Genomic DNA, 57671 nt, shown 5'->3' with positions numbered 1-57671 from the left:
TCAGTACTTGATATTATCGAAAGCTTTGTACTGGAAACGGTTGAAACCGAAAAAGAGTGGGATGATAAACAAGGTCGGGTTGTAGAAAGGAGTAAACCTCTTTTGATTTTTCCACGGTATCATCAACTCGATGTCCTCCGGAAACTTAGCAGACAAATTAGATATGAGGGTACTGGTCACAACTACCTCATACAACACACAACCGGGTCGGGTAAGAGTTACAGTATCGGATGGTTAGCACACACACTTTCGTCCTTGTATCAAAACCCAAACGACACCACCCGTTTGTTCGATACCATAGTGGTTGTTACTGATCGTAAGGTACTCGACAAACAACTACAAAAAACACTTACAGACCTTGAACAAACTTCTGGTGTAGTTCAAAAAATTGATCAGAATTCAGAACAACTCAAAACCGCACTTGCAACCGGTAAGGATATTATAGTTACTACCATACAGAAATTTGGGGTCATTGCAGATACCATGTCCAAACTGAAAGGTAGAACCTTCGCAGTCGTGATTGATGAGGTACATTCATCCCAAAGTGGTGAATCATCCAAAAAGTTAAAGAAATCACTATCTGTTAATGAGTTTGATGATGAAGAACCCGAAGATTACCAGGATCTACTCGAACGTGAAATAAGTACCAGAGGTAAGCAGAAACACATCTCCTTCTTTGGGTTTACAGGTACTCCAAAAAATAAAACGCTTGAAATATTTGGTCGAAAAAATTCCGCAGGTGAATTCGTACCCTTTCATGCGTACACCATGAAACAGTCTATTGCGGAAGGATATACTCTCGACACACTGGAACACTATACCACGTATAAAAGGTGGTTTAAACTACGTAAGGACGATGATGGTGAGGATCTGGAACTACCCGAAGGTAAGGTAAAGAAAGCACTCGTCACTTACGTTGATTCGCACGAAGAAACCATTCGTCAGAAGGTATCTATTATACTGAATCAGTTTGTAAACCACACTTCTAAAAAGATCAATGGTCGCGCTCGTGCGATGGTAGTAGTTCGTTCACGTAAACACTGTGTACTGTTTCATCTCGAAATGGTACGTCAGATGAAAGAACTAAAACTACCGTATTCCTGTCTGGTCGCATTCAGTGGTATTATCAATCATAATGGTAAAGATTTCACGGAAAACTCTCTGAATACTGAGAATGGACTACAACCAATGGTGAGTATACCCGATGGTTTGAAAGATCCTCGGTACCGTATTCTGATCGTATCTAACAAGTTTCAGACTGGGTTTGACGAACCTCTGATACACTCTATGTTCGTGGATAAGAAGTTAGGTGGTGTTCAGTGTGTCCAAACCCTGTCACGACTTAACCGTACTGCAAAGGGTAAAACTGATACCTTCGTACTGGATTTCATCAATGAACCCGAAGAAATCATCAGTGCGTTTCAACCTTTTTACCTTTCTACTGTACTTACAGGAGAAACAGACTCGTATAAACTGTATGAACTTGACACAAGTATCAGAGGTTTTCACCTGTTCACGAAGTATGAGGTCGAGGGGTTCTGTAAATTATTCTATTCAGAACGTGAAACCGATGCGAAACTACAACCTTACCTCAACGCAGCAGTAGAAAGGTGGGAACGTATAGAATCAACTGAACAAAAGGAAGAGTTTCGAACACTGATTAACTCCTTCTGTCGGTTATATAGCTACATCACTCAGATAATCGACTTCCAGGATATTGAACTGGAAAAATTGTTCATATACCTCAAATACCTCAAAAAGAAACTACCTAAACGAGAGTCCGATAAGGTTGATCTATCAGATTCCATTGATCTTGATTCACTACGAATTCAAAAGATCGGTGAGATGAAACTTGCACTTGAAGATATCAAAGGAGAACTAGATCCTATGTCAGAAAGTGGTAGTAAATCTATTGTAGTGGAAGAACCGCTGGAACTCCTTTCTAATATCATTAACAAACTAAATAATACTTTTGGAAGTGAGTTGACTGACGAGCATCGACTCCACCTCAACAATGTGTACAAGAGGTTAACTACCGATCCTACTGTATTGAAAGTAATGGAAGGTGATAATTCTGAGTCAAATAAGAAACAGTACTGGGACGAGATGCTAAGTAAGTTGTTCCTGGACTACGTCAACGATCACTTCGAATTCTACCGTACTGTTGAGTCACCAGAGAAGAAACCACTCATTGCTGATATTATGTACCAGCACTTTAAAAAGTTAATGCAAAACGTAAGATAAGCTTTAATTATGGGCTTTTAATACTAATGATTGTTTTGTTTTCTAAAAGTGTTGATTCTGATCATATTACTTTTAGGACTTGAAAATGAACTTGAAATATATTTTAATCTCTCTAAATTGTCAACTAATTCGATGTTGTAGTCAGTCTTTGGAACCTTTGGAACGGGACCATAACCAACTTTTACGATATCAGAATAAGGTTTACCTAAAGTATGCAAAAACTTTGTAATATCGTTTTTAGCTAACATGTCACATTTAGAGTTAAATATTTTAATCCTATCTACTAATGAAAATTGGTTATTCAATAACAATCTATTAATCAAAGGGGGACTTAAGGAAACTTTGTTGTCTGGAACGATTAAATGGTAAATAAGGTTCAAGCTCTCTGTTTTAGAAAAAATGATATTTTCGTCAACTTGCAATAAAATAGTATTCTTTTCTTGAACTGTCAATACATTCGATTTTAATATAGCCCAAAGGTCGTCACTATCTAAATCTAAGATAGTTGTATTATCAATAAGCTTAGATTTGTTTATTTCCAAATATCTTATATGAAGGTCATTGAATTTATCTTTTAATATATTAAATACTACATTATTGATTTCTATTATGCTCTCATTAATTAAAAGGCTAACTTTTTCGTAAGATAAAGAATCTATGTCTACACCTGTAATTTGTGACTTATACGATTTTAGTATCAACGCATATGAATCTAAATTAATTTCGTCAGTTTCAATAACCTTCTTGTAAAATCTTACTAAGTTAGAATTTGACTCATAAGTGCTAGAAATATCTACCGTTGAAAGAGTTTTAGCATTATCGACTATATTGATGTATTCAATCATATGTAAGGGAATAAACTCTTCATTCATTAAGTAGAGTATAAACAGGTTATTCCATGTAGCAGTCACTTTTTTCAATGAAAATACATAATCAATAAGTTCTTTGTTGGCTATATCATTAATATTTAAAATAAAAGTAGATGAGTTTTCAATTATAAGTTTTTTATTAATGTCGCTGATATTATTTGAATTAATTAATTTAATCAAGTAAACATAGTCTTCATTGATATTTGACTTAATCTTCATATATATATTTTCTATATATGTATTTAAGTTATCATTAAGGTATATAAGAACATCTGAGAAGTTTGCATCATTTATAAATTTATAATTAGATTTATCAAATTCTGCTAGATTAAAGTCATCTCCTAGTAAATATCTATAAATATCTTTTATATTTTGGAGGTTGATTTCATATGATTTGCTAGCAATGATAAAATCAAATAAATCTGTAGAATATTCATTGAAGTTTATTGTCGTAAATTTAATATCTAAGTGTTTAATAACACTTTTAATCCTTTCTTTGTCTAAAGTTATATCCAGAAAGTCAGGTCTACTTAATAAATAATTCAAGAAGTCAGGAGAAGCATTTTTAATCACCTGTAAGTCATTTAGGTCAGAAAATTCAATAATATACTTAAAATACTGAAATTTCTTCTGATCTGTAATAGTTAGCCTACTACTAACGTAATTCCATACGTTGTGCCATTTATTGAAGAGCAATTTGAAAAATTTATGCGTTTCAATCAATGTGCTTTCTTGAGAATCAATAAACTCGAGTGATATTTCAGATTCATTCTTTAAAGTATCAAAAATTAGATCTAATTCCCTTGTATAACCTTCACTATTCATGAGGTAGTTTATCAAATCATAATTAAGGATATAGATAGTACCAAAATCTAACGGATTAATTTTGGGGATTAACTTGTCGATTTTATTTAGTTTAAAAGAGAAATCTAGCCTTTTTTGACTTCTAAGGTATAGTAAGAATTGATTGTCCTTGCTGGATATACTACCTTCATAGAAAATGGAAATATAATCTAAATAATCTTCACCGATGTATCCATTTCTCAACAAAAGGTTTATTAATTCATTTGTGTCTGACCCAAGTATAATTATACCCTCACTCTCACAGAGACGTATTATTTCAGTATACTTCAGGTTTCTAATGTCTTTAAGCTTCTGTTCAATCAAGCTAATTTCAATCTTCAGTGCATTAGATAAGTTAATATTGATACTATCTATTTCTTTTTTTCTTGTTTTGTAACTTTTGTCACTTACTAGTGCTTCAATATCTTTAAACTTAATTCCATTCTTACCTGATTCTTTTTTAAAGTAGCCATTGTTGTAATAAACTAACTGTTGATATTCAATCTGATCATTTAATAAATAACTAAATTTGTCTTCTTCTAGCAACTCTTTATTCCCAATTACTTCGCCATTTAATATAAATGAAGTAAAGTTATTTACATAATTTAACGTATTTAAAATATATAATGACCTTAGTTCTTTTACGTCTTTAATCCTAACCTCTTCCAGATCTTTAATCTGTGACTTTAAAGATGACGTTTTTTCTTCTAATTCTATTCTTATCGTTTTTATATAGTTAGCTTTTGAATTTAGTACATCATATAGTTCACCACGATTATTACTTAGATCGACAAAGTCTTTAGGGTATAAATTTTTATATACAAGTATCGATAATAGTTTATTAGAGTTTAGATTAGGGTCAAGATTTTGTCTATATAAATAAAATTCATTCATGATATTATATAGCAACCTCATATCGTCTATATAAAGAGAGATGTTTTCAATAATATCATCTGATAAATCATATTTGAGACTTTCTCTTATACTTAGAAGTATTTGACTTGAGTTAGATGAGTTTATGGTTGGGATGACTGGAATTATGAAGTCAAAGAATTTCGTTCGATCTTTATCTTGAAACATTTCGTCACGTACTGCGTAAATAAAGACTATATGTTTATGCTTTGTTTTTTCAGAACCATTCAATAAGAAATTAATTTCTCTTAGTTTTGTAAATATCTCAGTTTGCTTAAATCTGTCTAGATCTTCTATTATTACTACATTGTATGGTCTTATACTAAAGAAGTATAGAATTTCATCTATATGATGGTTTAGTATTGATTTGTTTAAATTATCTCCGAATCCAATTTCAGTGTCATGTATTTTTAATTTATTTATATTCATTGAACTTATAGTTCTTATTGACTTATAAATAAAAAGAGTAGCAACAAAAATAACAATGGTGCGTGTAATAAGATCTATGAGTGGTATCCAAAATCCATTAAAAGGTAGTCTATTTAAGAAGTTTAATAGAATACTCGGATTTGAAAGGTATAGGAGAGATATCAAAAAAAGTACTACCAGTGAGGAGATGAGATATAACTTACTCTTTCCGTAGCTTTTTATTTTCTTAAATCTTGAATCAGGGATTTTATCATCTTCTTCATGATAAAAAATTTGTTGGAGTATACTTATTTCTAATAATCTAAGATCGTCTAATTGTTTATCCTTCCTTTTGCTAGAACTAAAATTGTCTAGGTTATTTTCTGTGTCAACCCTTCGACTACTAATGTTATCTTCAAGTGATTCTTCCTTGAACGTTGCTAGGGAAATGTGTAAGAAATGTAAATCATCTCCCTTATAATTCTTTTCAAACGTTTTCAAAATACTACTTTTGCCAGATCCATATGGTCCTGTCAGTGCAATATTTTTTATATCTTCCTTTCTTCTATTCCTTAGTGCCCAATTGAGTGCGTTTGTATAAGTTTTATTTGGATCTGCGTTATCTACTGGTGATAACGACTTATATGGTAGATGATGTTCAGTATCCTTCGTAAGTTTTGTAGCGACAATCTGTAACTTTAAAATTAACTTAGTAAGGATAGATGCTACTTTACTTTTCATTGATGTATGGAGGGTTATACTTGGTTGAGGTAACTAGTATTATACATCTTTATAAGATTTATCATTAAGTGAAAAGTAGTTAGAGTAATCTTTTTACCCTATTTTAGAAGAAAGGAGTAATCTTGAACGATGCATTACTCTTTCTAACTCTTATAGTCGAAAAATGCACTTAGTTTTGATATGAGGAGTGGTGTAGCTAATTTATACACTTAAAACCTTATACACCTCAAACCTATGGTAGATCTATCAGAGTGAATAGGTATGTATCAAAAAATGTATCAAACAAAAAAGCACTCACATCTAAAATGATGCAAGTGCTTGATTTTCAAGAGCCCCCAGTCGGGATCGAACCAACGACCTACTGATTACAAGTCAGTTGCTCTACCAGCTGAGCTATGGAGGCTTTTAAATCTTCGAAGAGTCGTTTCCGTGTCCCTTTGTCTGATTTGGTGATGCAAAAATAGTGGGCTGGAATGTACTACGCAAGCGTTTTCGCACTATTTTTTTCAACTTTTTTTCAGGTTTTAGATAGCTTCCTGAATTATAGTGAGTTGGTGTTTCAGATCCTGCAGCTGCTCTTCGGCGGTTTTGATTCTACGCTCAAAATCGGCCTTCAGTTTGTCAGATGCCTTCGACTTTGCGAAGAACTCAATATTATTTTGCCAGAGTGCAATGTCGTTTTCCAATTGGGAGATCTTGCGACGGATGTCGCTCTCCTTGCGGAACAGCCCACGGCTCGACTCTCCTTCGCGTACCATTTCAACTTCGCTTTCCAGGACTACCTGCTCCCGCTCCTTGGATGAAAGTTTGCCAATGGCACTTACGTATGAGTTGATAGCATTGATATAGCGCTTCTGGATGGTCTGCATGTCCTTCTTCGGTACGAAGCCAATAGCAGCCCACTCTTCCTTGAATGCATTCAACTGATCCAGGGTAGAATCACCTTCGGTGCTGGAGGCTTTCTCAATCCGCTCGCAGAGCTCTTTCTTCTTAGCCAGGTTATCTTCAAACTCCTTCTCTACTTCCTGGTTCTTGTTACGCTTCTTATTGAAGTAGGCATCACAGGCTTCCTTGAAGCGTACGTAAATCGAGTCCTTGTACTTTTCGGAAACCTGACCGATGGTTTTCCATTTTTTCTGAAGCTCGATTACGCGCTGGGTATTCTGAGGGGTATCTTCACCCGTAGCCAGGATCTGCTCTACCTCTTCGCACAGCTCGGTCTTGGCCTTCAGGTTTTGCTCCCGCTTAGACTCAAGTTGCTTAAAGAACTCTCCTTTATTATGGAAGAAGGTCTTGAGCGCTCCCCAGAACTTCTTGCTCAACTCCTTACCCTCTTCTCGCGGCATGGGGCCTTTGGTGGCTACCCACTGGTCCTGATACGCCAGAATCTCCTTGGTCTTGGCGTTCCAGTCGTTGATACTACCCGACGAGAACGACGTGAAGGGAACAATGGCTTCGTAGATCTTTGATTTCTCCTCGTAGGTAGCGGCCATGTTTTTCTTCTGGTCGCTGTACTGAGACCTGCGGGCATCGTACAGGGCATCTAGCGATTTCTTAAAACGCTGCCATAGTTCCTCCTGCTCTTCGCGGGGGGCCGGACCTACGTGCTTGTATTCTTCAAAAAGCTGGTTGGCTTCATCGAGTATCTCGCGCGTCATCGGACGATTTTCGAGCGAGGCTACCAGGGCTTCCACTTTATCGCATAGCTCGCCTTTGAGGTCGGCGTTGCGCTTTCGGTCCAGCTCTTTAAGCTCAAAGTAGATGTTACGGATGCTAAAGTAGCGGTCTACCAGGGCGTTGTAAGTAGCCCAAAGGGTACCATTATGTGGAGAGGCAATATTACCGGCCGCTTTCCACTCTTCCTGTATTTTCTTGAACTCCTCCCAGCTAGCCTTCATGTCCGCCGCGTCGGTCTCTTTGGACTCCTCGGCTTCTACCAGCTCGCGCAGCCGTTGTAGCAGGGCTGTTTTGGAGGCGAAGTTCTTTTCTTTACTCTTCTCTATATTCTGATAGTATGCGTTGCGCTGACTACGGATCTGACGGCTCAACTCTTCGATACGCAGGGTATCTTCGTCGTGCCGGTACTCAAATCCTTCTTCATTGCCATTATCGGCTATATATTTTCCACGGGCTTCTTCCAGTTCGGTACGCTTTATCTGGTCAACAACAGGACGGATTTCGCGCACTACTTCATCGGCCTTTTTAAGCTGAGCCGAGGTAGCCCCTTCAGCCTTAATAGTGGCCAATTCTTTTTCAAGGACCTCTCCCAGTTCTTTCTTGCTCAGTTGGCTGTAATCTACAGCTTCACCGGCTTCTCCCTCTTCCAGATCCTCGTGCAGTTCCATATCAAGCTCGTCCCCTGACTTGTTGGTCAGCTGGTCGTCCTGCTCCGTGTTTCCGATTGCGTCGCGTTCTTCTTGTGCCATCGTGCTAAGTGTTTCGTAAGTGCCTATATCCGCAAAAATAACAATCTTTACTGTGAAATGACTAATTTTGTTGAAGTATCATTGTACCCCAACGCCTCAAATGACTCAAAACATTGCTGATTTACGGAAAGAGTATACCCTTAACGGTTTATCGGAGACTGATGTTTCCGAAAATCCTTTCCTTCAGTTCAAACAGTGGTTTGACGAAGCCCTGACCGCCGAAGTACCCGAAACCAATGCTATGCACCTAAGTACCATAGGACCGGACAACCGCCCTAATGGACGTATAGTATTGCTGAAAGGGTTAGATGACACGGGCTTTGTGTTCTATACCAACTACCAGAGCCAGAAGGGTCAGGACCTGCTGGTAAATCCATACGCCTCAATTACCTTTTTCTGGAAAGAACTGGAAAGGCAGGTGCGGGTGGAAGGCCAGGTAGAGAAGGTCAGTGACCAGGAGTCGGATGAGTACTTTGCCATCCGTCCTCGGGGTAGTCAGCTTGGCGCGTGGGTATCTAACCAAAGCGTGGTGATCCAAGACCGGCAGGAACTGGCCGACAAGCAGGCTTTTTATGAAAAGCAGTTTGAAGGCCAACAGGTACCGCGTCCGCCCCACTGGGGAGGCTACCGCCTGATCCCCCGGCAGATTGAGTTCTGGCAGGGACGCCCCAGCCGCCTGCACGACCGGATTAGGTACCGGGCTACTGAAAGCGGCTCCTGGGTTATAGAGAGGCTATCTCCCTAAGGAGTTTGGAAAAGCTACTAAAGGAATATGGATATATCCTCCACGCCCAGCATGCGTCGGGTAGTAAAACCTTCGCCGTACTGCACCCCGATGGAGTGACCAAACTCCTGCGCACGGGCTTTGATGAAATCAAAGAATTCGGGGGTTGAGATATAGCTCTGCGGCTCGTCCACTTTCTCCTTATACTCCGGTACATGGAACTGGCTCTTGAACGCCAACATGGCTTTCAGCTTAACGTCCATGTACGGAGTGATATCAATGACAAAGTCAGGCTTGATGAAGCGATCCTGAATCACATGGAATACCTGCCGGGGACGCCAGGCCGCCTGTAGGTTGCCCTGCTCGTCGATGGTTTCGATCATGCGAAGGCCGGAGTAGAAACAGCTATCCGCTACCAACTGGGCGGCCCGCCCATGATCCGGGTGGCGGTCTTCGATGGCATTGGTAATCACGATATCCGGCTGGTACTTGCGAATGTACGGGATAATAGCGCGCTGGTGCTTTTCGTCGTTATTGAAAAACCCATCGGCTATCCCTACATTATCCCTTACGGTCACTCCCATAATTTCAGCCGCATCTAGTGCTTCCTGAGTACGTCCCTCGGGGGTACCCCGGGTACCCAGCTCGCCCCGGGTCAGATCCAGAATTCCTACTTTTTTACCCCGCTGTATCTGTGAAAGCAAGGTACCGGCGCAGCTGAGTTCAACATCGTCGGGATGGGCCGTAATGGCCAGGACATCTAATTTCATTAGTACTGATGAGTGTGAACAACTATTTAACGCGTAGTTTCTGACCTACCCGCAATGTAGAGCGTACTGATATGTGATTTTTCTGGGCCAGCGCTCTTACCGACAAACCATAACGGCTGGCGATAGAGGTCAGGGTTTCGCCGGAACGTACCTTGTGTAGCAGAGTCCGGCTGAAAGCAGGTTTATCTCCGCTCTCATACTCGCTCTTGCCCTGGCGACCTGCCCGCAGGTGATCCCATACGCTGCTGGTCAGGATGAAGTGGTCTGCCTTGATCTGCTGATTGTCCCAGTCAAAGATATTACGAGGATCGAAGGGGTTACCTTCGTAGCGGTTTTCGTAGTGCAGGTGAGGGCCCGAGCTGCGTCCGGTGCTACCCCCTAATCCGATCAGGTCACCGGCTTTTACCATCTGGCCTGACTCTACCAAGGGCTTAGAAAGGTGACCGTACAAGGTCTCGAGTCCGTTGTAGTGACGGATGAGTACAAAGCGGCCGTAGCCGCTACCATCTACCGCCACAATCCGTACCATCCCATCGTAGGTAGCATAAACCGGATCGCCGGTATCCAGGTCCAGGTCAGTACCGTTGTGCCACCGTCCCCAGCGAAAGCCGAAGTTAGAGGTCACGCGGGTCTTATCCAGGGGAATATTCCAGAAGCGGTTCTCGGCGGGATCATATAGTTTGAGATCAATGGTCTCGTCAAACTCTACCGGATTTACGTTATAGGGATCAATGGTGCGAGCATCCCAGATCACGTAGTAGTCGGCGATCTTGACCCACTCATCCCCGATCATCATGGAGTCAACAACTTCCAGTACGTTGGTTTCGCCTTCGTCGATACTGCTGGTATCTTCGCTTACCACCGGATTGAGTGGCTTGGCCGGCTCAAACTGACTCTGGAAGTTGATGTTAGAGGTTTCAATCTTAAAGTCGGCCTCCGGCTCACGCTGGGGCTCTACTACCGGAAAGTTGGGATTGGTGGTATTGGGATTAGTGGTTGTCCCGCTCTGTTTGATTTTAGGATTCTTTTTGAATTTGCCACGCTCCTGAGCTTCTGCATTCAAACCCACTAAACACATCATCATCAGCAGGCAACCAATGAGTTTTCCTTTCATGTTATTGTCACTAATCAGTAGAAGAGTTCTCTAAATACGAAATAGAGGTGCACTAATTATACCAGAAAATGTGCATTGCTGCACATTTTCTTTACTAGCTCCCGGATCACACAATCCGCTCTATTTTTAAAATTCCTGTTCTTCTTCGTAAACAGCTTTCTCAGCCAGGAAACGCTCTGCATCCAACGCTGCCATACAACCTGTACCGGCGGCAGTTATAGCCTGACGGTATACGTTATCCTGCGCATCACCACACGCGAATACGCCTTCGATGTTGGTACGGGTGCTTCCTTTGATGGTATTGATATAACCAGCCTCGTCCAAATCCAGGTAGTCCTTGAATATTTCGGTGTTAGGCTTATGGCCAATCGCTACGAAAAATCCGGTAACATTTAATACGGTTTCCTGTCCCGTTTTATTGTTGATTACCCTGACACCTTCCAGCTCATTTTCACCGATCAGATCTACCGTTTCGGTATTCCACAGTACTTCAATATTATGTGAAGTTAATACCCGCTTCTGCATGATCTTGGAAGCACGCATTTCGTCACGACGTACCAACAGGTATACCTTACGGCACAGCTTTGACAGGTAGCTGGCTTCTTCGGCGGCGGTATCACCAGCCCCCACTACGACTACATCCTGTCCACGGAAGAAGAAACCGTCACAGACAGCACAGGCTGATACCCCTTTGCCATTGAGGCGCTGCTCAGCCTTAAGACCCAGCCACTTGGCCGAAGCTCCGGTAGAGATAATGACCGCACCGGCTTCAATGCCTTTCTGCTCATCAATGATTACTTTGTGGGGATACGAAGAGAAGTCAACGGCAGTAGCCAAACCATACCGGATATCCGCTCCGAAACGACGAGCCTGCTTTTCGAAGTCCATCATCATTTCAGGACCACCCACTCCTTCGGGATAGCCGGGGTAGTTTTCTACATCTGTAGTAATGGTCAGCTGACCACCAGGCTGGGGTCCCTGGTACAAGACTGGCTTTAAACCAGCACGGGAAGCATATATAGCGGCGGTATATCCGGCGGGACCTGATCCGATGATCAGGCAATCAACTTTTTCGAATAACATGGTAGAAAACTATAAATATTCTTTGCAATAAATGTTTCTGATAGAGGAACACGAAGTCATTTACAAAAGTGCAACATTTCGCCTAAAAACGCAAAGAGATCACAGTACGCGCCATTCGATACGCCGGTTCTGCTGGCGGTTTTCCTCACTTATATTAGGTACTTTGGGGCGGGTTTCACCGTAGCCGATAGCAGTAAGACGATCGGCCTTGATGCCGGCTCCGGTCAGATAGCTTACTACCGACTGCGCACGCTGGCGTGAAAGATCGAGGTTATCCTTATCGGAACCCACGTCGTCGGTATGGCCGGCTATTTCAATGCGGAGTTTGTGATTCCTGGACAGAAACTCGGCCAGCTTGTCGAGCTCTACCTTCGACTTATCATCCAGGGTATGCGCCCCGGTGGCGAAGAAGATATTGCTGAGTACCTCTACCCTATCCTTTAATATAGGCTCGAGGGGGATGTCGAGTTGTAGGGCCGTAAGCGAATCTGTCAGTGTAAAGGAGAGGCTTTTAAACAGGTACCCATCCTTCTCTACGTAAAAGGAATAGTCGCTGTCCTGGTTCAGTACAGCCAGGTACTCGCCCGTTGCCGCCTGGGACGAAAACTCTGAGATCTGCCGCTGGGTACGGAGGTCGTAGAGACGGATGGTAGCCGCCAGGGGCTTTTGGGTCTGCTTATCGAATACTTTACCCTTGGCGTAGCGGGTAGGCTTGAACTTTGTAAGTAGGGTATCCGGCACCCGGAAAGTATACAGGTGCGAACGGCGGCGGCCGTTTTCAGTACGGTCGTCGGTATAGAAGGCCTCTTTGCCGTCAGAAGTGATATATAATCCTACCTGATCGGCAACAGTATTAATGGGGTAGCCGATATTGACCGGCTCGGACCAGAGTGTATCGGTACGCTGCGACAGGTATATATCCAGCCCTCCCATCCCTATCAATCCACTGGAAGCATAGAATAGGGTGCGGCCATTGGCATGAATAAAAGGAGCGTTATCATCTTCGGGGGTATTGATAGATGGTCCCAGGTTCTGAGGCTTTGACCATTCCCCATCAGCGGTCCGGTCGGTCTTCCAAATATCCGACTTCCCTACTCCATCCGGCCGATCCGTAGCGAAGTAGAGCGTACGGCCATCGGCCGAGAGCGAGGGTTGTGACTCCCAGTGGCGGCTATTTACGGTCGCGCCCAGATTTTTGGGCGAACGCCACTCATCACCCTCCTTTACAGCTATGTACAGATCACATCCTCCGTAGCCATCTGTCCGGTTACAGGCGGTAAAGACGAGGGTACGGCCGTCGGCCGATATGGAGCAGGTACCTTCGTTGTTGCGGGAGTTGATATTTTTGGACAGCTCCTGTGGCTCCGTCCATCCGGTACCCTGGCGCTTGCTGATGTACATGTTCTCATCGCGCTCGGGCGTAAGTCCGGTGAAGATTAGAGTTTCTTTGTCAGCCGTCAATACCGGAAAAAACTGCAGCCCCAGGAAATTGACTGTATCTCCCAGCGAGCGCTTGCGAATAGGTAGTGGGTTTTTAATGGCTTCCTGCGCAAACCGGGCCGAAGCGATCATTCGCCGGGTTATCTGGGCCGGATTGGATCGCTCCGGGTAGAGCGGTAGAAGCTTTTCGTAATACAATAGCGATGAGTCGTAGCTGGCGCGCTGGAAGGCATCTCTACCCAGCCACTGGTAGGCCGGTACCGATTCGGTGGAACCCGGCAACAGTGTTACTACCCGCTGATAGTGGTAACGTGTCTGGCTGGCATTGCGCTGCCAATCGTAAAGCTGTCCCAGTCGGATATGCGCCTCCGGGATGGAAGGCTCCAGCTCGACGAGTTTTTGGTAAAAGACAAGTGCCTGATCCAGTTTACGTTCCTGCCATGCCTTTTTGGCATTTTCATAGACATCACGGGCGCGCCTGGATAGCACGATGTCCTGTGCCTGCAGGGGTACGGCCCCTAACAAACACAACAGAAAGGCAAATCGTATAAGGTATCGCATCAGGGAATATTCATGTACTTGTGGGTCTGTAACGACATTTGCCACCTCGGATTGCATTTGATGTACTCAATTATATGCGGAAGTACCCGCTCCGTACGGCTCCACTCGGGCTGTAACAGCAGTACGCAATCCTCCGATACCCGGGAGGCGTGCTCTTCGGCAAATGCAAAATCACTGGTGTTATAGATGATTACTTTGAGCTCGTTGGCCGCCGCATAAATACTCTCGTGGGGAGCTTTGAACTTCTTGGGCGAAAAACACACCCAGTCCCAACTCCCGCTTACAGGGTGGGCTCCAGAAGTCTCGATATTGGTCTTGAAACCTGCCTTCTGTAGTTGTCCGGTAAGTTCGTCGAGGTTGTACATCAGGGGCTCGCCACCGGTTATGACTGCCAGTCGGCCGGGGTAACGTAGCGCCCCTTCGACTATACTTTCTACTGAATATTTTGGATGAACGTCCGCATCCCACGATTCTTTCACATCGCACCAGTGACAGCCTACATCACACCCGCCCAAACGGATAAAGTAGGCAGCCTTACCACTGTGGGAGCCTTCGCCCTGTAAGGTATAAAAAGCCTCCATGACCGGGAGCTGAGTGGTTTGGATTTCGATGATCAACGGTTCAAAGTTCTCTGCGGTATTCATGCGAAAATGGCTCACTGAGGAGTGATATGTTCTATGGTTACTATCGGTATAAAACTAAATTTTTCAACGGCTGGTTTCATAGGTATATAACCTTGCCTTAAGAATGCCCAAAGTTATCAAAACCAGCCGATCTTTCCCGGACCTTTTCCTCGATCCGCTCCGCCAGATGGGTGATCCTGCTGCGGATAGAGCTATTCAGCAGATAGCCGAACAGGGAGGGCACCAAGCCGTAGGGAGCCTCATGAAGTACCTGACCAACTACGAACTACTGGGTCTTGAGGAGCAATCTGTCGCCGTTAAGGAATTTATCAGCCAGCAAATGGCCCTACCTAATGCTACTGACTTACAAAAGTTTAACAAAGGTATCGCTTTTTTCTGGCAACATTACCGCCTGATCTCCCTCCTGCTGGGTACCTACTCGCTGCCCTACTGTTACGCCGGGGCCAACGGAGCCCAGGTACTCTGGATATCGGAACGGATCAAGTCCATGACATACCAGCGTCTGGAAGAGACGGGAGCTTTTGTGTTTGGCGTTATGCAAGAAAAGGACTGGACCTACGGCCGTAACTTCATCCGCATCGCCAAGATCAGATTGTTACATGCGGCTGTAAGGTGGTATACCCTGCAGAGTGGGCGCTGGAATGAAGACTGGGGATACCCTATATGTCAGGAGGACATGGTAGGCACCAATCTATCTTTCTCCTACATCATAATCCGGGGGCTGCGCAAGCTCAACCTATCTATCTCGGAAGCCGATGAGGAAGCGTACCTGTACTTCTGGAATACAGTAGGACAAATGCTGGGAGTCCAAAAAGAAGCCTTACCCGATAATCTGCTGGAAGCCTACCATCTGGACCGGGCTATCGCTCGCAGGCAGTTCCGCCCCTCCGAAGCGGGAACAGGACTGACCCGGGCCCTGCTGCAAACCATGGAACAACAGACTCCCCAGCCTTCACTGAGTAATCTACCGGCGGCTCAGATGCGATTCTTCCTGGGAGATGAAATCGCCGACCTGCTGGAAGTACCCAAGGTGGAGTGGGAAGACCGTTTTCTCAAGATGGTATTCCAGATCCCCATCTTCCCGCAGCTCCTCACCCTGCAACGACCCAATTCAGCCGTTATGGAGAAGTACTGGCGCTAAGCTGTTAATTAGTAGCCCCTACCCTGGTTTTTGTTAGAGTAATGCTGTTGGGTAGCAGGAAACGTCGCTTTACATTTACTATATACAGATTTCCATAGGCACTTTCTGGGATTTCTTTCTCGGTGTGCATAACCGGAAACTGATCCAGCAGGGGCAGTATCGTGTTGCTATGCCCGATTACAAGCGCGTTACCGTCCTTGATCTTCATTAGGTGTCGGGCTGTTTCCCAGAGTGTATCAGGGCTGTAGGGGCGAATCGGAATATCCAACTTCTTAGCCAGGGGCTCAGCCGTAGAGCGGGTACGCAGGGTATTGGTGGAATAAATAGCAACAATATCTTTGTTACTGAGCGAATCGGCCAGCGCCTGGGCCCGCTGTTGTCCCTGAGCAGAGAGTGGAGGATCGTTGGGAGGTGTCTGTCCTTTTTCGGCATGTCTGATCAGGTAGATCCGGGTGGTCGAACAACCAGCCAGTAGTAGCAGTACCGTGACAAATAAGGTGAAGCGAAGGGGAATGAATTTCATATAAACTAGCTTTGTATGGTAGATAACTACAATAGTACTAACAAAAACCTAGCAGAGTAGCATCTTTGCACCATGAATCAGCCAACCGTATTTCAACAGGAAGCCATCTGCGCCCTGGCCACCCCCTCCGGTGTGGGAGCCATTGCTGTCATCCGGGTATCCGGGCAGGGAGCGATTGATATAGTTAATACTATTTTTAAAGGGAAAGACCTCACTCAGGCCGAAAGCCACACGGTACACTTTGGTACAATCCGCGATGGAAGTACACTAGTCGATGATGTACTGGTCACGGTATTCCGGACGCCCCGCTCCTTTACCCGCGAAGATGCCATCGAGATCTCCTGCCACGGCTCTGACTATATCATCCGGCAGATCATTAAGCTCCTCGTCAAGCAGGGCGCCCGCGTAGCTCGTCCGGGTGAGTTTACCCAACGGGCTTTCCTAAATGGTCAGTTTGACCTGGTACAGGCTGAAGCTGTGGCCGATCTTATAGCCGCCGACTCTGAGGCCAGCCACCGTACCGCTCTGAATCAACTACGTGGTGGCTTCTCGAAAAAGCTGGCGTCACTACGCGAAGAACTCATTCACTTTGCTTCGCTAGTCGAGCTGGAACTGGATTTTGGCGAAGAGGACGTAGAGTTTGCCCAGCGCGATGACCTTCGCAACCTGATCCAATCCCTACAAAAGACTATAGCTCCGCTCATTGAATCTTTTGACTACGGTAACGCTATCAAAGACGGAGTACCGGTAGCCATTATTGGTTCGCCCAATGTGGGGAAATCCACCCTGCTCAACGCCCTGCTCAACGAAGAGAAGGCCATAGTGACCAGCATAGCCGGAACTACCCGTGACGTCATAGAAGATACCATGGTACTTAATGGTCTTAAATTCCGCTTTATTGACACCGCTGGTATCCGCGAAACGCAGGACCTGGTAGAGTCAATGGGTATTGAGCGTTCACGTAAGGCTATGGAGAAGGCAGACATCGTACTACTACTATTCGATAGTCCCGAGACCTTTGCCGATATACAAGTACTGGCCGAGAGCCTGCCCGTAGATAAAAGGGTACTATGGGTGCAGAATAAGGTAGATGTGTCAGAGCTCCGACTCATGGATGATGCTCTCCCTATCTCTGCCCAATCCCACCTAGGACTCGAAGAACTAAAAGATACCCTCGTTGCTCAGGTACAAAAGCAGGCGGCATCTGATACCGTCGTCACGAACCTGCGACACTACGAGCACCTGGTCAAAACCCAGAACGCCCTAGAGGATGTACTAAATGGATTGGATATGGGCATCACCGGTGACTTCCTGGCTCAGGACATCCGCCTGGCCCTCCACCACCTCGGCGAAATCACCGGAACGATCGTTAATGACGACCTGCTGGCGAATATCTTTTCGAAGTTTTGTATTGGTAAGTAAAACTTCTATACAATCAGATAATAAAAAAGCCTCCAAGGAGGCTTTTTTATTATCTATACGATGAATTGTAGCCTTCGATCCATAGAAGTAAAGTAAACCTTCATCATCAGAAATGTAGATTTCATCCACTCTTTTAACCAATTGAGCAAGTCTTATATTTCATGAGGATGATAACGGCTATACCTTTGAATCATCAAACAAGCCGAAAGGCACCAAACAAACACTTAGCCACTCTTACAACTTAATAGCCATGAAAAAGATGATGACTTCTGTATTCGCTCTGCTTACCCTGACCGCTACTATCGCTAATGCCACCACAGTAGGTCCGGAAAAGAGCCCAATCTTTGACTCATCAGTGTATACTTCTACCATGACCAAGCAACTACACGTAGCCGTAGAGAAGCAGGAAGGCAGCAAGGTGCAGATCAAATTGGTAAACGAAAAGGGAGATATCCTGGCCGAAGAGATTGTAGGCAAAAAGAAGATCAACTACCGCGCACGCTTTGAATTAAATCAGTTGCAGGATGGTACTTATAAACTGCTGATCACTGACGGAACCACTACACAGAGCCGTACGCTCAGCCTGTCAACCTCCACTCCCGTGGTAGCGCCGACTCGGGTTGTAACAGTTCAGTAATCATATCAATACAAACAGGAAGGCCCTACCAACGCATACTTGGCGGGGCCTTCCTGTCTGTATACTACCTTAATTAATAGGTACTATACATTTCACATTAAGAGGAGGTATTTATATCTATAATGACTTTACAATTTGATTCGATCGTCTAATTAGAAAACTTTTGCCAAAGGCTACACCATCAAGAGTACCTAAGCAATCAGCCCCAACAAAAAGGCACCTACCTTAGAATTATTCTGATGCTCCACCCTTTTCTGCTCTAAACCTGTACCCTGCTGAGAAGATTTATTAAATCCGCCTTCCTTATCAAATTGCAAGGCCAGTTCACTTAGGGTAAAAGCGATGGGAGAAGTTCTTGCTCCAAGTCCAAGGATCTGGATTCTTTCAGCTATGAGTCCTAAGGCTCTGAATTCATTCAAGGCTTTGAACAGGTAGTGCTCATCTACCGGTACTATATCCTGCAGATCATCAAGGTACAGTTCCACCTGGCGATTTTCATCCGCTATGTCTATACAATAGCTAAGGACCTGGTCTTTCTGATCAGCAGTAAGGTTATCAGTCATGGTAGCATAGGAAGGTTGACTATTCATTGGACAAACCCGCTCATGTTTACAGATTATCAAAAGGACAACTACCAGAGTATTAGCAAACTTTCACCATTCTTTCAGCCCGCGCTAGTACTATACTGCAAACCTAACACGAATCGTGCCAAAAATTTTAAAACAGGGATTGCAAGAGAAGTTTTTTTATTAACTTTTAACATTAGATAGTTAACTTCACAAAGTAAGAGATTAAGTTCAGGCGATTGTCTTAGATTTTTACCACTACCTTACCTACGGTTTTCCCCTGTTGGAACAGGTGGATTGCTTCGTACATCTGGTTAAAACTAAAGACATGCCCTACGTACTGTGGACGTAGTTGCAGAGCCTGCAGACCATTCAGCAACTCGTGCATCAGATCTGTTTGTTCGTAGAGGTAGATGAGGTTGAACCCCATGAGAGATTTGTTTTGGGTGGGCAGGCGCAGGGGATCAATCTGGGGACGCCGTAGGAACCGCCAGTAGAGCCTGGGGTAATTTGGCCTGGAGCCATGCGTGGTAAAGCTGGCATTACCATAGACGACCATTCGCCCCATGGGAGCCATGGCTTTCCAGCCCTGCATTAGTACTTTTCCACCGATGCATTCCATGATCAGGTTCAGAGGGCGGTCGTTCAGAGCACTCACCAGCTTTTCATAAAAATCATCATCTCTAAGAATGACATCATCGTAGGCTTCTTCCTGACGCAGAAAATCTACTTTCCCCGCCTGACCTACGGTACCTATGGTATAGGCATCGTACTTTTTGCAGATCCGATTAGCCAGTATACCTACTCCACCGGCCGCGCTATGGATCAGCACGGTCATGCCTTTCTTAAGATTACCAAGTTCGGTAAGGGCATAGTAGGCAGTAAGCCCCTGAACCAGAAACCCGGCCCCTTCTTCGAAGCTCCACCCTTCCGGCAGGCCTATGACGTAGCGATGGTGACTATTGATGTGCGAAACGTAGCCGCCGAACTTTGTAGCTCCCATGACTCTGTCACCTACCTTCCACTCCTGTACATGGGCCCCAACGGCAGTGATCACTCCGGCAAACTCCAAACCCGGGATGAAAGAGCCTTGGGGAGTAGCACTATAGAGCCCTTGCATGGCAAAGATGTCGGCGAAGTTAAGGCCGATGGCCTCCACCTGCACACACACTTCATCGACAGCGGGCGGCCCAAGCTCTTCCCGGACCAGCTTCAAGTTCTGGATCGATCCGGCTTTGGGCATTCGGTAAACCTGTCGTTCTAACATAGTTTATTTAGTTACCTGTCAATATACCATCACATGATAAAGTACATCGAACCAGCTAACTACTCCAGCCGGTGAACGGATCAGAGTGGCTTTCCTTAAAGTACAATACCGTCTGGGGCCTTTCTTTTTATTGGAAAGTTTGCCTCTCCCCATTGCTCTTTCAGGTTAGTCTCTATGGTCAGGCTTAGGGCAGTTAATGGCACATCTTCAATTCGGTTTTCGAAAGGATCTTCAGAGCGCTCTCCGATAAGGTCCAGGCACAGAAAGACGAATGAGATAATAACCGACAGGGGTATACTGGCCCAGCGAAGCTCCTCTACAAATACAAAAGGTAAAAGTGAGGCATGTATAAATACAAAAACCCGGGAGAAAAAGCTATACTGCCGAAGAAACGGAGTGTTCTTGATCCGCTCGCAGCGCCCCTGTATGTTGTTAAACTCTATGAGCGTCTGCTCCAGCCTGACAAACCGAAAGTCTGACAACCAGCCCTGCTCATACGCCATTCTCATGTCTTTGCCTTGTTGTTCGAGCAGGTAGTTAGGGGGATTATTCTTATGCGAGAATATCTCATATTCCTCCGGTGTAAGAAAAGCTATGGTATCTGAGTATTCATTAGGCTCTTCGTAAATCTCCTCCTGCCACTGCTTATTATAAGTATGTTTCTTACGGAGGAATACCCGCAAAGCGTGTACAAAGGCTATATGACGTTTGACCATGCGGTACTGTAGCTCTCTGGCTTCGTGAGCCTGCTGAAGATTCTCGGGAATGATCATAATGATCACTTCACGTGCCCAGGCCCGGCTGTAGTTGACCAGAAGCCCCCATATTTGTCGCGCTTCCCACCACCTGTCGTAGGCATTGCTGGTTTTGAATCCAAGGAAGATAGCCAGTGCTGTACTTAGTGCCGTGATGGCTGTAAATGAAAGATGTAATCGCCATACTTCGAAATAATCGTGGAGTAAATAAACCAGTACAGCAAGGATTATATAATAGGTCAGGCTTTTCCAGGTATAATGGAGTATCACGCTCCATTTCAGATTTCTACTTACAATCATACTCAATTAGTGAACAATACTGCTTCTAAACCAGCTCTTCCAGGTATTGTTCAAGTCAGCTTCCACACAAGTTACATGTTCCTGATTTTATCTAGTCTTTTCATCCGTCTATACCACGAATGAATCCTTTTGCCACTATTACCTGGCACATGTAAAAGGCCCTAAATAGCTTTGGAGCTATTATTGCAGTATCAGATTCAAAATAGTGTTATCCTCTTAGAAGCAAAATGACCCGTCGTAGTTTACTGTTGCCCTCTATTCTGTTGTCACTCGTTTTATGCTTTTCGTCCTGTACCTGTGAAGATGTGTACCTGGGGGAAATCAAACTCAATAGTCAGCTTGATGCCTTTGTACCTGCTACCAGCGGTGAGAATACCTGGGTGCAGTGGAAAGGGAAAGTAGGGAGTATGGGCTACACCGTCAATCAGGATACTTATTTGGAAACAGTACCCATAGGCGGAACTGGCAAGATCAAACTACACGGAAAAGGAGCTGTCAGTTCTTGTGTGGAGTACTACCGGGCCGAAAACCGGATGATAGGTGCTTATTCGGGCGCTAGTGCGCTGCCATTTACAATCAGTATCCTTCAGACGAAGAATTACAACCCGGAACGGTACCTGAAAGATTATAAAAATGGAGACCTGGATGATGTAGTCCACTACACCATCGCCTACATCACGGAGTTTCCAAAAACGATAACGCGGGGCATGCTGCATTACGACGCTTACAAAGCCCAACGTACCTTTGCTTTTTCTTTGCATCCGGAGCGCCTTATCAACAAGCCACAGGATGTAAAGCAGGAAGTAGTACGGAACGTCACGCTGAATGGCAAGGTCCACGATACCTTATACCATGTATACCTCACTTCTGAAAAATTTCTTTCAGAGGAAGAGCAGGAGCTTAATGCACAACACCCTATCAGCTACATCAAAGGTATCTACCTCAAAGAAGGAGTAGGACTAGTGCAGGCATACACTCAGAATGGGGAAAAGATTGATTTCAGCCCCATATAAGTAAGTATATAATAGTTCCCAAGCCATACATCGCCAGGCTCATATAAAATGGTCACTAAGGATCAGGCATGTGCCGTAAGGTGGCCATGCAAAAGATCAGAACCAGCTATAAAGATCAATTAATTTTTAGCGTAAGTAGCATGCATCTCCGAGAGGAGTTTTTGGCGTCCGTTATCCTGCATCCCGCCAAACATGCGTAGGATCTGCAATCCCAGAAAAACAACCAAAGCTAATAAGAAGCACTGAAGCATTGGAAGACGTCTTCCATTTGTAAACATCTTGTAGAAAATAGTCATAGTAAGGGAGGGTTATTTTTATGTAAGTATATGAAAGACAGTCAATACTTGCAATACCTCCTCTTATGTTTCCTATTAAATTTCTATTTACTAATTTCCGCAAAATCCTTTATAAAATTGTTCTTTAGAAAGGTGCACATTAACCCCTTTATCTCTATGCTTTAGGGGCAGAATAGAGTTAACCACTGATTGTCTGACCAATAGAAGTTGTAACTGATTTGCTCCTCCTATCTTGTGCAGGCATCGGAACAAATCGGCTATATGAATATTTTAAGTTAAAGTTTGTTAATTCAAGGTTAACAAATTATGAATTTTATCAACTAAGTCATACCCGCTACTGAACCAATTATTGGCTCTTTTTTACTACCCGTTGGGTCAGAACAACCTCCCTCCTGTTGCTTTTGGCCCCTATATACTTAGAAAATGCAGCGGATAAATGCCTATAAACTACTGACCCAACAACTCCTCGTATGGTTGTAATAGCTACAAAATTTTATTTAGTCATCCCATCCTCTAAGTACCATTCCAATTCACATCCCCTAAAAATTTTTCCCTCTACCCCTCCGAAGGTTCAACTAGTTGAATTATGCAATATTTAATCAGCATCACATAACGCAATAAAATCGTTATAAAGATACTTATATTTAAGTAATAGCATATACTTCTCTACTTGTTCTAACTACTTACTTCATCAACTTCAACATGGCTTCTGCATAGCGACGACCTAACTCTCGGGCCGATGGCGAATCAAAATGGGTATCGTCGCCCTTATGTGTCAGTCCGGCGGAGCTAATACTGGCGGTGTTACTTACCTTCTGTGGTAGTGCTTCCAGGGCCTGATTGACAACGGCCGCGGAGGGTGATTTCTGTACAAAAAAATCGGCCAGTGTACCTACTACTACCGGTACATTGGGGGCATTAAGCTCCTGCCGAAGTCGCTTGATCAGATCAACCAGCTTGGCCGCGTAGGCTTCGGCTTTTTCGGGACTACTGTCTGCCTCTCCCTGGTGCCAGATGATGCCTTTCAGGCGTCCGTTTTTCAGAGCAGCCTTTGCCCGGACCAGAACTTCATCGTAGGGGTACGAACTGGTCTGATCGTGAAAGCCTCCTTTTACCCAAGCATCAATGGATGATCCACCCACCGCACAAGGTATCAGCCCAATGTTACGGTTGGGATAGGCTTCGGCTATCCTCTTCCCAAAAGCAAAGCCCGGCCCCACTCCCACTACATTAGGCTTATCAAAGTGCATCGGTTCGGTAGCCGGTACCCATTCTTCCTTTTTGTTCAGCATCCACACGCGGGCATGCGGCGTCCGGTCCTCCGTTTCTACGGCTCCCCTACCCGCCATATTGGACTGCCCGACCAGGAGGTACAGGTCCAGGTTACGGGGCTTTTGGGCCAGCGCCACTCCTCCTACATATTGACTTATCAAAACACAACTAATCAGTAACTGCAGGTACTTTCTCATGGGTATTATGGATGATTTAGATTCGACAAATTATGATCACTACACCTATAAAGGCAGCTGCCGCCCAAAACTATGGGTATTAGGTCACTACTACTAGTAGCAGAATTCTTTTTTACATTTGCGCTTTACTATTCTAGTAGTGAAATTGACTCTATCGTAAGATGAATAAAGAAATACGTACGGTTGTAGTTGCCTCCCAAAATCCGGTAAAGGTGGATGCGGCACTGTCAGGTTTCCAGAGAATGTTTCCGGATGTAGAGTTGGAGGCAGTACCTGTATCGGTTCCCTCCGGTGTAGCTGATCAGCCTATGAGTGACGAAGAAACTTTACTAGGAGCTCAAAATCGGGTACTGAATGCTTATCAAGCCTACCCTGACGCCGACTACTGGATTGGTATTGAGGGAGGCGTAGAAACCAGGGGTGACGAACTGGCAGCTTTTGCCTGGATCGTAGTACGCTCACAGACAATGGTCGGTAAAGCCCGATCCGGTCTATTTTTTCTGCCTCCGGCCGTGGCGGCTCTGGTGAAGCAGGGCGTTGAACTGGGCGAAGCCGATGACCAAGTATTTGGGCATACCAACTCCAAGCATAAAGGAGGAGCCATTGGTCTGCTGACGGATAATGTGGTAGACCGCAAGCAGCTTTATGAGCAGGCTGTGCTGCTATCACTGGTTTCATTTAAGAACCAGGAGCTCTACTCCGTAGCACAGGTACACTAGTCTAGCCTCCATTTATCAGATCTAGATCACCTTAAGCACGCAGGGCGCCTGTACATAGGCGCCCTGCGTCAATATATGGTATTGTCTATTACCAGATACGGATACGATCTTCCGGCTTGATATATAGTTTATCTCCAGGCTTTACATCAAAGGCCTTGTACCAAGCATCCATATTCACAGGAGCACCGATGGTACGGTACTCACCAGGTGAGTGAGGATCGGTGATGATGAGCTGAGCCGCAGTTTCAGGGCGGATATTCATACGCCATACCTGTGCCCAGGCCAGGAAGAAACGCTGGTCAGGCGTAAAGCCATCGATTAGTTCGTTGGACTGTCCCTGCTTAGTCATCTTGAAGGCTTCGTAGGCAGCGTTCAGACCACCCAGGTCACCGATGTTTTCACCGAGTGTCAGTTTACCATTTACATGAATAGTATCCAGTACGGTATAGGCATCAAACTGCCTGGCCAGTGAGTTGGCTCTTTCTTTGAAGCGGGTCAAGTCCTCAGGAGTCCACCAGTTGCGGAGGGTACCATCCTTGTCGTACTGACTACCTGAGTCGTCAAATCCGTGTGATATCTCGTGACCGATCACCGCTCCGATACCACCGTAGTTTACAGCGTCGTCGGCGTTAGGGTCAAAGAAAGGGAACTGCAGGATACCGGCGGGGAACACGATCTCGTTCATTACCGGGCTGTAGTAAGCATTCACGGTTGGAGGTGTCATGCCCCACTTCGTACGATCCACAGGCTTGCCTAGCTGGCTTACCATATCGTCGTACGACCACTTGCCCGAGTTACGTACATTCTCAAAAAAGGTGTTACGGTTAATGGCCAAACCTTTGTAGTCTTTCCACTTATCAGGATAACCCACCTTAGGCTTGAAGGCATGTAGTTTAGCCAGTGCTTTTTCCTTGGTCTCGTCGCTCATCCATTCCAGGCCCTTAATACGTATCTCGTACGCCTTTACCAGGTTGCTGATCATCTCGTTCATACGAGCCTTGGCCTCAGGCTTGAAGTACTTCTTCACGTACAGTTGTCCCAATAGCTCACCGATAGCGTTGTCAGTGAGTGAGGACATGCGCTGCCAGCGGGGAGTCTGTACCTTCTGTCCGGATAGGGTTTGCGTAAAGGCAAAGTTAGCATCCACAAAAGCAGAGCTCAGGTAAGGAGCGGCTGATTTGAGGACGTTCCACTGCAGGTAGGTCTGCCAGTCAGCAATAGGGGTGCTGGTAAGCAGGCTGTTGAGTTCGGTGAAGAACTTAGGGTTACTGACCAGGATAGTATCCTGACCTGTCACCTTCATCTTAGCCATCAACGGCTTCCAGTCGATGTTTGGAGTCGTCTTGCTAAGTTCGGCAACGGCAAATTTGTTGTACGTCTTATAAGGATCACGCATCTCTACCCGGCTCATCTGAGCTTCAGCCAGTTTTTTCTCCAGGCTGAAGATCGTCTCGGCATTCTTCTCAGCGGTAGCTTGAGGTACCCCTGTCAGAGTAAAGAGCTTTGTAATGTACGTTTTATATGCTTCCTGGATCTTTTTGCTGCGCGCGTCGTCTTTCAGGTAGTAATCGCGGTCGGGAAGCGTGGTTCCGCCCTGACTTAGCTGGGGGATCATGTTCTCGACATTCTTACGATCCTGTCCCACATAAAAACCGAACATAGGAGAGGCAGTACCCGATGTCTTAAGTAAGGCTACTTCGTTGAGTACCGCTTTCAGATCTTTGACAGAACCTGCTCTTTTCAGATCTGCTTTAATTGGTGTATAACCCAGCTTCTCGATGGTAGCACTGTCCATACCCGAAGCATAAAAATCACCTACGCGCTTTTCTAAAGAACCAGGTGCCGCGTTCTTGTTTTCGGCTGATTCATTCAGGATCGTTTTAACGGCGTTGATGTTAAAGTCGCGCAGTACGTTAAAGCTTCCCCAGCGGGTCTCCTTAGCAGGAATAGGATTGTTTTTGAGCCAGACGCCATTGGCGTACTGGTAGAAGTCATCACCCGGCTTAACGGTAAGGTCCATATTGGCTTTGTCGATGAAGGGGGTCTTGGGATTAGCTTCCTGCTGGGCTGCCGCCTCAAGGGAGACTACAGTAGCCGCACCCAATAGCATAAGTCGGAACGGAGAATTCCACTCAGACCTGCTCTTTGTTTGATTTTGTGTAGGCATAAATCGTTAACTAAATGTTTTGATTCAGTAGAAATAACCCGAATTAAATTATTTCAAGTTCCGAAGTTAAGAAGATTTAGTCAAATTGTTGTTTCACTTATTATTAGACCAGGAACTACCTGGTACAGGAGCATCTGATAGCAATAGGCATGGATGATAAGAAAGCGCAATTCCAGTTTTTTGGTAGCCTGAATGACTTCCTCAGTGCGTCAAAGAAAAACGGCTGGATAGCCTATACCTACCACGAAAAGCCCGCGATAAAAGATGCCATAGAAGCCATCGGGGTACCTCATCCAGAGGTGGATGTTATACTGGTCAATGGTACTCCCGCACAACTACTCGATCCTTTACAGCCGGATGCCGAAATAGAGGTGTATCCATTACACCACACCACTACCTGGCCATCAGGGTACTCACTACGTACGGCCATCCCTACTCCGCCTGCTTTCGTACTGGATGTACACCTGGGTCGACTGGTCAAGCTACTACGGATGCTCGGGCTTGATACCCTCTACGAGAATGACTACACCGACGCCGCTATTGCCCAGATCGCTCAGGAGCAGGAGCGCATCATACTGACCCGTGATATAGGGCTGCTCAAGCACCGGTCGGTCAGGTGGGGGTACTGGTTACGATCACAACAGGCAGATGAACAACTCCTGGAAGTGATCCGGTACTTTGACCTAAAACCCTACTTTAAGCCCTTCTGCCGGTGCCTGGCTTGTAATGGATTACTTCGGGAAGTACCCAAAGAAACAGTGTTAAAAAAGCTACCACCTAAAACAAGGCTCCATTTTGAGGAATTCTTTCAGTGCCAGACCTGCCAGAGGGTCTACTGGAAGGGCTCTCATTATGAACGGATGGTGGCATTTGTAAACAAAATAGAGGAGTGAGAACAGCAAGTCCAGACTATTGAAATTTATATATAACATACTAGCTATCAATTATTTACCCGTAACAAAACAAAGAACTATACACTCTCAGGAGGTGTTAATAGTATATGCACACCTTCAATCCATCGACCATCTTATACACCCCTGACGCCCTTAACGAGCGCGGCAATGATATACTCCTCAACCATGAGGATGTTATACAGCAGGAGATCAAACAGCACAACCGCCTACCTCAGCTAGAGGGGAATCATTATCAGATCAAATCCAATGTACTGGTACTGGGTCGACTGAAAACGATGACCATCCGCGAGAGCGGACGCAGCTCTGACTTCATCGCGCCCAGCCTCGCCAACGGCTGCCTGGGTGCCTGTGCCTACTGCTACGTAGACCGTAACAAAAACGTCAACCCAATTACGCTATTTACTAATACCGAGGAGATCCTGGCGGCGGTGGATCGTCACGTACAGCAACAGCCCTGGTCTAAGGTACCTACTCAAACGCACAACCAGTACTACACCTACGACATTGGCTGTAACTCGGATATATCGGTAGACGCTACGCTGGGTGACTCGGTCGAGACGGCCATACGCTTTTACCGGCAGCACCCAAAGGCGTTCGCCACCTTCGCCACAAAGTTTGTGAATCCGGAGCTACTTACTTACGATCCGCAGCGTAAGACCCGCATCCGGTTTAGCCTGCTCCCGCATAAGGTGAGCAAACTAGTAGACGTACGGACCGATAGCATGGAGAAACGGCTGGCGGCGATCAATGACTTTTACGAGGCGGGGTACGAGGTACACGTCAACTTCTCTCCCGTTATCGTGTATCAGGGCTGGCTACAGGATTACCGTGAGCTGTTTGAGCAGTTGAACGAGACGGTACACCCGAAGGTCAAGGAGCAGATGAGTTGCGAAGTGATATTTGTGACACATAACCAGGCCCAGCACGAGACGAATCTTTCTATAAACCCCAAGGCTGAGCAACTGATCTGGGCGCCGCAGGTACAGGAGACGAAGGTAAGTCAGTTTGGTGGAGTCAATGTCCGGTACAAACATCAGTTGAAGGCTCTGTGGATAGAAGAATTTCGGGCACTCCAGCAGGAAGTAATCCCCTGGTGCGAGATCAGGTATATATTTTAGTATCAAAGGAGGAAAGCAGGAAAGGTTAGAAAGGAGAAAAGTAGTTAGATATTAAACAAAACTTTCCATTGCGTATCAACCGCCCTTCCTGCTACTCTACCTTTCATCCGCAACATTCAGTCATAGAAGAAAGTGAGAAAATAAATAAAAGGCTATCGCGCAGAAAGGGTTCTGCGCGATAGCCTACAAATCGACATTCTGCATTCGACAATCGAAAGTACTTTCCTTCGCGCGGCGGCCGCCCTTCCTCCTCTAATCCTCTCCTTCTTACACCCCCTACTTTACCTTATTGAAGTACCGCTGCATGAATACCAGCTGGTAGATGACGGCATTGTTCCAGTAGGCCCAGTTGTGTGCACCGGGGCGGGTGAAGTAGTCATGGGGCAGGTTACGTTCGAGCATTTTCTGGTGCAGGTTTTCATTTACCCTATAAAAGAAGTCCTCGGTACCGCAATCGATGATCAACGCCAGCGAATTAGCGGTTATCAGGTGCAGCATGTTAATGACCGTGTTCTGCTCCCAACGCTCAGGTTGCTCCGCGTATGTACCTAGTTTGGAGGCCATATCCCAGTTCTTGGGGAAGGGTCTGATGTCCACTCCTCCGCTCATACTACCGGCCGCCCCGAATACATCCTGGTGGCGCATGGCCAGGTACAAGGCTCCATGTCCGCCCATACTGAGTCCGGTAATACCCCGACCCGATCGGTCTTTAACGGTTTTGTACTTGCTGTCCACCCACTTTACCAACTCATTGGCTACATAAGTTTCATATTTAGACTTAGAGTCAGCGGGACTATCCCAGTACCAGCTATTGTAGTTGCCATCCGGACAAACGATGATCATCTGGTACTGATCGGCGGCTTCCAGAATGGACGGAGCCTTCTTGACCCAGTCGGCGTAGTTGCCGCTGTAGCCATGCAGCAGGTACAAGACCGGAAACTCCTTGCCCGACGAAGCGTAGTTGGAGGGAGTCATTACCACCGCTTTGATGGTCTTGTTCATGGAGGAGCTGTACGTCTCGACGGTATCAATCTTTGCCGCCTGTACAGAATTGATTAGTATTAAAAGAAAAAGGGAAGTAACAAAGGTTTGTAAACGGGACATTGTCATTGAGTTAATAGGTAGTAGTAGTTAGGTGTTAGTTTGAGTACAGAATAACTGATATTTTATATTATATATTCTTTATTCTTTCACTGGTACAAGCAGTTCAAAACCGACGGTTACCGCAGGACCATTTCTATCAATTCCAGCTCCTCCGGTTCAAAATGGAGGTTTTCCAAACACTGTAAAGAGTCTTGCAGCTGTTCGGTACGGCTTGCTCCTATCAATACGGAGGTAATACGAGGGTCTTTGAGTACCCACGACAGGGCCATCTGTGCCAGCGTTTGTCCACGCTCCTGCGCCAGGCTATTAAGCTGCTTTACTTTCCGGACTTTCTCCTCCGTTACCTGATCCCTGCGCAGGTAGCCGGTCTCTTTGGCCGCCCGAGAGTCAGCCGGGATACCTTCCAGGTACTTGCTGGTCAGCATGCCCTGAGCCAGCGGTGAAAATGGGATACAGCCTACGCCCTCTTTTTCCAGTAGGTCCAGCAGTCCGTCTTCCACCCACCGCTCAAACAGGGAGTACCTGGGCTGGTGAATTAGGCAGGGCGTCCCGAGCTCTTTAAGGATCGAGACGGCCTTAGCGGCTTCCAAAGGTTTGTAGTTGGAGATCCCCACGTAGAGGGCTTTTCCCTGACGCACGATCAGGTCCAGCGCCGCCATGGTTTCTTCCAGTGGTGTATCAGCATCAGGACGGTGGTGGTAGAAGATATCCACGTACTCCAGCCCCATTCGCTTCAGGCTCTGGTCCAGGCTAGACATCAGGTACTTCTTGGAGCCCCAGTCTCCGTAAGGCCCCGGCCACATGTGGTAGCCGGCTTTGGTGGAGATAATGAGCTCGTGACGATAGGGTGCAAAATCTTTCTTTAACAGGTGCCCGAAGTTTTCCTCGGCCGAGCCCGGAGGTGGTCCATAATTATTGGCCAGGTCGAAGTGGGTAATACCCCGGTCAAACGCCAGTCGCAGGATAGCCCGGTAGTTCTCAAATTGATCCACCCCGCCGAAGTTATGCCACAGCCCCAGCGACACGGCCGGTAGTTTGAGACCGCTTCTGCCACAGCGACGGTACTCCATCTGTTGATACCGTTCGGGATCAGGCTGATAAGTCATAGATCAGAAGACGCAGTTGGATGCAAAGAGAGTTTTGACGTGTTTTCCTCCTGTACAAAGTAAGGTATAGCCTTCCATTACTCAGGTAGAAAAATTAAAAATTTGGCCCAGGTACTTCCCACAAAAACCACAGGTATTCTTACGTACTTGAGGAGCTTTTTCCTCTGCCAACTTAGTATAGTCATAGTTTGTAACCGCTCATTAAAGTCAAACCACAACTATATGTTCCACTGATTATCAACCCATTATATACCTATCATTATACTAACTCCCTATCAGGCACTATTTTTTATATACAAAACATCATAACCAACTATTTTAGTTAAACCATGAAAAATAAGTTTATGAAGTGGGCTGGAGTGGCTCTGGTAGGGCTGTTCCTCTCGATCGGAAATGCTAACGCACAGTTAGCAGTAGGTGTTCAGGGTGGTGTATTCAAATCAACCGCTGATAATGCGAAAAGCTATCCAGGCGGTGGTATTAACTTTAAGTACTTCGTGAATGACAATGTGGCCCTTGGTGTTGCGGGGCGTATTTATTCCGAAAGACTTAACTATGACTTCTCAGGTGGGCCCACCAGGTTTGTCAACAACATCACTCCGGTAACACTTACTGCCGACTTCCTGCTGACCGATGGGTTTGTAAGACCTTATCTGGGAGCCGACGCGGGTGTATACTTCCAGAACTTCCGGGTCAATCAAAACGAGAATCAGCTGATCAAAACGAGTGCTTCTAACTTTGGATTAGCTCCTCGTGGCGGTATACTGTTTGACTTTGGACGGGTAGGTCTGAATGCGGAGTTTGCCTACCATGCCATTTTTGGCAACCAGAACAACAGCCTGCGTGTATCGGATGCCGGAGTTAACATTGACCATGTCAACAATTTCTGGGGTGCCAATGTCGGACTTGTTTTTGAACTGGGCCGTTAATAGACTTATTTGATGAGCAATAGCTGATATTGCTACAAACCATATAATAAAATTGAACTTTGGGAAGAAGTTCAGTCTCTAAATTCCCCGACTTTGTGAAGAGTCGGGGAATTTTTTTCTCTAGGTCCTAATCCCCATGTTACTGATTCTCATCCAAGTAACTCATTCTACCACTTCAATAGCCTAAAGGTAAGTTCTTAAGAATCAACTTTATGTACTATTACGTTAAATCACGTTTATTAAAGTGCTTTAACACAGCACTTTAACTGGCACCATCTTTTTGCTTTTATGTGTGTATTACCCAACCCATAAATAATTATTTAGTATGAAAAAAAACATGAAGCGCTGGGCCGGAGCCGCCCTAACGTGCCTGCTCTTATCAGCAGGAAGCGCCTCAGCTCAGTTCTCATTGGGTCTGCAGGGCGGAATTGCCAAATCTAATCTTGAGGATGCTAACAACATCTACGGAGGGGGGATCAACCTACGGGTTTTTCCATCGGAACAGTTTGCAATCGGACTTGCCGCTAAAACATTCACGGATGGCAAGGACTATAATGTAGGCGGTCAAACTCTGAGTCACACCGGTACCCTTATTCCCGTAACGGCCACACTTGATCTATTTCTTTACGATGGTGTAATCCGCCCTTACCTTGGAGGCGACGCCGGGATGTATTTTAGTAAGTACGATACCCGCTTCAACGGAAACCGTATTGCCGAAACCACCCGTCGGAGTCACTTGGGAGCGGCTCCACGTGCCGGGATTATTTTCTCGACCGGCAATGTGGGCATTCAGCTTGAAGGGATTTACCACATTGTTTTCGGAAACAAGAACAACAGTGCGCAGGTCGGCACAGCTGACAACGTAGATTTTGAATCTACCTCTAAGTTTTATGGTGTGAATCTTGGCCTGGTATTTGGACTGGGCAAGAAGAAATAAACATTGAACGGTGCGCTATTTTATAGCAGGTATTCCGGTATAAAGCACAGCCCCTCGCTGTGCTTTATCTTTTGGTACTATCTTTACCCCGGCTTGGCCCATAGCAAAGCCTTAACAAAGTACCTCACTAGTCTATCGCTTGAAGCAAGCCGCACTTTTTCCTGAACAGATCCTCCAGTGGCTGAGGTCATGGCCCGTCACGGTGGAAGGGTTCACCCACCCGCAGAGCCCCTTCCAGTTCATCAGGATAAAGAAGGAAGGCAGAGTGGAAGTGGTACTTCATCTGGTGGATTTGTTAACCTGGCAACGAGTTTCTTCTGATTTTCCGCCCACACAGTTAACTACTATAAGTCAGGAATTTCGCAATCAGGGTTTAGTCTTTATTCACCTGTGGGAAGATGTGTGGCTTACAAGGCGACCGGTGGTAGAATCACGAATACTGGCACTACTAGGTTTATCAGAACGAATCTCCGCCCGGCTAACCCAGGTACGGCGGATAGATCGGCCTATTACCGAAGCTTTTCTGTCAGAAAATCACACGCAGTCATTCACGATCTCGAAGTACAAGTACGGCTTGTTCCTGCCCCGGCGCTACTACCGGGTCCTGTCCCCCCAGTACCTGGAACAGATGGAATACCAACCCGATGAGCTACTGGTCGCGGTGGCAACGTTCAGCCATCCCCGTACCATCATAAGGGCGGGACAATCGTATCGTTCAGTTGAATTAATACGTTTTGCCAATCTGCTTAATACTACCGTAGTAGGTGGATTAGATAAACTAATAAAGGCCTTCATCAGGGAGCACCAGCCCGACGATATCATGACCTACGCCGATCTGGACTGGTCGGAAGGAGGCAGCTACCAACGACTGGGCTTTGAAGCAGCCGGTGATATCCCTCCCCTGGAGTTCTGGCTGGATACACAATCCATGATTCGTCATTATCCCCATAGGCTCCCTGAAAGCACTCAATCCGGCACAGACGCTGACAAGGGCTATGTGAAAGTATACAACTCGGGCAGTCGTAAGTACATAAAGCTGGTGCGTGAATAGTCCACTACCACATTTTCCATATCTTGCAGCCCTAATCATTTTTCTGCTCTATTGCTACCTTTCATCGTCATACTTGGCCCTACGGCTTCCGGCAAAACGCATCTGGCGGTACAGGTGGCCCAGCGATTGGGGGGTGAAATAATCAGTGCCGACTCGCGGCAGGTATACCGGGGGATGGACATTGGTACGGGCAAGGATTTGGCCGAATACACAACTTCACAGGGTACAGTACCTTACCACCTGATCGATATCGTAGAAGCGGGTGAGAAGTACAATGTACACCGGTTTCAGGAAGATTTTGGGAAGATGCTCAATGAGATTCAACAACGTGGAAATCCAGTCATTGTCTGCGGAGGTACCGGTCTGTACCTCGACGCTATCCTGCGCGGTCACCAGTACACGAGTATACCCATTGATGAGCAGCTTCGCTTGGAGTTAAATGAGCTTACGGACGAAGAACTCAGCGAGCGCTTTCAAAGTACCTCCTCTTCCTACTCCGCCCTGGCCGATACCTCTACCCGTAAGCGCCTCATCCGGGCTATCGAGATAAGTACCTACCTCCGGGTCTATCCGGAACATACGCCTCCTGCCGCATCTGCACAGGTCGAGTACCTGGCTTTTGGACTTAATCCGCCCGTAGATGTACGCCGGGATCGAATCAGTATACGGCTGCGGCATCGCTTGGAGCAGGGGCTGATCGAAGAGGTAGAAGGCCTGTTGCAGCAGGGACTAATAGCGGAGCAACTTATCTACTACGGCCTGGAGTACAAGTACCTGACCGAGTATCTAACAGGTCAGCTTCCCTACGAGCACATGGTACAGCGCCTGGAGACGGAAATTCATCGATTTGCCAAACGTCAGATGACTTTTTTCCGGAAAATGGAGCGCGATGGTATTCCAATCCATTGGCTTCCCTGGGAGGCTGATACCTCCGTACAGGTAGAAGAAATAGTATTCCGATGGCAGGAAGTGCGGAGCCGCTAACCCCAGTATTAATGAAAAAGGTTGACAGCTACCTGTACCCTTACTTATTTTAGCGTATCACTTTATGAACAGAACTAAATTGTACCTGGCTTGAAAAAAAACCTGACTTCTACCCTGCTGCTGCTGATACTGAGTGTTACTGACGCCTATATGCTGGCGCATCCTAACCTTATCGGCCGCCTGGGAATCCTATTTTATAAGCATGATTATCTGAAAACCTTCCCCCGGGCGCTGGCTACTGTGGGTCTGGTGGTGGGTATTTCGCTCTTGATTTGTGAAGTAGTCCGTATCAAAACTGCCCCCCGCCTGGCGGCCTGGTGGTACCTGATGCTGATGGTCCTCGGCATGGCCCTGTTTGCCCATGTGTACGTGACCTTCTCATCATTCTCCTACAGCCTCACCGGCAAGTCATTTATCTACGGAGCCCACCTGCTCCCGATTATTCTGATCGGCCTGTTCACCAAGTACTTTATTACGGCTCTGTTCGAGGCCCGCAAAAATCCGGGTGTATGAAGCGCCTGCTCTTTACGCTATGGCTGGGGGTATATACCATTGCCAGTGCCTCTGCCCAAAGCAGCTATCTGCTACGCCCCGACCGGGTATTCGACGGTGAAGCTACCCATGAGGGATGGGTCGTATGGGTAAAAGGTGAACGTATTGCAGCGGCCGGTTTGCCCGGATCACTACCCGCCGAAGCCCGGCAGGCGCAGGTGATTGACCTAAAAGGTATGACGCTCCTGCCGGGGCTGATCGAAGGGCACTCCCACCTGCTGCTGCACCCCTACAACGAAACCTCCTGGGAGGATCAGGTACTGCGTGAATCCAGAGCCTATAGGGTAGCCCGGGCCTCCAAACACGCCGAATTAACGCTGTTAAATGGATTTACAACCGTAAGAGACCTCGGTACTGAAGGCGCTGACTATGACGACGTAGGGCTTAAACGCGCTATTGATGAAGGAGTTATACCCGGCCCCCGCATGCTGGTCGCTACCCGCGCTCTGATTGCGACAGGTAGCTACGCCCCCAAGGGATTTAGTCCGGATATGGCGGTACCACAGGGAGCCGAAGAGGCCGATGGGCACGATAATCTGATCAAGGCCGTACGTACCCAGGTCGGGAAGGGAGCTGACATCATCAAGGTCTATGCCGACTACCGCTGGGGCCTCAAGGGGGAAGCCCGCCCTACCTTTACCGAGGAGGAGCTCCGCCTGATCGTGGAAGTAGCCAAGAGCAGCGGCCGACCAGTAGTAGCCCACGCCTCTACTGTCGAAGGTATGCGCAGAGCCATCACGGCCGGCGTCGAAACCATCGAACACGGTGATGCCGGTACACCTGAGATTTGGCGGTTGATGAAGGAACGTGACGTAGCCTTCTGCCCGACCCTTGCCGCCGGTGAAGCCATCAGCCAGTACCGGGGCTGGAAGAAGGGCATAGACCCCGAACCGGAGCGCGTCCGGCAGAAGAAGACTACCTTCCGTCAGGCCCTGGAAGCCGGAGTGACTATATGCTTTGGGGGTGATGTAGGTGTGTACGCCCACGGTGACAATGCCCGCGAACTGGAACTCATGGTCGAATATGGCATGACACCTGTTGCGGCTCTGAAGTCAGGGACATCAGTCAATGCCAGCGTCTTTCATCTGGATGAACTGGGGCGGGTAGCGCTGGGGATGCTGGCGGATCTGGTGGCCGTATCCGGTGATCCTACGCAGTCTATTAAGGCCATTCGTAACGTCAGGTTAGTAATGAAAGGAGGCTACCTGTACAAAACTCCCTGATACTAAACTTATTTCCTTTAACTAGCGAATAGGTACTAATAAAGTACAAAAATCATAGAAAGTACAAATATTTTTTCGAATATTGCACAGCAGACCAAACGTGCCCGGTAGTAGGTTATGATTATGAATAGTGGTCTGCGCGGAATAACTCCCTTTGTTATTTCAGCACTATTTCATCTTGGATATATACATTTTCTTCAACATAACCCTAAAAATACAGTTACACTTTAATCCTAATATCCTCATTAACTATATGTCACAGATAGCCGAAGTAACGATTGACGGTCAGAATTACCAATTTCCGGTCATCGAAGGCAGCGAGAGCGAAAAAGCCATAGATATAGCCAAGCTGCGCGATCAAACCGGTTATATAACTATTGATAGTGGTTTTAAAAATACCGGTGCCACCAAAAGCGCCATTACTTTCCTGGATGGAGAAGAAGGTATCCTTCGCTACCGCGGGTACTCCATCGAAGAACTGGCCGAAAAAGCATCATTTCTGGAAGTAGCTTACCTGCTGATCTACGGCGAGCTGCCTACTCAGGAAGAATACCAGAAATTTGAACATGAAGTACGTACGCATACGCTCGTTAACGAAGATATGCGTAAGATCTTCGAAGGGTTCCCGGTCAATGCGCACCCTATGGGCGTACTGTCGTCGCTGGTAAGTGCCATGAGCGCCTTCTACCCCGATACCTATGATTCAACCGCAGAAGATGTTACTGACCTGCACATCATCCGCCTGCTGGCCAAGCTGCCTACCATAGCTACCTGGTCGTACAAAAAATCACAGGGCCACCCTGTCAACTACCCCAACAACAACCTCGACTACTGCTCTAACTTCCTGTCGATGATGTTTGCGCTGCCCGTAGAAAGCTACGAGGTAGATCCGGTAGTTTCGGCGGCTCTGAACAAGCTCCTGATCCTGCACGCTGACCACGAGCAGAACTGCTCTACCTCAACGGTACGTCTGGTAGGATCATCGCAGGCAAATATCTATTCGTCTATTTCGGCGGGTATCAGCGCCCTATGGGGACCTCTGCACGGTGGTGCCAACCAGGAAGTAATTGAGATGCTGGAAGCCATCCGGGCTGACGGTGGCGATACTCAGAAGTACATTAACATGGCAAAGGACAAGTCCAGCGGTTTCCGTCTGTTTGGATTTGGTCACCGTGTGTACAAGAACTTTGATCCCCGTGCCCGCATCATCAAAAAGGCGGCCAACGAGGTACTGACCAAGCTAGGTGTCAATGACCCTGTCCTTGATATTGCCAGACAACTGGAAGCCGCTGCCCTGGAGGACGACTACTTCGTTAGCCGTAAGCTGTACCCCAACGTAGACTTCTACTCAGGTATCATCTACCGCGCACTGGGTATTCCTACCAATATGTTCACGGTGATGTTTGCTATCGGCCGTCTGCCGGGCTGGATCGCTCAGTGGAAAGAAATGCGTACCAACAAGGAGCCTATCGGTCGTCCCCGTCAGGTGTACGTAGGACCTACTCAACGCGAATTCGTAGCAATCGAGAACAGATAACAACTGTACTACTCTAACATAAAGAAGCCCTGCCTCCAATATGGAGGCAGGGCTTCTGCTTTCAGGTACTTAACTTTTAATTATTCGATAATTCAAGCGTGGCGTTATTGACCATATTGAGGTTGCCTTCATTATGTCGAAGGGCTTTAACCTTAACCAGAGAACCATCTATTACTACACTATGTGTAGGATTAATGGTTACGGTATCAGCCAGCTGAGGGATACATCCACACGACCATGTAGTAGGGGTATTCCAACTTCCAGAGGTAATGCTTAGAATATCAAGTGGTGCCCGAACTGGTGTAATATTCGTACTTTCTGATACTGGTGTAGCTCCATTCATCAAAAAAACTTTATTAACAAGAGCGGATTGATTTTTTAGACTTATATCGTCTATATACCAGCCTTCATACCCGTAAAATTCATCCTCTGCAAAAACAAAACGGAGGCGAATTGTTTTATTTCTGAATTTAGACAAGTTAACAAGGGTGTTAGTAAAAGCAGAATAAGTACCTGAAAACGCTTTTCTGCTACCAAGTAAGGGATTATAGTTACTAATATTCGAGTTATACCCATTTTGAATAAAATAAGGTCCTAAATCCTCCCAGGTCTCTCCATTATCAGCTGAAACTTCAACTACTCCACCGTCATACCCACCTTCTATATTAAGTAGGTGCCAGAAAGAAAGCTCTGTATAGCTACCATCTCCCAATGTTAATGCAGGCGATGTAAGCGATGTAGTATTATTGTCGGCTCCTATATTAGGTATAAACCAGCTACCAGGAGTACTTCTTACCTGAACGTCAGAAACACTCCAGACACTACTCCCATAAAGGGTTTGGCTAGTCCAGGGTTCCAGTGTAGAAGCATCCAAATCAACAAGGGTCGTTGAACCAACAGAATTTTCATTTTTTACTTTTAAGACGAAAGTGGCACTCTCACCTGGGTTCAGACTGACGGTACCAAATGATATCGAATGGCTAATTGGATTATAGGTACCACCACTAACATGTTTCCCACCCACCGGTAGACTATCAAAGACTGAATAGTTTGAAATTGGGTTACAACCACAGCTAACTTCAATGGTATATGTTATTTCACCTCCTTCGACAACCGTATCCTTATCAGCCACTTTAGTTATTTTTGCATCAGGAGTATCAAAAGAAGCAGTCTGATCTGTGTAATCATCAGAACTACCCTGGTCAGCATTGATGCCTAAGCCTCTACGGGCAAAAGCCCGCCAGATAGCACAACTATATTTTCCTCCATATAGCAGAGTGTCAGCCTGAAGTATTGCATTTCGACCATCAACAAATCCAGGCATACAGGGTTGCAGCTTAAGCCCCTCGGTCACCAGTTTCATGGCTATTACATTACCCCCCGTTGCGGTGGCATCAGTGATGCTGGGACTAATAGTACCAGTCTGATTAATAATCTCCCAGGTCATATCCCATACCATAGTGGCCCAAATTGAACCTATGAAGTGGGCACTTCCCTCATAGGCCGAAGCTACGCTGGCATAGGTAAAGGGGTTTATACTCATATCTGTAGAGTAAGGATAGTCACGAATGCCATTACCTGTAGTTGGTTCTCCCAATGCATAGGTCCCAATGGGCCGGGATTTAGTACCGTCCGTTACCAGAGTATTGTTCCAGGCTGTGGTTAGCATTAGAGCGTAAAAGTCACTCCAGCCTTCACCCATTTGTTCGGCATTATCCAGACAAGTTACCTGGGCCGGACCTCCCGTAAGGCGATTGGAAATACCGTGTCCATATTCATGAACAATAACACCATTGTCGAGATCACCATCAATTTGAATTGTTGATCCAGCTGGTGGACTAAAGAGATACATCTGCATACGGGGTGTGCTACCATCAGGAGGCGTTGAAAAATTCGCATTGTTCATTCCACTACCATCCTGAGCATCGGCAACAACATAGTCTGCTCCTTCTCCTCCTCTTCCCATATTACTGTTTTGAAAATTTCCGGCTACCTCATCAAAACCATATTGATAAATAATATCATGTATCAGGTTATTCCAGTAGAACAAGTTGGTAATGGCAGCGGCCTGATTAGTAGCAGTCGTTGGGGCAGTATTATGATCAAACTCCTGGTTGAATGTCAAATTGGGTAAGGAAGTAGAAGAAGTCGCAGGTGTACCAAACAGGTTATCCTTGTTTCGGTCTTCCTGAGCGTACACATTATTCCCACGGGTATAATTGTATTCAGTTGTGCCATCATTATGCCAGTTGAGAGTAGTTGCCGGGTTGCCAGCTCCAACCATCTCCCAGGGATTAATTACAATCGAAAAACTATTTCCGCTATGGGACGGACTTTCAAAAGGATAAGACAATACACGATAAGCTGCACTGTTAATGGCAGCAGACCGGGCCGATTTGGTCTGAGTAAATATGTGGCTTCCATCGGCATTATGCATAACACCCGCCGGATGAACTTCTGAAGCCCCCCATTGACAGTAGACTGTTAAATTTACTTTATTAATTATACCACCTGTATGTGCATCTATACGCACCAACCAACTATCCGTTTCTTTGACAGGATGGATTCCTACCTGCCACGCCAGCGTCAGCCCCCGCTCCGCATTCGGAACCCACAAAAGAGTTGCAGGAATTTTGTTAAGAGAAACACCGTTGGCTTCAAAAGTAACCTCATGCCCGTTAGGAGCAGCCTGAACTGGCAATTCGCGAAAGCCGGGCGGTCTGGGAATGTCCAGGTGAGCCATAGCCCGGTTCAGGGCGTCAGCTGCTTTTAGTGAGGCCTGTGGCCTGCCGGCCTTACTTCGGTCAAACCGAAAGAACTCACCCTGTTGCACCACCAGTTTCCCCTCCTTAAATACCAGCGTACGAATGGAATTTAGTACTCGTATGCCCTGATGCTGTTGCTGAATATACACCATGAAGGTACCGCTATTGTTGTTGGGATAAGCATCAGAAATCAGGACATCGTCGGCAGACTGTAGTTGTAGTTGCCTTAAGTTATTTCTTATTAATGTGAGTGCTTCGCTTTTATAATCTTGAGCATTTGCAATTTGATAGATGAGAGAAAATAGAATAAGGAGGTAAAGTTTTTTCATGCACAGTACACAGTTAAGGATTTAATCATAAATATTTTTTGCTAATATATGTGATTAAGCAGTATTTGTTTGTTAGCATTTCAGCAATCATATTAAAAAATAATTGCATTACCCATTATGGAAAAACCAGCTTCTGAACCCACTAAAATAAAATTAAGTATCACGGACCAACTCGCCGTCGAACGCACACACTTGGCTAATGAACGCACCTTTCTGGCTTACTTCCGGACCAGTCTGGCACTGCTGGCGGGTGGTGTCACTATTCTCCGCCTCGATATATTGAGCAAGATAGAACACTGGGGCTTTTTCTTTCTGGGGCTTTCTCCGATTGTACTTTCCATTGGTATCTGGCGCTTCTTCTCATCCCGCAAGCGAATCAAAGAGCATACTCTAAGCTGAGTGGGTTGCTGGTAACTAAATCAGGTCATCGAGTAGTTATGGTAACAGGCGTTAATTCACTTAATCCCCTGTGGTACAATTTTTTCAGAGTTTCTACTATTCTTTCACTTAATCACTCTGAAAATGAAAAATCTACTAAATATCCTGTTCCTCCTTTTCTTCTCACTAAGCTTAACCAGCTGTGAACTGGTAGGGGACATATTTGAAGCTGGCATGTGGGTCGGGCTCATTATAGTTGCCCTGGTCATTGGTGTTTTTGTTTGGGTATTCAGGACATTCTTTGGTGGCAGAAGGCACTAACTAGTATAGGTGCGTTAGCTTTCAGGTACACCAATGAGCTTTGGGAGCGGTAGCCGCCAATAACCGATTACCTTTGTGCATGGATTACTTTAAGAAACTACTCGATTTACTGAAAACCGAGCGGGAAGAAGACCGCCGACAATACATCCAACTCATTGAGGCTACTACCATCACCGACCGCCGGGCGAGCGGCCTGGCGTGGTACCCCATAGCCATTCGTAATACGGAGATGAGCCGGGGTGACTACCTGACCGTCGAGGTGGAGCGTACCACGCATCAGGACATATCTCACCAGCTACGATTCGGGGCACCGGCGGCACTATTCTCCAACTATGATCCAAAGAAGGATCGTGTCGAGGGGACTATCTCGCACCAGAGTGGAAACAAGCTCCGCCTGACCTTACGTACAGACGAACTCCCCGACTGGACCCGTGACGGCAAACTGGGCATTGACCTGCTCTTTGACGACACCAGCTATGACGAGATGCAGAATGCCCTCAAGCAGGCTACTGTACTTACCACCAAGCCGGAAGAAGAGTTGATTCAGATCCTGATGGGAGAGAAAGCGCCTACTTTCAAGTCGGACCTACCAGCTTATAATCATCCTAAACTTAACCCATCGCAGCAGTTGGCGGTAGAAAAGATACTGGCAGCTAACGAGCTGGCTATCGTACACGGTCCTCCGGGTACGGGCAAGACTACCACGCTGGTACAGGCCATCAAAGCCCTGCACAAGCAGGAGCACAAGCAGATCCTGGTCGTTGCGCCCAGTAACACGGCCGTGGACCTGCTGAGTGAGAAGCTGTCAGATGTGGGGCTGAATGTACTGCGGGTGGGCAATCCGGCGCGGGTATCGGAGCGGCTGATGGCATTGACACTTGACAACCGCATGGCCGAACATCCGCGCATGAAGGAGATCAAAACGCTGAAAAAGCAGGCCAATGAATATAAGAACATGGCCCACAAGTACAAGCGCAGCTTCGGTAAAGCCGAGCGGGACCAGCGCAAGGCGCTATTTGACGAAGCCCACAAGATCATGAAGGAGGTGGACCAGCTGGAGCGCTACATCATGGATGACTTAATCGGCAAGGCACAGGTAATTACGGCTACGCTGGTGGGCGCCAACCACTACACCGTTCGCCACCTGACCTACCATACCGTAGTCATAGACGAGGCTGGCCAGGCACTGGAACCAGCCTGTTGGATACCCATTCTGAAGGCTCGGAAACTAGTGATGGCGGGTGACCACTTCCAGCTCTCTCCGACCATTAAATCCGTGGAAGCAGCCAAAGGGGGACTGAGTACTACCCTGCTTGAAAAGAGCGTAGTGCAGCACCCAGAGGCCGTGGTACTGCTGGAAGAACAGTACCGCATGAATGAAGCGATCATGGGCTATTCTTCCAAAGTATTTTATCAGGATAAACTGCAGGCGCATCCATCAGTGGCACGCCATACGCTTTTTCCTGACGCTGCTCCGCTGGCTTTTATAGATACGGCCGGTTGTGGATTTAATGAACAACTGGATGGTACCAGTAGTACCAATCCCGAAGAAGCGGCTTTCCTTATCCGTCATTTGTATGGTCTGGTGGAAGAATTGAACAGTGGTAAAAAGTATGATACTGATAACTTCCCCACATTTGCCATCATTTCTCCCTACTCCAAGCAGGTCGCTATCCTGAAAGAGCAACTGGAACACGCACCGGACCTGCGTCAGTACGGCGACAAAATATCAGTTAATACCATTGACAGCTTTCAGGGACAGGAGCGGGATGTGGTGTACATCAGCATGACCCGCAGCAACTCTGAGGGAGAGATCGGCTTCCTGTCAGACATCCGCCGGATGAATGTGGCTATGACCCGGGCGAAGAAAAAGCTGGTAGTGATTGGCGACAGCGCCACCTTATCATCGCTCCCCTTCTACACCGACTTCATCACCTACGCCGAACAAAGAAACGCCTACCACAGCGCCTGGGAGTTCATGAGTCTATGAGTTGAAAGTTTATGAGTGAATGAGAGAGGTGGAGTATAATTAAATTCAATAATTCTATCATTCACTCATTCACAACTACCTACTCCCCGTTCCCAGCAGCGGAGAAGTATCCGGATTGAAGCGGGACTGACGCAGAGCATCCCTCACCCGGGCGGGCAGGTACGAAAAGAACCGGACGCCGGCGGCTTGTTCGATAGCACCGGGGGTAGTTATAAAGCTTTGCCAGCTCTGATTATCAACCTGAGAAGTACGGTTGGGGAAATCTACGGCTATGACCGGTGTTTCGACTGTAATCTGTTCGCGGGTGGCCCCCTGAGGTAATACCACGATAACCTTCCAGTTACGAGCGGGTACCTGTATACGGTCTTTCAGGCTGGTCTGGTTCCCCTTGCTACCTTCACCGCCGGTTCCGTAGGTACCCGCTACGATAAAGAGTCGGCTCCCGTTCTGAACCAGGGTCCGGCAGTAGTCTTCCAGCCGCGCCCATGCCTCCCGATTAAGCTCAGGCGCCTGGGGTATAATGTTGGTCATCAGAAAGGTAGCCACATTATTGGCGTCAGAACTGGTACGATCAGCTGAAGGACACAGGTGCCCCCGGTCAAAACCCGTGTTGGTATAGTCCGAAGGTACTACTTTATACCAGCCCGCCGGTAGCTCGGGATCAGGTCGGAAGTTATCCTGACGGTCGCTGCCGCCCAGCCACTCAGGCGACAACTCCCAGGCTACCCAGTTGGCGTGTCCCTTAGCGCGGTTGTACGACAGCGCGTACTGGTTCTTGAGCATCAGGTAGTTGTTGGCCTGATTGGTATCCGCCCGGGCATCCGATGGATTGCCCATACTCAGGTGAACGCTTTTGGCCTCCGGTAGTACCGCCAGGGTTCTACATCCGACAGCTGCCCACGAAAGCAGGGCCAGGGCTAGTAACTTCTTCATGTTCGTACAATCATGGTTTTAATTCCCGCCAGTTCTCCTTCCGATCGGGCCCCGATCAGGTACGCATCCACCTCTATTTCACCCACCTCAAAGTACTGCTGACCCGTGAGCCGGTTATCGAGTATTTCTTTCAGGCGTATAAATCGCTTGGTGCGTTCGGTTTCTGTTTCGTCGTACCAGTCCTGCAGGGTAGTAACACCATCCCAAAACTTAAACGGCTCTTTCTCGACAATACGTCCTCCCGGGTCCAGGGATAAGAGTTTGACCAGTGAATCAGGGGTAAGTGGTAGTGTAACATCGGCCGCATCTACATGGATAAATTCAATGGGTTCGTCCGATTCACTCGGGTACCACAGCTCGTCCAGCAGCGGTAATAGTTCTTCTTTGAGTACCATACAGGAGATAAGTGTCGATCTTTTTAACCTAATAACCCGAATCAGGGAAACAAGTTATCACACCTGGTACAGAACAATGATAATCCGCCGCAACAGAAAGTGCCGCTCCCATGGAGCTCTGTATTCACTTCATAGCTACTTCTACTAAGGCTCGGCTCCTCTGGGACTCACTTCCACTACTTCAAGATCAATTATTCACAAGTAAATCAGTACTTCGAAAACTGCTCACTAAATAGTAGTCACTGGCGGCCGCCGCGCGGACCTTGTTACCGGTACTGACAAAGGTACGACACCGGCCCGCTGGCCTGTACTTTGAAGGAGGCGTTAGCCGGTACCTCAAAAGTTTGTCCCTGACCGTATAGCTGAAAATCCTCAGAGCCAGGAAGCTGTACATTGAGCTCGCCTTCCACGATGGTCATGATTTCATGCTGAGAGGTACCAAATTCGTATTCGCCCTCGTTAATAACACCTACTGTAGATTTGCCGGCTGCGGTCTGGTAGCCTAATGATTTTACGGAACCACCGAAGTATTCGTTTGCGCTGATCATAGATAGTAATTGGTTAAAATTTAAGAGCCCGAAATAACTACTTTCCAGCTGTATTACCTCCCGACCAAGTACCTTATTCTAAAAAAACTGGAGAAAACGGAACCGGCAAAAAAGAGCAGGTAAGTGTAGAACAGTAGCCTCTCTGGCACCACCTATGCTTACCTGCTCTGAAAAGGGTAGCTTACTTATTTTTAACAATCTTATAGTGGCTTACTTTGCCCTTATACTGGCTACTCAAAATAAAGGTACCAGCGGGCAGGGGTGAGATTTCCAGTTCCTTTAGAATGCCCGGCTCCGACAGGTACCGCAACACAACGCCCCGGGCATCCGTAATCCGCACTGTTTCGTAAGGGACGGGTTCCGAGAAATACACTTTTCCATTGGTTACTGGATTCGGGTAAAGTGCTACAAGTTCTTTAGTATGTACCTCCTCCTCTTCTAAAGCCGCAACACGGGCAGTGGTGGGAGCTGCATCTGGGCTGAGGATAATCTCCATATCAAATATAGCATCTGAACTTGTTAAACTATTTTGGTGCAACTCTACCGCAATGGTACTTCTGTAGTATGGACGAAAGTAGGTACCATCATTAGGGATAATTATAGTATTCCATTGACGTTCTTCAGCCGCATTCTTTGCAAGAGTTGAATTTGTTATAGTCCCGGTAGGCATGTTCGGATCCCGAGGCAACACCTCCTTTCCATTTACATAGATGAGTATGCCGTCATCCCGCTTATAGTTGATGATAATTGACTTATGGAGAGAGCTATACCATCCTTGCGAGTCGAGTACTTTCCGGAAATAGTAGGTAGTCCAGCGATTGTTGCATGAGCCAGTCATGCAATCAGAATCGACATAGGCCTTATCTGAGTTGACACTATAACAACCCAGTTCTGCCTCGCAGGATGGAATTACCCAACGCTCTCCATCTGACTGGTTAGGGGAGAATCCTAATGGAGCAATTCCTGTTGGCCACTTTGCATATTGATCGTACACATCTGGATAAGTAATTCCGCCGTTAACATATTCGCCTCCTTTCCAACTGAATAGTACGTCCTCATTAGCGGGTTCAGATCCTCTGGCGAAGTAGCTCCACTTTTCACCAGCTGATAGTACTACCTTTGTACCCTGCGGATTTACTCCATTGACCTGTCCCCCGATACCTCCTCCACCGGCCAGTTTACTTATCACAAACTCCCCATAATAAGGCTCATTGTTATAGGTGTAGTAGAAGACTTTATCACCAAAGCCGCTTTTCCACTTAAATTCTGAAAGCGTAGCCTGATAATCATCTATTGATCTTGTGGAGCCAAAATTGTGTACAAAGCCATCGTAAAGCCAAATTCCATTTTTTGAAGGAGTTGTTGCCGCAGGTAACGTGTTGTGACTGCCACTTTGAGGGTCAATGGTATAGGCTGTATTAAGGCTATTTATTTTGTAGAATTTAAGATTCTCATGGTATACCTGATCATAACTATTGTCGTCAGGGTTGTGCCGTACCGTATTCAGATCATCCTGTGTATAATAATGACGGACAACGACCTGCTGGTTTCCGGTCAGTTCAGGAGCAGGTTTTACAGTCCAGTACCTATTCATGACGCGCCATCCAGAACTGAATGATCGGGTCCGGTCACCATGTACGTAGTTGTCGGGGTAGAAAGCACCTACGTTGGTCGGTCCCCGTGCTCCTCCCAGTTTTACCTCAAACGGTGCTACACCGGCTTTTCCTATGTTGATTCCATATTTCTTGATGGATAAAAGCAGATTTCCGTTATTATCCGTGTAGTGGGTGAAGCTGTTAACGTCGTTCACATTTTCGGTACACTCGCAGGTCGCGGTGCGGGTAGTACCATCGCTATAAGGTATCGTAAAGCTTTCCAGGTCTTTGTAAATCACAAACTGGTCCAGGACCTGCCCACTGGTGCCGATATAGCGGGCGATCAATTTCTTATTTTCCACCTCTATGTACATGGACCCTCCCTGGTTGGTCCGGACTGCAATCGTTTTATCCTCACAATAAGCCTCTGTTGGGCAAACTATTGATTGGTCCCAGCTATCCGTATTGCCCCAGGGCTTTCCGCCTGCCCCTGCCACCGCGTACACAATGCCTTCATTCTGGGTGGCTGCACTGGTTTTGTAGTAAAAGCAGGAATTGGTCGAGCCGTCGTACTTACCACTGCCGCGGGCATTGCTACCAATTGCCGGCAGGTGGGTGGCTGCGTTGAATGTCGTAGACACATCATAATGGTCTCTCATGAGCCGAGTACGCTGGTAATCATGGCTGTGGCCGGCCAGCACCAGGTCTACCTTGTATTTGTCCAGCAGGGGGACCAGATTTTTCCGGACAGGAATCAAATCAATAGAAGTATTGGAATCATGAGACCCACCCGAGTAAGGAGGCATGTGGGTATATACAATGATCCAGTTGATGGCAGGATTAGCCTGTGCCTTTTTTAAGTCGCGCTCGAGCCACTTGTATTGTCGGGTATGAGCAGCAAGTCTGGTGTATTCATCATCCCCTTTTTTCTCTAACCCATAGGTATCCAGGCTGATAAAGTGGATGTTGCTGTAATCATAGGAGTAGTATTCTTCCGTACCAGAAGGCTCTCCTCCTCCTTCTCCATTGGTGAAGTTAGTTACTACGTCATAGTAATGAATCTTTTTCTGTACCCTGATAATTGAATCTCTTGTGATAGTATGGTGCAACCCATTATTATAATCACCATCGTAGTAATCATGGTTACCAGGTGTACCATAAAAAGGCGTTTGACGAAATATCCAGTCGTACCGGCCTCTTACTTTGTCAAAAATTTTGTCCTGATACTGTTCTTTCCTTCCTTGTTCATACGCATTGTCACCCAGCCACAGCCACATATCCATGGGTCCGGTTTGTTGGCTAGCCATGTAGTTCTTCATGCCCTGTATGACATTATCCTGCCAGGTATTGTGCTCGTTAGCTCCGTAAGCACCAAAGTCACCCAGCACCCACATCTTCGTCTTTTTTTTCACGCCCGGCGCTGGTGGCGTCCTAAAAAAATGATCCGGTGATTTTTCCAGAATCAGTGTCCCGGCCGTTGGATTGGCATTGTCATATGCTGTACCTATGTAGTAACGGTACTGCCAATCTACCCTCAGGTCGTTCAGCGTGATCTTGTGTTCAGTAGTGGCGGAGGTTTCATCCACAACAGGCGTTCCTACTACTCCACCCAGTAATTCATACTCGGGCTCAGAGGAGTAAGCCACCCGCCCAATAGTGGGAATATTGGTACTCCAGCAGATGGTGACGGAAGCGCGAACAAAATTAGGATTACCGGGAGCAGAATACGAATAGGCCATTTGCAGATATGGCCCGCGGGTTATTTCAGGTGTCTGCGCAGCCACTTTTAGTGACATAAGTAAGCAGACGTACAGAAGCGGTACAGATGTTTTCATAGTAGTCTGTAGTTATAGGATGGAAAAAGTACCGGCTTGAAGCGAAAAATGAGAGGCAGAAAACTTGGTAAAAATTACATATTTCTTTTGAAACATAAAAGCAAATTTTGATATATTTACACCATATCACACTGAAGTTCAGCTAGTTAATTCTTACTAGCTATTAGTATGCTTTCGCTCTCACTTTCCAGGGTCTTTCTGAAGGTGAGTAGGGGTTCCTATACCTGCACCAGTCAATCAATGACTGTATTACTTCCCGTTTTGCTTCCCAATTTTAACCTAACTTTCAGATGAAAAAATTATTACGCATTGCCTTCACTATGCTTAGTATAGTAGTGGCACTCATGGCTATACCGGTAGCCTGTAAAGGCCCACAGGGAGATGTAGGTCCGCAGGGCCCCGCTGGTCCACAGGGAACGCAGGGTACACAGGGGCCAGCCGGACCGGCGGGTACTGCCAATCTTATGGCTTCGAACTGGATGAGGGTTCCTGACTCGGTATGGATCAGTAATCAGGATTCAACCTACTACGTAGTGAGCCGTGAAGATGCAACTATTACGCAGGCAGTACTGGACAGGGGGCTGGTAATGGCCTACTACCGTAACGCCGGCCGCGACAACGTGGTGTTTTCCCTGCCTACAGTTAATGAAGAGATGTCGCTGGGGTACTTTATGCAGGTCAATGGCGGCCGGAGCACGATCAACTTCGATTTAACGTTCTTTCAGCCGCGCCGTCAGCCGATTGACTTTGACCTGGAGTTCCGGTGGATCGTGATTCCTCCCAACACGACTACAGGTAGGCTCAAAAGCGTAGACTGGAAGGACTACCAGGCGGTTCGGCGGGAACTGGGGTTAACTGACTGATGCAGGGGTACCTGTCGAACGGTAAGAGGTATATGTACTGCCAGAAAAGGCATACCTTGGCTGTACACATACCTGCCCAAGGGCTACCTAGTTGCTTTTTGGCCTATGTGTATGTACCCCAATTTTCAGACAATAATTTCCTGTAGTTCTTCTTTTTTCAACAGCGAATCTTTCCACTACTCGGCATCAGGCAGCGGCAATGTCCAGATACGTTTAAAAGGGATTTCATTACTCATTTCCCCGACTTTCATAGTTGCGGTATCGGGGGTAGGGTCAACGGCTTTGGCGGCGGGAATTTCTTTGGGTTTGAGGTATCGTTGGTAAAAACACCAACGACAGCAAAAAAGGTATATGCACAGCCATACTCAACAAGTGCAGGCACGCTGTATATATACTCAATCGATTACTGGGGCAGAAAGATGGTAAAAGTAGCTCCCTCACCCATCTGACTACTGGCGGTGATAGCGCCGCCGTGATTGGTCACTACCCTTTCACAAATAGCGAGCCCTATACCGGTTCCGGCAAACTCACTCCGGCCGTGGAGCCTTTGAAATAACTGGAAAATGCGATTCAGGTACTTTTCGTCAAAGCCGATACCATTATCCTGTACATCAATCCGGTGGTACATAGCTGCCTGACGACACGGAGTCACCCTATTAGGTAGCTGATCTGCGGGTACTTCACTGGCCCTTATGGAAACAAAGGGCTTCGTGTGGCTATGCCTGAACTTAAGTGCATTGTTTAGTAAGTTCTGAAAGAGCTGCCCCAGTTGTGAAGCATCTCCCTCGATGGTAGGCAGAGCATCCACATGCACGGTACCCTCGCTTTCCTCAATAAGCACTTCCAGATCCACCAGCACGGAACCAACTACTTTCGTAAGCGAAACAGCAACATGACCTTTACTTTGAGAAGAGACATACGAGAAATTCAGTAGGTCCTGAATCAGTGCCGACATACGGTGAGCCGCATGCTGCATCCGTTCCAGGTACATCAGTTCATCCCCTGTTTTCGTAGTAAAACGAGTTTTAAGAAGGTCGCCAAACTGCTGAATCTTCCGAAGAGGTTCCTGTAGATCATGCGAGGCGACGTAAGCAAATGTCTGCAGGTGTTCGTTAGATCGGATGAGAAAACTATTTGCCTCGGTTAGTTGCCTGTTGGCTTCAGCCAGTTCGCGGGTCCGCTCCTGTACCTGTTGCATCAGGGCCAGCTCCTGCTTACGCTGCTCGGTTACATCCTGCACCGTACCTATCGCCCTGCTTGGTTTCCCATCGGGGCTAAAATATGCTCGCCCCTGCGCCTTCAGGACCCGCTCCCGGCCCAACGGACCAGGGTCTACTGTGAACTCGACCTCCTGAGAGCCTGGCAGACCGGGCACAGTTACGCGACGTACTGCCGCATTTACCAGGGACCGGTCGGTTTCGCGAATGGGCGCTAAGGCGCGCTCTTTGGTAATGGTTTCGCCCGGCCGGATACCAAACCACCCTCTAAGCCGATCTGAGAATTCCAGCAATCCACTAGATAAATTAAGTTGCCAGGTACCTAGTTCGGCCAGTTCTATGGCGCCATGGAATAGTTCCTGAGCTTCCTGCACCTGTTGCTGAGCCAATACCTCCTTCGTTACATCCACGGCCATATCCATAATGGCATAGACCTCACCAGATGCATTAAAGAGAGGTTTGTACGTAAAATTATAGTAGTATATACCCACTACACCGTCCACTTCCAGCGCAGCTCTGGCATTCCTGGCTTCATAGGTCTGACCAGTCGTATATACATCATCCAGAATCCCCAGGAAGGGTTGACCTTCCAGCTCCGGAACGGCCTCTTTGAGTGGCTTTCCGATTACGGAGTGGCCTTTCCCCCAATAGTTGAGCATCATTTCGTTGGCCACCAGCACAGTCATATCCCGCCCCACAAACAGACAGGTAGCCACGGGCGCTTCCTCTACTATACTGCGAAACCGGGCTTCGCTCTCGGCCAGCCGCTGGCGGGCCAGTACCTGCTCGGTTACATCCTGGCAGAGTACTGTAATCCCACTTATTGTACCGTTCAGCTCCCGGTAAGGCTGGTAGATCAGGTTCAGGAAACCTACCTTCTGGCCTGTACCTACATGGACAGAGAAGAGTTGATCGTACAGGTAAAGCGGCTCCCCCGTAAACATTACACTCTTAATTATAGCCCGAAAAGGTTCTTCTGCTTCGGGTATTACGTCAAAAATAGGCTTACTCAGAAGTTCATCCACCTGCCGGCCGATCAGTTGGGCATACGAGTCATTCACGACCTCTACCCGCATTTCCTCTCCAATCAACACCACCGTACCTACTGATGTCTCCTGCACCAGGTTCTGAAGGCGTTGTTCCGAGAACTGCAGCTGCCTGAATTGCTGTATCTTTTGGGTTGTTTCGGTACATATTCCCAGTACTCCTCCCACCTGCCCCGACTCATCCTTAACCGGACTGTACCCAAACGTCCAGTAGACATCCTCCATATGGCCATTGCGGTAGATAGGTATGAGCTGGTCTTCGCTCCAGGTAGCTTCTCCCCCGGCCAGTACCTGATCAATGAGGGGTTTGATGACCAGCCATATTTCAGGCCAGCAGTCTTCGCCACGCTGCCCTAGGGCCGTTGGGTGCTTGCCTTCGTTACCCAGGCTGGGGCGGTAGGCATCGTTATAAAACTGGATCAGTTCCGAGCCCCACCACAGAAACATGGGGTGCCTTGAATTGAGAATGATACTAATGGTAGTACGTAAACTAGAAGGCCATTGATCAGGAGTGCCGAGCGGGGTAGCAGACCAGTCATGCTGCCGGGTGAGTTGTCCCATCTCTCCCCCACCATCCATAAAATTATATTCCGCGGTTTTATTTTTAGCTTTCATCATACAGGCTTTATCATTACCGTGGGCATTACAAATAAATAAAGAGGAGTGGTAGGTATCATGGCTAAACAGGCACTAGTACATCCTACCCGACAGCCTTAGCACTGGCATCAGTACCTACAGGTCACAGGTTCGATGGCTGGGGAAAGGCTGATCATTAGTTTGACGCTAAAACGCAGTTGAATAATCAATTACGAATCCCCTTAACTAGTTAAGCCTTCCGGGGAAGCGATTGTTTCATATCAACTATACAAATTTAAATAGTACGTAACCCTGGCTCCTATTTTGGGTTTCTATACTGAAACCATTGCCACTTCTCCCATGACCCCTGAAACCCTGTACTTCAAAGACGACGGCAGCATCCCCAACAGCTCGCTTCCCCTGCTACTGTACCGCAATGCCTTTGCTGAACGAAATGAGGAAGGCGCGGCCTGGCTGGAAAAAACCTTCGCGGCCAATAACTGGACCAACTCCTGGCGGAATGGCGTGTATGACTTTCACCACTACCACAGTACCACCCACGAAGTACTGGGCTTGTACCAGGGTTCAGCGCAGCTGCACCTGGGTGGTGAAGGGGGCGAAGTGTTGGAAGTACAGGCGGGCGATGTAATCGTGATCCCGGCCGGTGTTGGGCATAAGAATATAAAGTGTGAGGACCTGAGTATTGTGGGGGCTTATCCCGAGGGTCGTGACTGGGATCTGATGAAGGGTGAACCGGGCGAACGTCCCAAGGCCGATGATACCATCGCAGCCCTACCCGTACCTGCCACTGATCCGCTGTTCGGGAAAGAGGAAGGACTAACCAAAATATGGAAGTAGCTACCTGATAGTCTGTCGGCACAACGGTAGGCCGTGAGGCCTGCCTGTTATAACTATTTAGGTACCTTGCACGTTGAAAATAGTCAGCCTGACAGGATTGTCCCAACAGGATGTCCTGACAGGATTTTATCACTAAAGAAGAGTTATTATGAGCAATAGATTCACCTATTATGGCAAGGTACTGGCCGTACCCGTCATTACTGTATTAACCCTAACACATTGTGCCAAACCCAGCAATACCATGAGTACCTCAAGTACCAGTACCACCTCTACAACACAATCAGCTACTACCACTCAGAATCCACTGCTGGCCGAATGGAAAGGGCCGTATGGTGGCGTTCCTCCTTTTGATCAGGTCAAAGTCTCTGACTTCAAGCCAACCCTGGAGGCGGGCATGGAAGAAAACCTGGCCGACATCGAGCGTATAGCCACCAATAAGCAGGCGCCCACTTTTGAAAACACCATAGCTGCCCTGGAGCGGGCCGGCCAGACTCTCGACCGGGTACAGACAGTATACGGAGTCTGGAGTTCGACGATGAATAGCCCGGAGTTTCAGGCGGTGCAGCGGGAAATGGCTCCGCGTATGGCGGCTTTTTCTGATAAAATAACGCAGAACAAGGCTCTTTTCAATCGGATAGAAGCGGTTTATAATTCACCCCAAAAGAAAGACCTTACGCCGGAGCAGCAGCGCCTGGCCTGGGTGTACTACAATAACTTCGTACGGTCCGGCGCCAAACTGGACGATGCAGCCAAGGCACGTTTGTCAGAGATCAACCAGAAACTGGCGGGACTATTTACCCAGTTTAGCCAGAATGTACTCGCCGACGAAACCGACCAGGTACTGGTGATTGAGAACGAGGCCGATCTGGCCGGACTCCCCCAGTCGCTCCGGCAGGCTGCGGATGCGGCAGCCGAGTCACGCAAAAAGCCCAATGCCTGGGTCATCACTAATACGCGCTCATCGGTAGATCCTTTCCTGACTTACGCGGACAACCGGCAACTGCGCGAAAAAGCGTGGCGGATGTTTGTAAACCGGGGCGATAATGGCGGGCAGCAGGACAACAACGCCATTATTACCGAAATACTACAGCTCCGGGCCGAGCGGGCCAAGCTGCTGGGCTACCCTACCCACGCCCACTGGCGGCTCGACAATACCATGGCCAAAACACCGGAGCGTGCTCTGGAACTGATGGAAGCCGTATGGAAACCGGCCGTAGCGCGGGTACGTGAGGAAGTAGCCGATATGCAGGCACTCGCTAACAAAGAGGGAGCTAACATCAAGATAGAGCCCTGGGACTACCGCTACTACTCCGAGAAGGTCCGTAAAGACAAGTACGATCTGGATCAGAACGAGGTAAAGCAGTATCTGCAACTGGACAAGCTCCGGGAGGGGATGTTCTGGGTAGCCGGTGAGTTGTTTGGATTTAACTTCAAGCCCGTAACAAATGTACCAGTGTACCATCCGGATGTAAAGGTGTGGGAAGTAACCAATAGAGAAACCGGCAAGCACGTAGGCCTATGGTACTTTGATCCTTACGCCCGGCCGGGCAAGCGCTCGGGAGCCTGGATGAACGCCTACCGCCGGCAGCAGCGCCTGGATGGTGACGAAACGACCATCGTATCCAACAACTCTAACTTTGTGAAGGGCAAAGAAGGCGAACCGGTACTGATATCGTGGGATGATGCCACTACGCTGTTCCATGAATTTGGGCATGCGCTGCACGGACTTTCGTCCAATGTTACCTACCCATCACTGGCCGGTACGGCCGTGGTTCGCGACTACGTGGAGTTCCCCTCGCAGCTACTCGAGCACTGGTTATCGACACCGGAGGTACTACAGCGCTTCGCGGTACATTACCAAACCGGTAAGCCTATACCTAAGGAGCTGGTCGAGCGGATCGAGCGGGCTTCTACCTTCAACCAGGGCTTTGCTACAACGGAATACCTGTCCAGTGCGCTGGTAGATATGAAGCTGCACCTGGCGGGCGATAAAAAGATAGATCCGGACCAGTTTGAGCGGGAAACCCTGACGGCACTGGGGATGCCTAACGAATTGGTGATGCGTCACCGTACGCCGCAGTTCCTGCACATATTCAGCAGTGACAGCTACTCGGCCGGCTATTACAGCTATCTGTGGTCGGATGTACTGACAGCCGATGCCTTTGGTGCTTTTACGGAAGCCGGTGGCCCTTACGATAAGGAGGTAGCAGAGGGGCTACGAAAGCATGTGTTCTCCATTGGTAATACCATCGATCCGGCGGAAGGATACCGCTCCTTCCGCGGACGCGACGCAAAAGTAGATGCACTGATGCGGAAGCGCGGCTTTCAAAAGTAAAGCAACCTATAAGAGCTGTTATTGACACCCTACTCCACGAAGGAGTAGGGTGTTTTTTGTGCCAGTTAGTAAACACATTAGGAATGACAAACCTAATATAACTATATAACTTTTCTATTGTAACATATAAGTACCAGCACCACTTCTCCATCTAAGCCAACTCTTTTTACTGACCCCACATACGGGTACTCCCGTTACTCATTCTAGTACTATATAAAGATATACGCGGTGTCATATAAAGAATATAGCCCCCTGCCCCCAAATATGCTAACTTATTATAAACCATAGCTTTACAAAGGCCGTTAAACTTAATGATTAGATAGAAGCAGTAAGAACAAGTATCGGACTATTTACTTTACTAATTGTATTATTTTAACACCAACAAAGAATAAGAAAGATCAGAAGTCCAGATAAATCAGGCTGCTACATCGGTTGCTCATCAGCAACTACTACTTGTATTATTTTAATAAATACACCCAAGCAGCCGCCTTATTCAATCTCTTGTGGAGGTTGACTGGCTCGAGATCCCTTTAAATAAAAAGCTTATGGAACTGATTCAAATATATGCAGGCAAAGTGGCTCGCAGGGGACTTAGCCGGACCATCAGGAAGTATTTTTTCGTCTATATAAATAAACACGCCCGGGTGTTCGAGTCTATTAACCGCCAACTGACACCATACGGCGACAACTGTCTGCCTCTGTTGTCTTCATCGGTAGATAAAAACATTACCCATATGACACCGACAACGATAACAGTTGAGGCAAAACAACGCCAGCTACTGGAATCTAACGGGGATAAGAACCGGTTTTCGGTACTCTACCAGCGTCATGACCAGTACCATCATATGGGCTGCGCCACCTTTCAACAGGCGCTGGCTCAACTGGAAAGTCTGACCACCGACGAGGAACGTACACCCATCGGTATCTACGATGCCAAAACGGAACTGTTTGAGTGGGAACCTGCCCGTCAGCAGGACTACAACCAGGCCAGCATCGGGGAGCAGGGAAAACAGGCCGAAGAAATCATCCGGATAGTCCAGTCGCTGCGTCGGCGCGACGTATGTTGGCAATCAGGGGACTTCACCAATCCCAGCATTTTTGCCTGATGGAAGGCTCTCTTCCTAACGATACCGATACTATACCAGATCTACTTACCTATCTAATCTAATACAGAGGCC

44 protein-coding genes and 1 tRNA gene (1 of these 45 running past the window's edge) are annotated in these 57671 nt (G+C 47.1%); 23 read left to right on the top strand and 22 right to left on the bottom strand.

Annotated features, from left to right (window positions below; genetic code table 11):
- Positions 1–2244: the 3' portion of a type I restriction endonuclease subunit R gene (locus JUB14_RS15275; protein ID WP_207507155.1), read on the top strand. The gene continues 720 nt to the left of window position 1, outside the view; the window shows 2244 of its 2964 coding nt (coding positions 721–2964); its start codon lies beyond the left edge, outside the window; the stop codon is at positions 2242–2244.
- 23 nt (positions 2245–2267) lie between these two features.
- Here the strand turns inward: JUB14_RS15275 and JUB14_RS15270 are convergent, their stop codons facing one another.
- The 3 genes from JUB14_RS15270 to JUB14_RS15260 all read right to left on the bottom strand — a co-directional run bounded on the left by JUB14_RS15270 (position 2268) and on the right by JUB14_RS15260 (position 8443).
- Positions 2268–6017 carry a YobI family P-loop NTPase gene (locus JUB14_RS15270; protein WP_207507154.1) on the bottom strand — a complete coding sequence of 1250 codons (3750 nt, stop codon included), beginning with the start codon at positions 6015–6017 and terminating at the stop codon, positions 2268–2270.
- A gap of 330 nt (positions 6018–6347) precedes the next feature.
- Positions 6348–6420 (bottom strand) — tRNA-Thr (locus JUB14_RS15265).
- Between the two features lie 121 nt (positions 6421–6541).
- Positions 6542–8443: a DUF349 domain-containing protein gene (locus JUB14_RS15260; protein WP_207507153.1), complete on the bottom strand. Its 1902-nt coding sequence runs from the start codon at positions 8441–8443 to the stop codon at positions 6542–6544.
- A 100-nt stretch (positions 8444–8543) separates the two neighbouring features.
- Between JUB14_RS15260 and pdxH the strand changes: the two genes are divergently transcribed.
- Entirely contained in the window at positions 8544–9188 is a 645-nt protein-coding gene (gene pdxH / locus JUB14_RS15255; protein WP_207507152.1) for a pyridoxamine 5'-phosphate oxidase, read from the top strand.
- A 17-nt stretch (positions 9189–9205) separates the two neighbouring features.
- On the opposite strand, the gene bshB1 is transcribed toward pdxH, so the two are convergent.
- The 5 genes from bshB1 to JUB14_RS15230 all read right to left on the bottom strand — a co-directional run bounded on the left by bshB1 (position 9206) and on the right by JUB14_RS15230 (position 14716).
- A complete protein-coding gene (bshB1, locus tag JUB14_RS15250; protein ID WP_207507151.1) occupies positions 9206–9937 on the bottom strand; it encodes a bacillithiol biosynthesis deacetylase BshB1 in 732 nt (243 codons plus the stop codon).
- 22 nt (positions 9938–9959) lie between these two features.
- Entirely contained in the window at positions 9960–11051 is a 1092-nt protein-coding gene (locus tag JUB14_RS15245; protein ID WP_207507150.1) for a peptidoglycan DD-metalloendopeptidase family protein, read from the bottom strand.
- A gap of 126 nt (positions 11052–11177) precedes the next feature.
- On the bottom strand, positions 11178–12134 hold the full coding sequence (gene trxB / locus JUB14_RS15240) for a thioredoxin-disulfide reductase (RefSeq protein WP_207507149.1): 957 nt from the start codon (positions 12132–12134) through the stop codon (positions 11178–11180).
- Positions 12135–12233: 99 nt separating this feature from the next.
- The gene (locus JUB14_RS15235) at positions 12234–14135 is read right to left on the bottom strand and encodes an OmpA family protein (protein ID WP_207507148.1); all 1902 of its coding nucleotides are present in this window, start codon (positions 14133–14135) and stop codon (positions 12234–12236) included.
- The gene (locus tag JUB14_RS15230; RefSeq protein ID WP_207507209.1) at positions 14135–14716 is read right to left on the bottom strand and encodes a 7-carboxy-7-deazaguanine synthase QueE; all 582 of its coding nucleotides are present in this window, start codon (positions 14714–14716) and stop codon (positions 14135–14137) included. The genes JUB14_RS15235 and JUB14_RS15230 overlap by 1 nt, the downstream gene beginning before the upstream one ends.
- A gap of 166 nt (positions 14717–14882) precedes the next feature.
- Between JUB14_RS15230 and JUB14_RS15225 the strand changes: the two genes are divergently transcribed.
- Entirely contained in the window at positions 14883–15920 is a 1038-nt protein-coding gene (locus JUB14_RS15225; RefSeq protein WP_207507147.1) for an oxygenase MpaB family protein, read from the top strand.
- A 4-nt stretch (positions 15921–15924) separates the two neighbouring features.
- Here JUB14_RS15225 and JUB14_RS15220 read toward each other — a convergent pair whose 3' ends face one another.
- Positions 15925–16443, bottom strand: coding sequence for a histidine phosphatase family protein (locus JUB14_RS15220; protein WP_207507146.1), 519 nt, complete (start codon positions 16441–16443; stop codon positions 15925–15927).
- 72 nt (positions 16444–16515) lie between these two features.
- Here JUB14_RS15220 and mnmE point away from each other — a divergent pair, with 72 nt between their 5' ends.
- Together mnmE and JUB14_RS15210 are read left to right on the top strand one after the other, a co-directional pair.
- Positions 16516–17865 carry a tRNA uridine-5-carboxymethylaminomethyl(34) synthesis GTPase MnmE gene (mnmE, locus tag JUB14_RS15215; protein ID WP_207507145.1) on the top strand — a complete coding sequence of 450 codons (1350 nt, stop codon included), beginning with the start codon at positions 16516–16518 and terminating at the stop codon, positions 17863–17865.
- A 250-nt stretch (positions 17866–18115) separates the two neighbouring features.
- The gene (locus JUB14_RS15210) at positions 18116–18502 is read left to right on the top strand and encodes a T9SS type A sorting domain-containing protein (RefSeq protein WP_207507144.1); all 387 of its coding nucleotides are present in this window, start codon (positions 18116–18118) and stop codon (positions 18500–18502) included.
- A gap of 191 nt (positions 18503–18693) precedes the next feature.
- Here JUB14_RS15210 and JUB14_RS15205 read toward each other — a convergent pair whose 3' ends face one another.
- From JUB14_RS15205 to JUB14_RS15195, 3 genes are all read right to left on the bottom strand, one after another.
- Complete coding sequence (locus JUB14_RS15205; protein WP_207507143.1) at positions 18694–19065, bottom strand: hypothetical protein; 372 nt, start codon at positions 19063–19065, stop codon at positions 18694–18696.
- A gap of 247 nt (positions 19066–19312) precedes the next feature.
- Positions 19313–20335 carry an alcohol dehydrogenase catalytic domain-containing protein gene (locus JUB14_RS15200; protein ID WP_207507142.1) on the bottom strand — a complete coding sequence of 341 codons (1023 nt, stop codon included), beginning with the start codon at positions 20333–20335 and terminating at the stop codon, positions 19313–19315.
- A 95-nt stretch (positions 20336–20430) separates the two neighbouring features.
- The gene (locus JUB14_RS15195; RefSeq protein ID WP_207507141.1) at positions 20431–21390 is read right to left on the bottom strand and encodes a bestrophin family protein; all 960 of its coding nucleotides are present in this window, start codon (positions 21388–21390) and stop codon (positions 20431–20433) included.
- 227 nt (positions 21391–21617) lie between these two features.
- Between JUB14_RS15195 and JUB14_RS15190 the strand changes: the two genes are divergently transcribed.
- Positions 21618–22403, top strand: coding sequence for a hypothetical protein (locus JUB14_RS15190; protein ID WP_207507140.1), 786 nt, complete (start codon positions 21618–21620; stop codon positions 22401–22403).
- A gap of 979 nt (positions 22404–23382) precedes the next feature.
- On the opposite strand, the gene JUB14_RS15185 is transcribed toward JUB14_RS15190, so the two are convergent.
- Entirely contained in the window at positions 23383–24168 is a 786-nt protein-coding gene (locus JUB14_RS15185; RefSeq protein WP_207507139.1) for a sialate O-acetylesterase, read from the bottom strand.
- A 161-nt stretch (positions 24169–24329) separates the two neighbouring features.
- On the opposite strand from JUB14_RS15185, the gene yjjX reads away from it, so the two are divergent.
- On the top strand, positions 24330–24887 hold the full coding sequence (gene yjjX / locus JUB14_RS15180; RefSeq protein WP_207507138.1) for an inosine/xanthosine triphosphatase: 558 nt from the start codon (positions 24330–24332) through the stop codon (positions 24885–24887).
- Between the two features lie 88 nt (positions 24888–24975).
- Here yjjX and JUB14_RS15175 read toward each other — a convergent pair whose 3' ends face one another.
- The gene (locus JUB14_RS15175; protein WP_229367900.1) at positions 24976–26907 is read right to left on the bottom strand and encodes a M13 family metallopeptidase; all 1932 of its coding nucleotides are present in this window, start codon (positions 26905–26907) and stop codon (positions 24976–24978) included.
- 296 nt (positions 26908–27203) lie between these two features.
- Here JUB14_RS15175 and JUB14_RS15170 point away from each other — a divergent pair, with 296 nt between their 5' ends.
- Together JUB14_RS15170 and JUB14_RS15165 are read left to right on the top strand one after the other, a co-directional pair.
- Positions 27204–27947 (top strand): Mut7-C RNAse domain-containing protein, encoded by a 744-nt coding sequence (locus tag JUB14_RS15170; protein ID WP_207507137.1) that lies wholly within the window; start codon positions 27204–27206, stop codon positions 27945–27947.
- Between the two features lie 107 nt (positions 27948–28054).
- Positions 28055–29086: a spore photoproduct lyase family protein gene (locus JUB14_RS15165; RefSeq protein ID WP_207507136.1), complete on the top strand. Its 1032-nt coding sequence runs from the start codon at positions 28055–28057 to the stop codon at positions 29084–29086.
- A gap of 276 nt (positions 29087–29362) precedes the next feature.
- On the opposite strand, the gene JUB14_RS15160 is transcribed toward JUB14_RS15165, so the two are convergent.
- Together JUB14_RS15160 and mgrA are read right to left on the bottom strand one after the other, a co-directional pair.
- Positions 29363–30190 (bottom strand): alpha/beta hydrolase, encoded by an 828-nt coding sequence (locus JUB14_RS15160; RefSeq protein WP_207507135.1) that lies wholly within the window; start codon positions 30188–30190, stop codon positions 29363–29365.
- Positions 30191–30306: 116 nt separating this feature from the next.
- A complete protein-coding gene (mgrA, locus tag JUB14_RS15155) occupies positions 30307–31296 on the bottom strand; it encodes an L-glyceraldehyde 3-phosphate reductase (protein WP_207507134.1) in 990 nt (329 codons plus the stop codon).
- Between the two features lie 329 nt (positions 31297–31625).
- Here mgrA and JUB14_RS15150 point away from each other — a divergent pair, with 329 nt between their 5' ends.
- The 7 genes from JUB14_RS15150 (at position 31626) to JUB14_RS15120 (ending at position 38509) form a co-directional block, all read left to right on the top strand.
- On the top strand, positions 31626–32225 hold the full coding sequence (locus tag JUB14_RS15150; protein WP_207507133.1) for an outer membrane beta-barrel protein: 600 nt from the start codon (positions 31626–31628) through the stop codon (positions 32223–32225).
- 325 nt (positions 32226–32550) lie between these two features.
- Positions 32551–33162, top strand: coding sequence for a hypothetical protein (locus JUB14_RS15145; protein ID WP_229367853.1), 612 nt, complete (start codon positions 32551–32553; stop codon positions 33160–33162).
- Positions 33163–33301: 139 nt separating this feature from the next.
- Complete coding sequence (locus tag JUB14_RS15140; protein WP_207507132.1) at positions 33302–34213, top strand: hypothetical protein; 912 nt, start codon at positions 33302–33304, stop codon at positions 34211–34213.
- A gap of 51 nt (positions 34214–34264) precedes the next feature.
- Positions 34265–35197: a tRNA (adenosine(37)-N6)-dimethylallyltransferase MiaA gene (gene miaA, locus JUB14_RS15135; protein WP_207507131.1), complete on the top strand. Its 933-nt coding sequence runs from the start codon at positions 34265–34267 to the stop codon at positions 35195–35197.
- Positions 35198–35287: 90 nt separating this feature from the next.
- The gene (locus tag JUB14_RS15130; RefSeq protein WP_207507130.1) at positions 35288–35710 is read left to right on the top strand and encodes a hypothetical protein; all 423 of its coding nucleotides are present in this window, start codon (positions 35288–35290) and stop codon (positions 35708–35710) included.
- Entirely contained in the window at positions 35707–36972 is a 1266-nt protein-coding gene (locus JUB14_RS15125) for a metal-dependent hydrolase family protein (protein WP_207507129.1), read from the top strand. The genes JUB14_RS15130 and JUB14_RS15125 overlap by 4 nt, the downstream gene beginning before the upstream one ends.
- Positions 36973–37225: 253 nt before the next feature.
- Positions 37226–38509 (top strand): citrate synthase, encoded by a 1284-nt coding sequence (locus tag JUB14_RS15120; protein ID WP_207507128.1) that lies wholly within the window; start codon positions 37226–37228, stop codon positions 38507–38509.
- A gap of 76 nt (positions 38510–38585) precedes the next feature.
- On the opposite strand, the gene JUB14_RS15115 is transcribed toward JUB14_RS15120, so the two are convergent.
- On the bottom strand, positions 38586–41603 hold the full coding sequence (locus tag JUB14_RS15115) for a M36 family metallopeptidase (protein ID WP_207507127.1): 3018 nt from the start codon (positions 41601–41603) through the stop codon (positions 38586–38588).
- A 117-nt stretch (positions 41604–41720) separates the two neighbouring features.
- Between JUB14_RS15115 and JUB14_RS15110 the strand changes: the two genes are divergently transcribed.
- The 3 genes from JUB14_RS15110 to JUB14_RS15100 all read left to right on the top strand — a co-directional run bounded on the left by JUB14_RS15110 (position 41721) and on the right by JUB14_RS15100 (position 44292).
- Complete coding sequence (locus JUB14_RS15110; protein WP_207507126.1) at positions 41721–42002, top strand: YidH family protein; 282 nt, start codon at positions 41721–41723, stop codon at positions 42000–42002.
- Between the two features lie 123 nt (positions 42003–42125).
- Positions 42126–42302: a hypothetical protein gene (locus JUB14_RS15105; protein WP_207507125.1), complete on the top strand. Its 177-nt coding sequence runs from the start codon at positions 42126–42128 to the stop codon at positions 42300–42302.
- Positions 42303–42381: 79 nt separating this feature from the next.
- A complete protein-coding gene (locus JUB14_RS15100; RefSeq protein ID WP_207507124.1) occupies positions 42382–44292 on the top strand; it encodes an AAA domain-containing protein in 1911 nt (636 codons plus the stop codon).
- Between the two features lie 75 nt (positions 44293–44367).
- Here the strand turns inward: JUB14_RS15100 and JUB14_RS15095 are convergent, their stop codons facing one another.
- The 4 genes from JUB14_RS15095 to JUB14_RS15080 all read right to left on the bottom strand — a co-directional run bounded on the left by JUB14_RS15095 (position 44368) and on the right by JUB14_RS15080 (position 49598).
- Positions 44368–45225 carry a DNA/RNA non-specific endonuclease gene (locus JUB14_RS15095; protein ID WP_207507123.1) on the bottom strand — a complete coding sequence of 286 codons (858 nt, stop codon included), beginning with the start codon at positions 45223–45225 and terminating at the stop codon, positions 44368–44370.
- Positions 45222–45620, bottom strand: coding sequence for a nuclease A inhibitor family protein (locus JUB14_RS15090; RefSeq protein WP_207507122.1), 399 nt, complete (start codon positions 45618–45620; stop codon positions 45222–45224). The genes JUB14_RS15095 and JUB14_RS15090 overlap by 4 nt, the downstream gene beginning before the upstream one ends.
- 266 nt (positions 45621–45886) lie before the next feature.
- Positions 45887–46168, bottom strand: coding sequence for a pyrimidine/purine nucleoside phosphorylase (gene ppnP / locus JUB14_RS15085; protein ID WP_207507121.1), 282 nt, complete (start codon positions 46166–46168; stop codon positions 45887–45889).
- A gap of 181 nt (positions 46169–46349) precedes the next feature.
- On the bottom strand, positions 46350–49598 hold the full coding sequence (locus tag JUB14_RS15080; protein ID WP_207507120.1) for a metallophosphoesterase: 3249 nt from the start codon (positions 49596–49598) through the stop codon (positions 46350–46352).
- A gap of 290 nt (positions 49599–49888) precedes the next feature.
- Between JUB14_RS15080 and JUB14_RS15075 the strand changes: the two genes are divergently transcribed.
- A complete protein-coding gene (locus JUB14_RS15075; RefSeq protein WP_207507119.1) occupies positions 49889–50461 on the top strand; it encodes a collagen-like protein in 573 nt (190 codons plus the stop codon).
- A 403-nt stretch (positions 50462–50864) separates the two neighbouring features.
- Here the strand turns inward: JUB14_RS15075 and JUB14_RS15070 are convergent, their stop codons facing one another.
- Positions 50865–53342 carry a PAS domain-containing sensor histidine kinase gene (locus tag JUB14_RS15070; protein ID WP_229367851.1) on the bottom strand — a complete coding sequence of 826 codons (2478 nt, stop codon included), beginning with the start codon at positions 53340–53342 and terminating at the stop codon, positions 50865–50867.
- Between the two features lie 318 nt (positions 53343–53660).
- On the opposite strand from JUB14_RS15070, the gene JUB14_RS15065 reads away from it, so the two are divergent.
- The 3 genes from JUB14_RS15065 (at position 53661) to JUB14_RS27710 (ending at position 57599) form a co-directional block, all read left to right on the top strand.
- Complete coding sequence (locus JUB14_RS15065) at positions 53661–54158, top strand: cupin (RefSeq protein ID WP_207507118.1); 498 nt, start codon at positions 53661–53663, stop codon at positions 54156–54158.
- 148 nt (positions 54159–54306) lie between these two features.
- Complete coding sequence (locus JUB14_RS15060; protein WP_207507117.1) at positions 54307–56493, top strand: M3 family metallopeptidase; 2187 nt, start codon at positions 54307–54309, stop codon at positions 56491–56493.
- Between the two features lie 545 nt (positions 56494–57038).
- On the top strand, positions 57039–57599 hold the full coding sequence (locus JUB14_RS27710; RefSeq protein WP_229367848.1) for a hypothetical protein: 561 nt from the start codon (positions 57039–57041) through the stop codon (positions 57597–57599).
- The last annotated feature ends 72 nt before the right edge of the window (positions 57600–57671 follow it).

It is taken from the genome of Telluribacter humicola (genome assembly GCF_017355935.1).
Taxonomy (GTDB): domain Bacteria; phylum Bacteroidota; class Bacteroidia; order Cytophagales; family Spirosomataceae; genus Telluribacter; species Telluribacter humicola.
Note: the sequence above shows the minus strand (reverse complement) of the source record. Positions and strands in the feature narration are given on the sequence as shown.

Bases quoted from the DNA above. Each gene is read 5' to 3' on its own strand.
- JUB14_RS15080 (WP_207507120.1), bottom strand. From the start codon at position 49,598: ATGAAAACATCTGTACCGCTTCTGTACGTCTGCTTACTTATGTCACTA.
- JUB14_RS15190 (WP_207507140.1), top strand. From the start codon at position 21,618: ATGACCCGTCGTAGTTTACTGTTGCCCTCTATTCTGTTGTCACTCGTT.
- JUB14_RS15200 (WP_207507142.1), bottom strand. From the start codon at position 20,335: ATGTTAGAACGACAGGTTTACCGAATGCCCAAAGCCGGATCGATCCAG.
- JUB14_RS15175 (WP_229367900.1), bottom strand. From the start codon at position 26,907: ATGGACCTTACCGTTAAGCCGGGTGATGACTTCTACCAGTACGCCAAT.
- JUB14_RS15235 (WP_207507148.1), bottom strand. From the start codon at position 14,135: ATGCGATACCTTATACGATTTGCCTTTCTGTTGTGTTTGTTAGGGGCC.
- JUB14_RS15090 (WP_207507122.1), bottom strand. From the start codon at position 45,620: ATGGTACTCAAAGAAGAACTATTACCGCTGCTGGACGAGCTGTGGTAC.
- JUB14_RS15205 (WP_207507143.1), bottom strand. From the start codon at position 19,065: ATGACTGATAACCTTACTGCTGATCAGAAAGACCAGGTCCTTAGCTAT.
- JUB14_RS15220 (WP_207507146.1), bottom strand. From the start codon at position 16,443: ATGAAATTCATTCCCCTTCGCTTCACCTTATTTGTCACGGTACTGCTA.
- yjjX (WP_207507138.1), top strand. From the start codon at position 24,330: ATGAATAAAGAAATACGTACGGTTGTAGTTGCCTCCCAAAATCCGGTA.
- JUB14_RS15195 (WP_207507141.1), bottom strand. From the start codon at position 21,390: ATGATTGTAAGTAGAAATCTGAAATGGAGCGTGATACTCCATTATACC.
- trxB (WP_207507149.1), bottom strand. From the start codon at position 12,134: ATGTTATTCGAAAAAGTTGATTGCCTGATCATCGGATCAGGTCCCGCC.
- JUB14_RS15075 (WP_207507119.1), top strand. From the start codon at position 49,889: ATGAAAAAATTATTACGCATTGCCTTCACTATGCTTAGTATAGTAGTG.
- JUB14_RS15125 (WP_207507129.1), top strand. From the start codon at position 35,707: ATGAAGCGCCTGCTCTTTACGCTATGGCTGGGGGTATATACCATTGCC.
- JUB14_RS15210 (WP_207507144.1), top strand. From the start codon at position 18,116: ATGAAAAAGATGATGACTTCTGTATTCGCTCTGCTTACCCTGACCGCT.
- JUB14_RS15170 (WP_207507137.1), top strand. From the start codon at position 27,204: ATGGATGATAAGAAAGCGCAATTCCAGTTTTTTGGTAGCCTGAATGAC.
- pdxH (WP_207507152.1), top strand. From the start codon at position 8,544: ATGACTCAAAACATTGCTGATTTACGGAAAGAGTATACCCTTAACGGT.
- JUB14_RS15225 (WP_207507147.1), top strand. From the start codon at position 14,883: ATGCCCAAAGTTATCAAAACCAGCCGATCTTTCCCGGACCTTTTCCTC.
- JUB14_RS15160 (WP_207507135.1), bottom strand. From the start codon at position 30,190: ATGTCCCGTTTACAAACCTTTGTTACTTCCCTTTTTCTTTTAATACTA.
- JUB14_RS15145 (WP_229367853.1), top strand. From the start codon at position 32,551: ATGAAAAAAAACATGAAGCGCTGGGCCGGAGCCGCCCTAACGTGCCTG.
- JUB14_RS15245 (WP_207507150.1), bottom strand. From the start codon at position 11,051: ATGAAAGGAAAACTCATTGGTTGCCTGCTGATGATGATGTGTTTAGTG.
- JUB14_RS15105 (WP_207507125.1), top strand. From the start codon at position 42,126: ATGAAAAATCTACTAAATATCCTGTTCCTCCTTTTCTTCTCACTAAGC.
- JUB14_RS15115 (WP_207507127.1), bottom strand. From the start codon at position 41,603: ATGAAAAAACTTTACCTCCTTATTCTATTTTCTCTCATCTATCAAATT.
- JUB14_RS15065 (WP_207507118.1), top strand. From the start codon at position 53,661: ATGACCCCTGAAACCCTGTACTTCAAAGACGACGGCAGCATCCCCAAC.
- JUB14_RS15100 (WP_207507124.1), top strand. From the start codon at position 42,382: ATGGATTACTTTAAGAAACTACTCGATTTACTGAAAACCGAGCGGGAA.
- JUB14_RS15260 (WP_207507153.1), bottom strand. From the start codon at position 8,443: ATGGCACAAGAAGAACGCGACGCAATCGGAAACACGGAGCAGGACGAC.
- JUB14_RS15120 (WP_207507128.1), top strand. From the start codon at position 37,226: ATGTCACAGATAGCCGAAGTAACGATTGACGGTCAGAATTACCAATTT.
- JUB14_RS27710 (WP_229367848.1), top strand. From the start codon at position 57,039: ATGGAACTGATTCAAATATATGCAGGCAAAGTGGCTCGCAGGGGACTT.
- mnmE (WP_207507145.1), top strand. From the start codon at position 16,516: ATGAATCAGCCAACCGTATTTCAACAGGAAGCCATCTGCGCCCTGGCC.
- JUB14_RS15230 (WP_207507209.1), bottom strand. From the start codon at position 14,716: ATGGAGGCTTTTTATACCTTACAGGGCGAAGGCTCCCACAGTGGTAAG.
- JUB14_RS15185 (WP_207507139.1), bottom strand. From the start codon at position 24,168: ATGAGAAAGTACCTGCAGTTACTGATTAGTTGTGTTTTGATAAGTCAA.
- JUB14_RS15165 (WP_207507136.1), top strand. From the start codon at position 28,055: ATGCACACCTTCAATCCATCGACCATCTTATACACCCCTGACGCCCTT.
- mgrA (WP_207507134.1), bottom strand. From the start codon at position 31,296: ATGACTTATCAGCCTGATCCCGAACGGTATCAACAGATGGAGTACCGT.
- JUB14_RS15110 (WP_207507126.1), top strand. From the start codon at position 41,721: ATGGAAAAACCAGCTTCTGAACCCACTAAAATAAAATTAAGTATCACG.
- JUB14_RS15270 (WP_207507154.1), bottom strand. From the start codon at position 6,017: ATGAAAAGTAAAGTAGCATCTATCCTTACTAAGTTAATTTTAAAGTTA.
- JUB14_RS15150 (WP_207507133.1), top strand. From the start codon at position 31,626: ATGAAAAATAAGTTTATGAAGTGGGCTGGAGTGGCTCTGGTAGGGCTG.
- JUB14_RS15060 (WP_207507117.1), top strand. From the start codon at position 54,307: ATGAGCAATAGATTCACCTATTATGGCAAGGTACTGGCCGTACCCGTC.
- JUB14_RS15095 (WP_207507123.1), bottom strand. From the start codon at position 45,225: ATGAAGAAGTTACTAGCCCTGGCCCTGCTTTCGTGGGCAGCTGTCGGA.
- JUB14_RS15070 (WP_229367851.1), bottom strand. From the start codon at position 53,342: ATGATGAAAGCTAAAAATAAAACCGCGGAATATAATTTTATGGATGGT.
- ppnP (WP_207507121.1), bottom strand. From the start codon at position 46,168: ATGATCAGCGCAAACGAATACTTCGGTGGTTCCGTAAAATCATTAGGC.
- bshB1 (WP_207507151.1), bottom strand. From the start codon at position 9,937: ATGAAATTAGATGTCCTGGCCATTACGGCCCATCCCGACGATGTTGAA.